Origin of the sequence: Phyllobacterium bourgognense, from assembly GCF_003337575.1 — a bacterium.
Lineage (GTDB): Bacteria > Pseudomonadota > Alphaproteobacteria > Rhizobiales > Rhizobiaceae > Phyllobacterium > Phyllobacterium bourgognense.
In genome coordinates this window covers 1-56,240 of sequence record NZ_QPJM01000019.1, presented here as the reverse complement: position 1 = coordinate 56,240, position 56,240 = coordinate 1, and the positions used below count along the sequence as shown (strand labels likewise).

59 protein-coding genes and 1 pseudogene (1 of these 60 running past the window's edge) are annotated in these 56,240 nt (G+C 56.4%); 39 read left to right on the top strand and 21 right to left on the bottom strand.

Features of this window, described 5'->3' with window-relative positions:
* Positions 1 to 517: the 5' portion of a PCC domain-containing protein gene (locus C7476_RS23345; protein ID WP_114432252.1), read on the bottom strand. 341 nt of this gene lie to the left of the window's left edge; 517 of the gene's 858 nt are visible here — the first part of the coding sequence; it begins with the start codon at positions 515 to 517; the stop codon falls past the left edge of the window.
* A gap of 136 nt (positions 518 to 653) precedes the next feature.
* Here C7476_RS23345 and C7476_RS23340 point away from each other — a divergent pair, with 136 nt between their 5' ends.
* From C7476_RS23340 to C7476_RS23330, 3 genes are all read left to right on the top strand, one after another.
* Complete coding sequence (locus tag C7476_RS23340; RefSeq protein WP_114432251.1) at positions 654 to 1,496, top strand: IclR family transcriptional regulator; 843 nt, start codon at positions 654 to 656, stop codon at positions 1,494 to 1,496.
* The gene (locus C7476_RS23335; RefSeq protein ID WP_114432250.1) at positions 1,493 to 3,112 is read left to right on the top strand and encodes an acyl-CoA synthetase; all 1,620 of its coding nucleotides are present in this window, start codon (positions 1,493 to 1,495) and stop codon (positions 3,110 to 3,112) included. Before C7476_RS23340 ends, C7476_RS23335 begins: the two co-directional genes overlap by 4 nt.
* 133 nt (positions 3,113 to 3,245) lie before the next feature.
* Positions 3,246 to 3,476: a hypothetical protein gene (locus C7476_RS23330; protein WP_114432309.1), complete on the top strand. Its 231-nt coding sequence runs from the start codon at positions 3,246 to 3,248 to the stop codon at positions 3,474 to 3,476.
* Between the two features lie 16 nt (positions 3,477 to 3,492).
* Here the strand turns inward: C7476_RS23330 and C7476_RS23325 are convergent, their stop codons facing one another.
* Positions 3,493 to 6,024 carry a DNA translocase FtsK gene (locus tag C7476_RS23325; protein WP_114432249.1) on the bottom strand — a complete coding sequence of 844 codons (2,532 nt, stop codon included), beginning with the start codon at positions 6,022 to 6,024 and terminating at the stop codon, positions 3,493 to 3,495.
* Between the two features lie 182 nt (positions 6,025 to 6,206).
* Here C7476_RS23325 and C7476_RS28340 point away from each other — a divergent pair, with 182 nt between their 5' ends.
* The 4 genes from C7476_RS28340 to repC all read left to right on the top strand — a co-directional run bounded on the left by C7476_RS28340 (position 6,207) and on the right by repC (position 10,563).
* The gene (locus C7476_RS28340) at positions 6,207 to 6,377 is read left to right on the top strand and encodes a hypothetical protein (RefSeq protein ID WP_181872573.1); all 171 of its coding nucleotides are present in this window, start codon (positions 6,207 to 6,209) and stop codon (positions 6,375 to 6,377) included.
* Between the two features lie 266 nt (positions 6,378 to 6,643).
* On the top strand, positions 6,644 to 7,915 hold the full coding sequence (gene repA / locus C7476_RS23320; RefSeq protein ID WP_245426509.1) for a plasmid partitioning protein RepA: 1,272 nt from the start codon (positions 6,644 to 6,646) through the stop codon (positions 7,913 to 7,915).
* Positions 7,916 to 7,922: 7 nt separating this feature from the next.
* A complete protein-coding gene (gene repB, locus C7476_RS23315) occupies positions 7,923 to 8,996 on the top strand; it encodes a plasmid partitioning protein RepB (protein WP_114432248.1) in 1,074 nt (357 codons plus the stop codon).
* A 253-nt stretch (positions 8,997 to 9,249) separates the two neighbouring features.
* On the top strand, positions 9,250 to 10,563 hold the full coding sequence (gene repC, locus C7476_RS23310; RefSeq protein WP_114432247.1) for a plasmid replication protein RepC: 1,314 nt from the start codon (positions 9,250 to 9,252) through the stop codon (positions 10,561 to 10,563).
* A gap of 45 nt (positions 10,564 to 10,608) precedes the next feature.
* Here repC and C7476_RS28335 read toward each other — a convergent pair whose 3' ends face one another.
* Positions 10,609 to 10,911, bottom strand: coding sequence for a hypothetical protein (locus C7476_RS28335; protein ID WP_210207813.1), 303 nt, complete (start codon positions 10,909 to 10,911; stop codon positions 10,609 to 10,611).
* Positions 10,912 to 10,989: 78 nt separating this feature from the next.
* On the opposite strand from C7476_RS28335, the gene C7476_RS23305 reads away from it, so the two are divergent.
* Positions 10,990 to 11,895 (top strand): EAL domain-containing protein, encoded by a 906-nt coding sequence (locus tag C7476_RS23305; protein ID WP_181872571.1) that lies wholly within the window; start codon positions 10,990 to 10,992, stop codon positions 11,893 to 11,895.
* Positions 11,896 to 11,933: 38 nt separating this feature from the next.
* Here C7476_RS23305 and C7476_RS23300 read toward each other — a convergent pair whose 3' ends face one another.
* Positions 11,934 to 12,992, bottom strand: coding sequence for a D-TA family PLP-dependent enzyme (locus tag C7476_RS23300; RefSeq protein ID WP_114432245.1), 1,059 nt, complete (start codon positions 12,990 to 12,992; stop codon positions 11,934 to 11,936).
* A 2-nt stretch (positions 12,993 to 12,994) separates the two neighbouring features.
* Positions 12,995 to 13,780: an SDR family oxidoreductase gene (locus C7476_RS23295; protein ID WP_114432244.1), complete on the bottom strand. Its 786-nt coding sequence runs from the start codon at positions 13,778 to 13,780 to the stop codon at positions 12,995 to 12,997.
* Positions 13,781 to 13,979: 199 nt separating this feature from the next.
* Between C7476_RS23295 and C7476_RS23290 the strand changes: the two genes are divergently transcribed.
* From C7476_RS23290 to C7476_RS23230, 13 genes are all read left to right on the top strand, one after another.
* Positions 13,980 to 14,348 (top strand): RidA family protein, encoded by a 369-nt coding sequence (locus tag C7476_RS23290; protein ID WP_181872577.1) that lies wholly within the window; start codon positions 13,980 to 13,982, stop codon positions 14,346 to 14,348.
* Positions 14,349 to 14,358: 10 nt separating this feature from the next.
* Positions 14,359 to 15,828: a M81 family metallopeptidase gene (locus C7476_RS23285; RefSeq protein ID WP_114432243.1), complete on the top strand. Its 1,470-nt coding sequence runs from the start codon at positions 14,359 to 14,361 to the stop codon at positions 15,826 to 15,828.
* Between the two features lie 431 nt (positions 15,829 to 16,259).
* The gene (locus C7476_RS23280) at positions 16,260 to 16,964 is read left to right on the top strand and encodes a TetR/AcrR family transcriptional regulator (RefSeq protein WP_147274715.1); all 705 of its coding nucleotides are present in this window, start codon (positions 16,260 to 16,262) and stop codon (positions 16,962 to 16,964) included.
* Between the two features lie 11 nt (positions 16,965 to 16,975).
* Entirely contained in the window at positions 16,976 to 17,230 is a 255-nt protein-coding gene (locus C7476_RS23275; RefSeq protein WP_114432241.1) for a YjiS-like domain-containing protein, read from the top strand.
* 191 nt (positions 17,231 to 17,421) lie between these two features.
* Positions 17,422 to 18,165, top strand: a complete 744-nt coding sequence (locus C7476_RS23270) for a FadR/GntR family transcriptional regulator (protein ID WP_425374023.1) — start codon at positions 17,422 to 17,424, stop codon at positions 18,163 to 18,165.
* Positions 18,162 to 19,349 carry a PLP-dependent transferase gene (locus C7476_RS23265; RefSeq protein WP_114432239.1) on the top strand — a complete coding sequence of 396 codons (1,188 nt, stop codon included), beginning with the start codon at positions 18,162 to 18,164 and terminating at the stop codon, positions 19,347 to 19,349. Before C7476_RS23270 ends, C7476_RS23265 begins: the two co-directional genes overlap by 4 nt.
* 34 nt (positions 19,350 to 19,383) lie before the next feature.
* Positions 19,384 to 20,655: an ABC transporter substrate-binding protein gene (locus tag C7476_RS23260; protein ID WP_181872576.1), complete on the top strand. Its 1,272-nt coding sequence runs from the start codon at positions 19,384 to 19,386 to the stop codon at positions 20,653 to 20,655.
* A gap of 113 nt (positions 20,656 to 20,768) precedes the next feature.
* Positions 20,769 to 21,698 (top strand): carbohydrate ABC transporter permease, encoded by a 930-nt coding sequence (locus tag C7476_RS23255; protein WP_114432237.1) that lies wholly within the window; start codon positions 20,769 to 20,771, stop codon positions 21,696 to 21,698.
* Positions 21,695 to 22,543: a carbohydrate ABC transporter permease gene (locus C7476_RS23250; RefSeq protein ID WP_114432236.1), complete on the top strand. Its 849-nt coding sequence runs from the start codon at positions 21,695 to 21,697 to the stop codon at positions 22,541 to 22,543. Before C7476_RS23255 ends, C7476_RS23250 begins: the two co-directional genes overlap by 4 nt.
* Before the next feature lie 7 nt (positions 22,544 to 22,550).
* The gene (locus tag C7476_RS23245; protein WP_114432235.1) at positions 22,551 to 23,618 is read left to right on the top strand and encodes an ABC transporter ATP-binding protein; all 1,068 of its coding nucleotides are present in this window, start codon (positions 22,551 to 22,553) and stop codon (positions 23,616 to 23,618) included.
* Positions 23,619 to 23,796: 178 nt separating this feature from the next.
* Entirely contained in the window at positions 23,797 to 24,567 is a 771-nt protein-coding gene (locus C7476_RS23240) for an amino acid ABC transporter substrate-binding protein (protein WP_114432234.1), read from the top strand.
* A gap of 82 nt (positions 24,568 to 24,649) precedes the next feature.
* Positions 24,650 to 25,330: an amino acid ABC transporter permease gene (locus C7476_RS23235; protein WP_114432233.1), complete on the top strand. Its 681-nt coding sequence runs from the start codon at positions 24,650 to 24,652 to the stop codon at positions 25,328 to 25,330.
* Positions 25,330 to 26,100 carry an amino acid ABC transporter ATP-binding protein gene (locus C7476_RS23230; protein WP_114432232.1) on the top strand — a complete coding sequence of 257 codons (771 nt, stop codon included), beginning with the start codon at positions 25,330 to 25,332 and terminating at the stop codon, positions 26,098 to 26,100. Before C7476_RS23235 ends, C7476_RS23230 begins: the two co-directional genes overlap by 1 nt.
* Before the next feature lie 32 nt (positions 26,101 to 26,132).
* Here C7476_RS23230 and C7476_RS23225 read toward each other — a convergent pair whose 3' ends face one another.
* The 6 genes from C7476_RS23225 to C7476_RS23200 all read right to left on the bottom strand — a co-directional run bounded on the left by C7476_RS23225 (position 26,133) and on the right by C7476_RS23200 (position 30,551).
* Positions 26,133 to 26,486, bottom strand: a complete 354-nt coding sequence (locus C7476_RS23225; protein ID WP_245426496.1) for a beta-barrel domain-containing protein — start codon at positions 26,484 to 26,486, stop codon at positions 26,133 to 26,135.
* Positions 26,483 to 27,988 carry a hypothetical protein gene (locus C7476_RS23220; RefSeq protein WP_114432231.1) on the bottom strand — a complete coding sequence of 502 codons (1,506 nt, stop codon included), beginning with the start codon at positions 27,986 to 27,988 and terminating at the stop codon, positions 26,483 to 26,485. Before C7476_RS23220 ends, C7476_RS23225 begins: the two co-directional genes overlap by 4 nt.
* A gap of 11 nt (positions 27,989 to 27,999) precedes the next feature.
* Positions 28,000 to 28,446, bottom strand: a complete 447-nt coding sequence (locus C7476_RS23215; protein ID WP_114432230.1) for a GtrA family protein — start codon at positions 28,444 to 28,446, stop codon at positions 28,000 to 28,002.
* Positions 28,418 to 29,119 (bottom strand): class I SAM-dependent methyltransferase, encoded by a 702-nt coding sequence (locus tag C7476_RS23210; protein ID WP_114432229.1) that lies wholly within the window; start codon positions 29,117 to 29,119, stop codon positions 28,418 to 28,420. The genes C7476_RS23215 and C7476_RS23210 overlap by 29 nt, the downstream gene beginning before the upstream one ends.
* Positions 29,106 to 30,143 (bottom strand): glycosyltransferase family 2 protein, encoded by a 1,038-nt coding sequence (locus C7476_RS23205; RefSeq protein ID WP_114432228.1) that lies wholly within the window; start codon positions 30,141 to 30,143, stop codon positions 29,106 to 29,108. The genes C7476_RS23210 and C7476_RS23205 overlap by 14 nt, the downstream gene beginning before the upstream one ends.
* Before the next feature lie 228 nt (positions 30,144 to 30,371).
* Positions 30,372 to 30,551: a Flp family type IVb pilin gene (locus tag C7476_RS23200; RefSeq protein WP_114432307.1), complete on the bottom strand. Its 180-nt coding sequence runs from the start codon at positions 30,549 to 30,551 to the stop codon at positions 30,372 to 30,374.
* Positions 30,552 to 30,934: 383 nt separating this feature from the next.
* Here C7476_RS23200 and C7476_RS23195 point away from each other — a divergent pair, with 383 nt between their 5' ends.
* A complete protein-coding gene (locus tag C7476_RS23195) occupies positions 30,935 to 31,090 on the top strand; it encodes a Flp family type IVb pilin (RefSeq protein WP_114432227.1) in 156 nt (51 codons plus the stop codon).
* Position 31,091: 1 nt separating this feature from the next.
* Here C7476_RS23195 and C7476_RS23190 read toward each other — a convergent pair whose 3' ends face one another.
* From C7476_RS23190 to C7476_RS29170, 3 genes are read right to left on the bottom strand one after another with little or no spacing between them, the layout of a single operon-like run.
* Positions 31,092 to 31,775, bottom strand: a complete 684-nt coding sequence (locus C7476_RS23190; RefSeq protein ID WP_114432226.1) for a class II aldolase/adducin family protein — start codon at positions 31,773 to 31,775, stop codon at positions 31,092 to 31,094.
* Positions 31,776 to 31,817: 42 nt separating this feature from the next.
* The gene (locus C7476_RS23185) at positions 31,818 to 32,441 is read right to left on the bottom strand and encodes an ABC transporter substrate-binding protein (protein WP_210207812.1); all 624 of its coding nucleotides are present in this window, start codon (positions 32,439 to 32,441) and stop codon (positions 31,818 to 31,820) included.
* A 5-nt stretch (positions 32,442 to 32,446) separates the two neighbouring features.
* Positions 32,447 to 32,575, bottom strand: a complete 129-nt coding sequence (locus tag C7476_RS29170; RefSeq protein WP_281032743.1) for a hypothetical protein — start codon at positions 32,573 to 32,575, stop codon at positions 32,447 to 32,449.
* A 150-nt stretch (positions 32,576 to 32,725) separates the two neighbouring features.
* On the opposite strand from C7476_RS29170, the gene C7476_RS23180 reads away from it, so the two are divergent.
* From C7476_RS23180 to C7476_RS23170, 3 genes are read left to right on the top strand one after another with little or no spacing between them, the layout of a single operon-like run.
* A complete protein-coding gene (locus C7476_RS23180; RefSeq protein ID WP_114432306.1) occupies positions 32,726 to 33,778 on the top strand; it encodes a HoxN/HupN/NixA family nickel/cobalt transporter in 1,053 nt (350 codons plus the stop codon).
* A 36-nt stretch (positions 33,779 to 33,814) separates the two neighbouring features.
* Positions 33,815 to 34,564: an FAD-binding oxidoreductase gene (locus C7476_RS23175; protein ID WP_114432225.1), complete on the top strand. Its 750-nt coding sequence runs from the start codon at positions 33,815 to 33,817 to the stop codon at positions 34,562 to 34,564.
* An 8-nt stretch (positions 34,565 to 34,572) separates the two neighbouring features.
* Entirely contained in the window at positions 34,573 to 34,896 is a 324-nt protein-coding gene (locus C7476_RS23170) for a LysR family transcriptional regulator (RefSeq protein WP_114432224.1), read from the top strand.
* Positions 34,897 to 34,937: 41 nt separating this feature from the next.
* Here the strand turns inward: C7476_RS23170 and C7476_RS23165 are convergent, their stop codons facing one another.
* The 5 genes from C7476_RS23165 to ltnD all read right to left on the bottom strand — a co-directional run bounded on the left by C7476_RS23165 (position 34,938) and on the right by ltnD (position 38,970).
* Positions 34,938 to 35,480 (bottom strand): PRC-barrel domain-containing protein, encoded by a 543-nt coding sequence (locus C7476_RS23165; RefSeq protein WP_114432223.1) that lies wholly within the window; start codon positions 35,478 to 35,480, stop codon positions 34,938 to 34,940.
* Positions 35,481 to 35,610: 130 nt separating this feature from the next.
* On the bottom strand, positions 35,611 to 35,895 hold the full coding sequence (locus tag C7476_RS23160) for an acylphosphatase (RefSeq protein ID WP_114432305.1): 285 nt from the start codon (positions 35,893 to 35,895) through the stop codon (positions 35,611 to 35,613).
* A gap of 64 nt (positions 35,896 to 35,959) precedes the next feature.
* Complete coding sequence (otnK, locus tag C7476_RS23155) at positions 35,960 to 37,240, bottom strand: 3-oxo-tetronate kinase (RefSeq protein WP_114432222.1); 1,281 nt, start codon at positions 37,238 to 37,240, stop codon at positions 35,960 to 35,962.
* Between the two features lie 3 nt (positions 37,241 to 37,243).
* Positions 37,244 to 38,020 carry a 2-oxo-tetronate isomerase gene (gene otnI / locus C7476_RS23150; RefSeq protein ID WP_114432221.1) on the bottom strand — a complete coding sequence of 259 codons (777 nt, stop codon included), beginning with the start codon at positions 38,018 to 38,020 and terminating at the stop codon, positions 37,244 to 37,246.
* A gap of 14 nt (positions 38,021 to 38,034) precedes the next feature.
* Positions 38,035 to 38,970, bottom strand: a complete 936-nt coding sequence (gene ltnD / locus C7476_RS23145; RefSeq protein WP_114432220.1) for an L-threonate dehydrogenase — start codon at positions 38,968 to 38,970, stop codon at positions 38,035 to 38,037.
* Between the two features lie 176 nt (positions 38,971 to 39,146).
* Between ltnD and C7476_RS23140 the strand changes: the two genes are divergently transcribed.
* From C7476_RS23140 to C7476_RS23075, 14 genes are all read left to right on the top strand, one after another.
* Positions 39,147 to 40,145, top strand: a complete 999-nt coding sequence (locus C7476_RS23140; protein WP_114432219.1) for a LacI family DNA-binding transcriptional regulator — start codon at positions 39,147 to 39,149, stop codon at positions 40,143 to 40,145.
* 15 nt (positions 40,146 to 40,160) lie between these two features.
* Complete coding sequence (gene otnC, locus C7476_RS23135; RefSeq protein WP_114432218.1) at positions 40,161 to 40,829, top strand: 3-oxo-tetronate 4-phosphate decarboxylase; 669 nt, start codon at positions 40,161 to 40,163, stop codon at positions 40,827 to 40,829.
* 79 nt (positions 40,830 to 40,908) lie between these two features.
* On the top strand, positions 40,909 to 41,982 hold the full coding sequence (locus C7476_RS23130; RefSeq protein ID WP_114432304.1) for an ROK family protein: 1,074 nt from the start codon (positions 40,909 to 40,911) through the stop codon (positions 41,980 to 41,982).
* Positions 41,983 to 42,178: 196 nt separating this feature from the next.
* On the top strand, positions 42,179 to 42,697 hold the full coding sequence (locus C7476_RS23125) for a DUF992 domain-containing protein (RefSeq protein WP_114432217.1): 519 nt from the start codon (positions 42,179 to 42,181) through the stop codon (positions 42,695 to 42,697).
* 114 nt (positions 42,698 to 42,811) lie between these two features.
* Positions 42,812 to 43,411, top strand: a complete 600-nt coding sequence (locus C7476_RS23120; RefSeq protein WP_114432216.1) for a DUF922 domain-containing Zn-dependent protease — start codon at positions 42,812 to 42,814, stop codon at positions 43,409 to 43,411.
* A 57-nt stretch (positions 43,412 to 43,468) separates the two neighbouring features.
* On the top strand, positions 43,469 to 44,662 hold the full coding sequence (gene ampC / locus C7476_RS23115; protein WP_114432215.1) for a class C beta-lactamase: 1,194 nt from the start codon (positions 43,469 to 43,471) through the stop codon (positions 44,660 to 44,662).
* A 97-nt stretch (positions 44,663 to 44,759) separates the two neighbouring features.
* Entirely contained in the window at positions 44,760 to 45,347 is a 588-nt protein-coding gene (locus C7476_RS23110) for an ANTAR domain-containing response regulator (protein ID WP_114432214.1), read from the top strand.
* An 11-nt stretch (positions 45,348 to 45,358) separates the two neighbouring features.
* Positions 45,359 to 46,645 carry a CmpA/NrtA family ABC transporter substrate-binding protein gene (locus tag C7476_RS23105; protein WP_114432213.1) on the top strand — a complete coding sequence of 429 codons (1,287 nt, stop codon included), beginning with the start codon at positions 45,359 to 45,361 and terminating at the stop codon, positions 46,643 to 46,645.
* A gap of 355 nt (positions 46,646 to 47,000) precedes the next feature.
* Positions 47,001 to 48,299, top strand: a complete 1,299-nt coding sequence (locus C7476_RS23100; RefSeq protein WP_114432212.1) for a CmpA/NrtA family ABC transporter substrate-binding protein — start codon at positions 47,001 to 47,003, stop codon at positions 48,297 to 48,299.
* A 31-nt stretch (positions 48,300 to 48,330) separates the two neighbouring features.
* Positions 48,331 to 49,203, top strand: a complete 873-nt coding sequence (gene ntrB, locus C7476_RS23095) for a nitrate ABC transporter permease (protein WP_425374024.1) — start codon at positions 48,331 to 48,333, stop codon at positions 49,201 to 49,203.
* A gap of 11 nt (positions 49,204 to 49,214) precedes the next feature.
* Positions 49,215 to 50,012, top strand: a complete 798-nt coding sequence (locus C7476_RS23090) for an ABC transporter ATP-binding protein (RefSeq protein ID WP_114432210.1) — start codon at positions 49,215 to 49,217, stop codon at positions 50,010 to 50,012.
* Between the two features lies 1 nt (position 50,013).
* A complete protein-coding gene (gene nirB, locus C7476_RS23085; protein WP_114432209.1) occupies positions 50,014 to 52,479 on the top strand; it encodes a nitrite reductase large subunit NirB in 2,466 nt (821 codons plus the stop codon).
* 6 nt (positions 52,480 to 52,485) lie between these two features.
* Complete coding sequence (gene nirD, locus C7476_RS23080) at positions 52,486 to 52,818, top strand: nitrite reductase small subunit NirD (protein ID WP_114432208.1); 333 nt, start codon at positions 52,486 to 52,488, stop codon at positions 52,816 to 52,818.
* A gap of 1 nt (position 52,819) precedes the next feature.
* Entirely contained in the window at positions 52,820 to 55,483 is a 2,664-nt protein-coding gene (locus C7476_RS23075) for a nitrate reductase (RefSeq protein WP_114432207.1), read from the top strand.
* Between the two features lie 8 nt (positions 55,484 to 55,491).
* Here C7476_RS23075 and C7476_RS23070 read toward each other — a convergent pair whose 3' ends face one another.
* Positions 55,492 to 55,854 (bottom strand): CAP domain-containing protein, encoded by a 363-nt coding sequence (locus C7476_RS23070; RefSeq protein ID WP_245426505.1) that lies wholly within the window; start codon positions 55,852 to 55,854, stop codon positions 55,492 to 55,494.
* A 197-nt stretch (positions 55,855 to 56,051) separates the two neighbouring features.
* Positions 56,052 to 56,240: pseudogene (locus C7476_RS28555) on the bottom strand (IS30 family transposase); the annotation flags it as partial.

Here is a 56,240-nt window from a genome sequence, read left to right as displayed (position 1 = left end):
TCGCCGCTTTTGAAGGTACCGGATGAAAGAGCGTGAAGGCGGTCTCTTCATCGGGCTCCGATACCATGCGCACGTTCTCGACACCCCAGGCAATTGCATGAATGGGCCGGCTGATGATCGCTTCATGCGGCAGGACATGGCCGGCACCACGCTTGCCGTCGTGCTCGGTCCAGATGGCATGGCAATGGATAAAAGGAGCGCCGTCACGCTCGCCAAAGGTAACATTACCGTTCTCAAGCCGCGTTTCGCCGGCCGGCGAGAATAAATCGCTATACCAGGCAGCGTGATGCCCGTCGGTGGCAAGCGCCGGCATAAGATAGTGGAATGGATTGAAAGCTCCGCCGGCAAGAACTAGTGAAGCCGCTGTGAAGCCGGACGCCTGAAGCGGCCGGGCAATGGCATCATTTATGTTTTGGCCAGGTTCAAGAGTGAATTCCAGCCATCGGCCGACGCCCTCAAAACTCTCGAAGCGTTTTAAGCGCGGAGGCCCGGGTTGTAGCAGAAACCGTTCAGACACCGGTCACCGCCGAAAGCCGTCGCAGGATGAGTAGCATATTATGAACTCCAAATTCGGTTTACCGGCCACCGCGTTGTGGCATAGTTCCACAAACGAATAAAATGATCCACAATATGGATCAATAAGAGGAATTGGGATGGAGCAAGAGGTAAGACCGATAAAAGGTCTCAATGGTTCGCAAAGCGTTGACAGGGCGCTTGGTCTCTTGAGTCTTGTCAGCTATTCCGGCGACGACGGCAGCACGTTGACTGATATAGTGGAACAAAGCGGTCTCAACAAACCCACGACGCGCCGTCTGCTTCTGGCGCTGATACGCTCTGGCCTGCTGGAACAGGATAGTTTGACCCGACGATATTATCTCGGTCAGGAAGCCTATGTACTTGGCACCCTTGCGACACGGCGCTATGGGCTTCTACAAATCTCCCGCGACAGCCTTGGTTTTCTGTCGGCCAAAACACAGGACACCAGCTTCCTTTCGATCCAGCGCGATAGCTACGCCGTTTGTCTGCATCGTGAGGAAGGCACCTATCCGATTCGCACCCATGCATTGCAGGCTGGCTATCGCCATCCCTTGGGCGTGGGCGCCGGGTCACTGGCGATCCTGGCCGCGATGCCGGATGACGAGATTGAAGCTATCTTAGCCTTGAACGAAGCCGCCCTCCTGGCCGAGTATCCAAACCTTTATCCCGACCGCATTCGCGCTGACGTTGCGACAGCCCGCGAAAACGGTTTTGCCCTCAATCCCGGGCTCATTCTTACCAATTCCTGGGGCATTGGTCTCGCCATTCGCTATCCGGATGGACGACCAGCCGGCGCCCTCAGCATTGCAGCCATTGACAGCCGCATGCAGCCTTCACGTCAAGCGGAACTCGCTGCTTTGATGCAAGGTGAGACGAGAAAAATCGAAGCGCGGCTGGCGCATCTTCAAACTTCCAATGATCGGCCAAAACGGCCGTACACGTCGAAGGTGGCGCCATGACTGCGAAACATGGATTGGTTGTTGAACCCATGTCAAAACGGGTGATGAATCTTTACGGATTTCTCGCCCAATCGGCACGCCGTTTCCCAAAGGAGATTGCACTTGTCTGGGGCGAAAAAACATGGACATGGGCGCAACTGCAGCGCCGTGTCAATGCCATGGCCGCAGCGTTGCAAAAGGAATTCGGCGTGGTCAAAGGCGACCGGGTCCTCGTTCAATCACAGAACTGCAACCAGATGTTCGAATCCATGTTCGCGTGTTTTCAACTTGGAGCGGTGTGGGTTCCAGCTAACTTCAGGCAGACATCAGACGAAGTGGCGTATCTGGCAGCAACGAGCGGCGCAAAAGGCTTGATCTGCGGGAATTCATTTCCAGAGCACGTCGAAGCTTGCCGGCAAACGAGTGCAGTGATGGAATTCGCCATCGCGATTGGAAAAGCCGATTTTGCCGAGGATTACGACGATATTGTAGATCGTTTCGATACTGAAACGGTGTTTACTGCCCCTGTGGATCATGATGATCCGTGCTGGTTCTTTTTCACCTCTGGCACGACAGGGCGGCCCAAGGCTGCTGTACTGACCCACGGTCAGATGGGATTCGTGGTAACCAACCATTTGTGCGACTTGATGCCGGGCACGACGCACGACGATGCGTCGCTCGTGGTCGCACCCCTATCTCACGGCGCAGGAATTCATCAGCTGACGCAGGTGGCCAGAGGTGCAAAGACCATCCTGCTACCAACAGAAAAGCTCGATATTGCCGAAGCCTGGCGTCTTGTCGAAAAATGGCGTGTGAGCAACATGTTTACCGTGCCCACGATCCTGAAAATGCTGACCGAACATCCAGCGGTACAGGAGCGGGATCATTCGTCATTGCGTTATGTGGTCTATGCGGGCGCACCCATGTACCGGACCGATCAGATCAATGCCCTAAAGACCCTGGGGCGGGTGATCGTGCAGTATTTTGGACTGGGAGAGGTGACCGGCAATATTACTGTGTTACCGCCGACCGAACACCATCTGGAACACAGCGAGGATACGCGGCCGGGCACCTGCGGCTATGCGCGTACCGGAATGCAAATATCGATCCAGGATGACAGCGGAAATGAAGTTTCGCCCGGCATAACCGGCGAGATTTGCGTGATCGGCCCTGCCGTTTTTGCTGGCTATTACAACAATCCGGAAGCCAATGCGAAAGCCTTTCGCAATGGCTGGTTCCGTACCGGCGATCTCGGACACATGGATGAAGCGGGGTTTCTCTTCATCACCGGAAGGGCCTCGGACATGTATATTTCCGGCGGCTCCAACATCTATCCGCGCGAGATCGAGGAGAAGATATTAACCCATCCGGACATCAGCGAAGTGGCGGTAGTGGGTATTCCGGATCCGGTATGGGGCGAGGTGGGTCTTGCGGTCTGCGTTGCCCGCCCGGGTACTGCGCCGGCAGCCGAGGAGGTCATTGCCTGGCTTGACGGCAAGATGGCTCGCTACAAAATGCCGAAGCGCCTTGTGTTCTGGCCGGAGATGCCGAAATCCGCCTATGGCAAGGTCGCGAAGAAACTGATCCGGGAAGAGCTCATCAAGCGTCACCAACTCGACGATCCCTTGGAACAGTAAGCTCAGGAACCGAGCGCATTTCTCATTTGGGAACAGCCGATTCTATTGCAGTGCAGCAAAATGGTTGCATTGCAGCAAAACTTCCGTACTCTGCAAGAATCGGGAGGAGCAACTGTTGCAAAAGGATGCCAGCATGCTCCAGGTTGTAATACTCATTTGCTCAACAAGTCTATCGCCGATGGATTGCCAATCCAACACGGCGCTGGATGTGATTTACGGGCCTCAAACCAGCAACGCCATGATGTGCGGGATGCAGGGACAGGCTTTCGTAGCACGCACCGCCATTGTCGGACGTTCGCCCAACGAGTTCATCAAAATCAGATGCTCGCCGTTGAAGCCCATCAAGGCTGCTCTGCGACAATAGCAACCTTCCGCGTTGATTAAGCTGTGTCCCTGTTGACGTTGAGAATCTCGCGCTTGCCGACATGATTGGCGGGGCCAACCAGCCCTTCCTTTTCCATTCGCTCCACCAGCGAAGCGGCGCGATTGTAGCCGATCTGCAGCCGTCGCTGGATGTATGACGTCGAGCATTTTTTGTCACGCAGCATGACTTTGACTGCCTGATCGTAGAGCTCGTTTCCATCTTCTGCAGCCATGGCCCCCTTGTCGAAGACTGCACTATCGTCACTGTCCGCAGCTTCTTCATCGCTTTCGTCGGCCGTGACCGTATCGAGATAGTCCGGCTGCCCTTGAGTCTTCAGATGCGCAACGACCTTTTCGACTTCTTCGTCTGAAACGAAAGGTCCATGGACGCGCGAAATACGGCCGCCACCGACCATATGCAGCATGTCGCCCTGGCCAAGCAGCTGCTCCGCACCTTGTTCGCCGAGAATGGTGCGGCTGTCGATCTTGGATGTGACCTGAAACGAGATGCGAGTGGGAAAATTCGCCTTGATGGTACCGGTGATCACATCGACCGATGGACGTTGAGTCGCCATGATCAAATGAATGCCGGCGGCACGCGCCATCTGGGCGAGGCGCTGGATCGCCCCTTCGATATCCTTGCCCGCCACCATCATCAGGTCGGCCATTTCATCGACGATGATGACGATATAGGGCATCGGCGTGAGGTCCATGGCCTCCTGCTGATATTGAGCTTCGCCGGTTCCCTTGTCGAAGCCGGTTTGCACGGTGCACATCACCGTTTCGCCCTTCTCCTTCGCGCTGATAACGCGGGCGTTGAAACCATCGATATTGCGCACGCCGAGCTTTGACATTTTTCTATAGCGGTCTTCCATCTCGCGCACGGCCCATTTGAGAGCCATCACTGCCTTCTTTGGATCGGTGACGACCGGGGTAAGAAGATGCGGAATCCCGTCATAGATGGACAATTCAAGCATTTTCGGATCGACCATGATCAGACGGCATTCTTCCGGTGTGAGCCGGTAGAGCAGCGACAGAATCATTGTGTTGATGGCGACCGATTTTCCGGAACCGGTCGTACCGGCTACGAGCAGATGCGGCATCTTGGCGAGTTCGGCGATTACAGGCTCACCGCCGATGGTCTTGCCAAGGCAAAGTGCGAGTTTAAATCTGGTCTTGTCAAAATTCTCGGATGCGACCATTTCGCGAAGATAGACTGTCTCTCGCGTCGTATTGGGCAATTCAATACCAATGACGTTGCGTCCGGGAACAACAGCGACACGAGCGGACAGCGCAGACATGGAGCGGGCGATGTCGTCGGCAAGGCCGATAACGCGCGAGGATTTCACGCCTGGCGCAGGTTCGAACTCATAGAGTGTGACGACGGGACCGGGGCGCACATGGATGATCTCGCCGCGGATGCCGAAATCTTCCAGCACGCTTTCGAGAAGGCCGGCGTTCTGCTCTAGCGTTTCCTGCGAGATGGTGACGGCATCATGCGTGACCGCTTGTTGTAGCAGGGTTACCGGAGGCTTTTCGTAAGAACTGCGCGGGGCAGCGAAAATGCGTGGTTTGACGGTATCCGCGACCGCAACCTGCCGTGGTGGGAGCGGGGGTTGCACGGGCGCTATGTCGCGACGCCGGCTGATGGTGCCCTGGGGAGGGACAGCGGGAACAATTTCGGGAATTGCGGTCAAACCCGCATCAACGGTGTCAACCTTTTCCGGGCGCTCTTCCGACGATGGCTCCACTTGTTGCTTTAATTCCGTGCGCACCGGGGCGAGCGACGGCGACACGAGCGGTGACTTGAGCGTTGCCGCAATGGGCTCAACCACGCGGAAGCGAGCGGTGACTTCGTCGGGGCTGAATCTCGGCATTGGCTTGACGGGGATAGCCGCCGCAACTGATGCAATCCCTCCGATAAAGTCAGCGGATTCGAAGTACGCATAATCCGATACGTAAGCCAACGGCGAGCATTCGGACGGCGAAGCTTTTATTTTCGTGATGGCTTCGGCAGGCGCAGGGGTCGACGGGACGACTGCTGGGAGAGGTTGCGCTGGTACCGCCACTTGGCCGAAGAGGAGGGACCCTCCGGACTCCAGGTCGCGAACGCGACGGGGTATGACGATTGCCTCCGGGTTTCTCGTCGGTTTTCCAGAAGCCGGGCGTTTCTCATCCGCCTTTGGCGTTACGGCGACTTCTGCCGGCGCCGGGCCCTTGTTTTTCATGAATTCGCTGTCGGGTGTGCGGGTGAAACGGACATTCTCGGATAGCGAAAACATACGCTTCGAAATTGGCGTGGACGATGCACCCACATCAAATCTGCCTGCCGGTACCGGTACCGGCGCTGCCGCGGACGCTGGCCTGGGCGACGTGGGAGCGATCGTCCGTTTGACCACGACGCTCTCATAAAGTGCGCCCGAATTTGCGTTGGTGAGATCTATCGGACGCGACGGCGGAACCGGCACACGGACCAACTCTTCACCGGCGCTGCTTTCAAACTCATATTCATCTGCTTTTACTGGAAAATTTGTTCTGGGGATACGCATGATGCCTGCAGCGGAACGATGTGAGATTACCGAAGGGGTACCTCATCTGAATAGAAAACCAAGGTTAACAACTCACTACTTTTGACGGGGGCACCTCGATTTCATGCGCAAATTGTCTAGCTTCCATGCTAAGGACAGCATTCTGTCGTTCCCGCAATTTTCACATCAGAAAGCAGTTTGTAATGGCGATCAAATTCGCACTGAAAGACACCACTTCGAAGTCCCCTGCCGAGACGAAATCAACAGCAGTGAAATCAACTGAAATGCAGGCTCCGGATACCAAGGACGCACCTGATAGCGACCTGTTCGAGCCCAAGCCAGCCGACCAAAAACGCAAGAAGAAGAAGTGGTAAAAATAACGCGGTTTGCCAATGAATTGGTTAAATTGCGTTAACGATAAAGTTCTTGACGCGACTCGGTACTTCCCTCAATTTGGTTACGGTTTTTGAGGGTAATAGGCTAAATAGGCGTTACACAGTTTTCGCGGTGTTAGTATCGAGCTGCAGCGTTAAATTGTTGTCCAGCGTTACCCTTTTGGTTTTTCTGTCGAATCGGCGCATCATTCCGGAGCGCTGCAGGCAGTTTGTTAACAGGCGCGCAGGATGAACACGTGACTATAATGAATACAGCACAGACACATCGGACTGTGGATGCCCAGTTGCAAGGCGATTCGTCCCTGTCTGTTGCCTTGCCGGCCGACCGTGCGATAGCGGCGGATGCCGAAATGCTGTCAGCGCAGTTGCAGGCGATGCGCAATCGGTTATTTCCGCCGACTGCCCAGAAGACTTTGCGCAAGTTCACCAGTGGCGAGGCTGCGAAGCTGATTGGCGTATCGGACGGTTATCTGCGGCAGCTTTCGATCGCGGGCGAGGGCCCGCAGCCGGAAACCGGAAGTGGCGGTCGCCGGCTTTATACACTTGCCGAGATCAATGCGCTGCGCCGGCATCTTGCCGAAGCTGGCGGCGCCAAGGCGAAAACGTACCTTCCGCATCGCGACCCCGGCGCCAACGAGCATATGCAGGTTATCGCGGTCACCAATTTCAAGGGTGGCTCCGGCAAGACAACGACGAGTGCACACCTTGCCCAACATCTGGCCATGGCGGGGTTTCGGGTGCTGGCTGTCGATCTTGATCCACAGGCATCAATGTCAGCGCTCTTCGGTTACCAACCGGAACTCGACCTCACGGGCAATGATACGCTCTATGGCGCAATTCGTTACGATGGCGAACGGAGGCTATTGCGCGATATCATCTGCAAGACCTATTTCGATGGTCTCGATCTGATCCCCGGCAATCTCGAATTGCAGGAATTCGAACACACGACACCGCAAATGCTGGCGGATCGGCAGCATGGCACGCAGAGCGTCGAGCAGCAATTGTTCTTCGCTCGTGTTCAGGCCGCTTTGGATACGGTTTCGGATGATTATGATGTCGTCGTCATCGACTGTCCCCCGCAGCTTGGGTTCCTGACGCTTTCCGCGCTTTGTGCGGCAACATCGGTGCTGGTGACTGTTCATCCGCAGATGCTTGATGTCGCCTCGATGAGCCAATTCTTGTTCATGACGGCGGATCTTCTCGCCGTTGTGCGCGAAGCGGGCGGTGAACTCAATTTTGACTTCATGCGCTATCTCATTACGCGCTTCGAACCCAATGATGCACCTCAGCAACAAATCGCAGGTTTTCTGCGCTCCCTGTTCGGCGAGCGCGTGCTGACGAACTCGGTGGTCAAGTCGACGGCTTTCTCCGATGCAGGCCTGACCAAGCAGACGCTTTATGAGGTTTCCCGCGACAGCTTCACCCGCGCTACCTATGACCGCGCGTTTGAATCGCTGACTTCCGTCAACTCTGAGATTCAGGGCTTGATCTTCAGGGCCTGGAACAGGCCGGGGTGAGGGTGCGATGATGGCCGACAAGAATCGCAGGGATCAACTCAAGGCACTGTTTGAGACAGTAGAGACTAATTCGGCGCCCGAGCAGAAGCCAGCCGAGTTGCCCCCAATACAGCAGAGCGCTTCGGTAGAGCCGTTGAAGCAGCGGGCAGCTTCTGGCGCGATCAAGGCGATGGGCCTGTCACTTGGCGGAATATCGAAGGAGATCGAGGATGCACGGCGGCTGAAGGAGACTTTCGAAGGCAGCGAGCGGGTCGTCGAGCTCGATCCGGCGCTTGTTGAGAGCTCATTCATCGAAGACCGGCTCAGCCACGATTCCGGATCCGATGACAGCTTCGAGGCACTGGTCGAAAGTATCCGGCAAAATGGACAGCAGGTTCCAATCCTGGTTCGTCCGCACCCGGAGAAACAGGGGCACTACCAGACGGCTTATGGCCATCGCCGCTTGCGCGCTGCTCGGCGTATCGCCAGGCCGGTGCAGGCTATCGTCCGCAATCTCACCGATGTGCAGCTCATCCTGGCGCAGGGCAAGGAAAACACAGAGCGCCGCGATCTATCCTTTATCGAACGCGCTTTCTTTGCCCGCAATCTTGTCGAGCGGGGCTTCGAGCGCGGTCTTGTCCAGGATGCACTCTCCCTGGACAAGGCGGAGATGACGCGGTTTCTGCAGGTTGCGGCAGCCGTACCCGCCACGGTTGTCCGCGCTATCGGTCCCGCGCCAAAGATAGGCCGCCCGCGCTGGGTCCGGTTTGCCGAGTTGCTCAAATCAAGCGACGCGCAGGCTGCCGCACTGAACGAGATCACGCTGGAGCCATTCAGCGCTGCTGACAGCAATGCGCGCTTCAATCGCATCTTCGAGCGGCTCCTGAAAAGCGTCGAGCCTGTCGCATTGGCGCCGCGCAATATGCAGTCGGCCGTTGGCAACAAATACTCAGGCACCCGTGCAATCGCGCAGTTGAATTCAGACAAGGGAAGACAGGTTCTGACCTTTGCCGAGCATATTCCGCAAGAGTTTGCGGTCTTCGTAACGGGGGAGCTCGAGACATTGCTTGCCCGCTACAATAGCCGGTCAAGTGACAAATAGCATTGCGACTTCAGTCGTTGCAAAACCGGTTGGTTGCGTAAGCGTTAAGCCCCAAAACCGCAATTCGGTTCTGGACAGTTCAAAAGGACGAAAGCGAAGGAAATAACGGCAAGAAAAAAGGCCCCCAGAACGTTACCGCCCCGGAAGCCCTCTTCAATGTAGCAATTTTAGAGAATCACTTCCACCCAGACTTGTCAAGAGTCGGACGCGTTTCGGCAGGCCTTTTCATTGCCTCAACTTGAGGTAGAGGACCATGACCGATCGTTTTGCAACGACGCCGTTTGGCGGCCGTTCGCTGTCGCACGCCATGTTTGCCGTGCAAGAAAGGACAGCACGGGCCCGCGAAAAACTGGCGGGTACTGACAGAAATCACCCGGAAAAGTGGGCGCTGCTGCGTTCATTGACCGAGGCTCGTACAGCGTTTTTTCTCTCGGACCGCACAATTGCCGTTCTGGAAGCACTATTGAGCTTCTATCCCGAGACGATGCTGGACGGCAGTGCGCCGCTGATTGTCTTTCCATCCAATGCGGAGCTTTCCCTGCGGACCCGCGGCATGTCCTCTGCGACAATTCGCAGGCACCTTTCAGCGCTCGTCGAAACGGGCCTGATCATTCGCCGGGACAGTCCCAATGGCAAACGTTATGCGCGGCGCGGCGAAACCGGCGAGATCGAACATGCTTTTGGCTTCGACCTTTCGCCGCTGGCGCTACGGGCAGGCGAAATCGAGGCCCATGCGGTTCAAGCTAGGGATCTCGCGCGAGCCGTTCATCGCGTCCGCAGCGAAATCACCATCCATCTGCGGGACGTATCCAAGACCATAGATGCCGGGCTTGGCGAGGAACGTGCGGGTGATTGGGAAACATACGCAGATGAGCTGGCGGCGCTTTCGGGACGAGTAAGCAGGCACCTGCCTCTGGAGGTACTGCGGGTGCGGTGTGATGCCCTTGCAAGATTGAGAGAGAGAGTTGAGAAATCCTATCTGGAATCTCTTTCAGATAAAGAAATGAGCGCCAGTGACTCTTCCTTTGAGCACCATATTCAGAATTCAAATATAGATCACCCATTTGAAAGGGCCAAAGAAACCGGCCAGAAGCGCTCTGCTGAGCTGCAATCTGAAAACAACGAGCCCAGGCGAATAGTTGCGCTGAACAATATGAGAAATCGCTTGGAAGCGGTCCGGCGAAATAAAAACCGCGGTGAGGGCGGTCCGGCCGGTGATTGGCCTGATCTTGAAACGAAATCGGTTCCGATGCCGCTGGAGGCCGTGTTAAGCGTTTGCCCGCAAATCATCGATTATTCCCGAGACGGTATTGAGGACTGGCGTGATCTGATGCAGACGGCGGGACTAGTCCGATCGATGCTGGGTGTATCGCCTGATGCTTGGGAGAGGGCGCGCAAAACCATGGGCGATATCAATGCATCGATCACGATTGCTGCCATTCTTCAGCGCATCGATGATATCCGTTCGCCGGGAGGCTATCTAAGGGCGCTGACCGATCGCGCTGAAATCGGCCAATATTCGGTGCTTCCGGTGATCAAGGCCCTGGGTGGGGAAAAACACGTGTGAGTGCCTTCTCCATCCTGCCAGCCGTTTCGGATTTTACGAGATCGGTTATGGTCCGCTCAAGACGACGATATCGGCAGCGATCCTGACAGTCTTTCTTCGACGGGCAAACCAGGCCGTGTCGATTTGGTTTTGATCAAGGTCCGCAACTATCACCATATTGGCGGGATCATGGGAGATGTCGCCTTGGCCCGGATCATGGCACGCAATATTGCCATTGTGGAAAAGGAACTTGAAGGCAGTGTTGTCGGTTGCATCAACGATAGCGAGATCGCGTGCCTCTATGCCAGCGACGAGGGCCTCGATAGCGTGCGTATGCGGCAGGTTCTCGAATGGATGCGCGCTCCGCACGACGATGATGGCATGAACGTGTCCGCAGATATTTCTGCTTCGGTTAGTTCCAGGCAGAATGAGAGGGACAGGTTCGATATGTTGCTGCGCCGTGCGAACGGGGCTCTTTACCATGCCGAAGAGACGCGTAGCGAAGATGCCATCTGGTACAATCCTGAAATTATCCAGGATTTACGTGAAGCGCTGGAATTTCGTGGCGACATCGCGCGATCTATTGCGAATGGAGAGTTCGTTTTAGAGTTCCAGCCCATTGTCATGCTGAAGACGGGAAGTATCGAGGGCGTTCAAGCGTTAGCTGTCTGGCAGCATCCCCAGTTAGGCCCCATCAGGCAAAATAGATTCTTTTCTGTGTTTGAAAAAAACGGATACATACGGGATGTAGGCCTCTTTGCTATTTCGCGATCGTTCGAGTTTTTGCATCGTTTCAAGATGCGGAATCCCCAGCGCAAATTGCCGGTCTGCATTGTACTTTCGCTGGTCCAGCTGATCGATCCACTTTTTGTCGAACGGGTAACGGAACTCCAAAGAGAATGGTCGATCAAGGATGGAGAGGTCGTTTTCGTTATATTGAAAAATGCCGGAGCACTTGACGATCCGCAAATTCTGCGAGCACTCGGCAAATTGCGGGATCTGGGTTTCCGTCTGGCTGTTGACTATGCAATTGTCAGCGCCGGTCTGAGTAAATTGTCGTCTGTCAGATCCGAAACATTGGTTATCCGGCCGGCTTTGCAGCGAAATATCGAGCATCCCGGACCAGAGCGAACCATATTGCGCTCTGTTTGTAGACTAGCCACCGAGCTGGAGATGTTCAGCCTTGCGGTGGGTATCGAACATCATGCGGTCCTTGCGCCGCTTATCGACTGCGGCTGTACGTATGGGATGGGACCATGGTTCGGCAATGCGGCTTCAGAGCAAGAGTTTCTGGATGCCTATGCGGAAGACACTGCCTTGCTCGCCGCACCCGACAACGGGTTTCCGGCCTGAAGAAACATCCTTTCCCTGCGCGGAACGGCCAAAAGCCCTTAATCGACGCGGCCCCGTGCAGCGACAGGCTCAATCTTTACCACTTCGTTGCCCGAAATCAGCACGACCTCATCGAACAGATTCGAGACGACGCAGGCGTGATTGGGTATGATACGAAGCCGATCGCCGATCCGGGGCTTGTCTTTGCACGCCGAAAGATCGATGGCTCCATGCTCCTCGCTGAGTGAGGTGATCACTGCGTCCGGGTAGTCAACACTATACCCAAATCCATCCATGCCAAATGTATCGCTGGTAAGTGCCTTAGAACCGGCATCGATGATCGCTCGATTTTCCGTCGGGCGGCTGATCACCGTTGCGAGTACTGTGAGCGCACAATCGTCCCATGTGCCGACCCCTTTCGCGACTTGAAAGCGGTCCATGTAGATATACGTGCCAGGTCGATGTTCCGTGGCGCTCTTGACTTCATGTGCCCGCCACATATCCGGAGAACCGCCATTGGAAATGATGCGCGGATCGAGTCCAGCAGCGATGGCCTTTTCTTTGGCAGCAGACAGAAAAGCCTCATTTTCGACAATCGCACCGGTCTTCGGATAAGTCATGAAGCCTGCAAAACGCAGGCCACCTGCAGCATCGATCAGTTTTGCCAGCGCAACAGCTTCATCGGGCGATTGTACGCCGCAACGTCCCATGCCGGTGTCGCACTCTACCAGTACGGTGAGCGGCTTTGGCGCATCGTTGAACGTTTCTGAAAGACCGCGTACGGTAACGTCGCTGTCCGCGGTTACAGCAAGCTTGACACGTTCATTCAATGCCAACAGACGACCGAGTTTCGCTTTGCCGATAATGTTGTAGGGCAGAAAGATATCGGTCAGTCCTGCGTCGGCCATGACTTCTGCCTCGCCAAGTTTCTGGCAGGTTATGCCGACTGCACCCAACTCGACCTGCCGCTTGGCAAAACGCGGCAGTTTGTGTGTCTTGATGTGCGGACGCACCGCCAGTTCGTGTTTGTCGGCATAGGCCTGGAAGCGCTGCATGTTCGCCTCGGCGCGATCGATATCAATGAGGACGGCCGGCGTATCGATTTCGGACAGTTTCAATTTCAATCTCCAAGCACATCGTTGATGAAAGGCAGATTTCCGGCCGTCAGCCCGGCATCGACGCTAAGCGTAGCACCCGTGATACCCGATGCAGCACTCGAGCTGAGGAATACTGCTGCTTGCGCCACTTCATCAGGGGTCACCATGCGCCCAAGCGGGTAGTGCGGCAGGACTTTTGCCAGAAGCTCGGGCTCCCTTTGCAGCCGGTGATCCCACGCCGGTGTTCGTACGGAACCTGGACAGACTGCATTGGCTCGTATGCCAAATCGCCCACGCTCGACAGCGAGCGCTTTCATATAGGAGATCAATCCCGCCTTGGCCGCCGAATAGGCCGGATTACCGTAGTGGCCGAGCGCGTTGACCGAGGAGATAAACACGATATTGCCGCTGCCGCGTTTGCTCATGTTAGCGACGATGGGGGCCGTGACGTGGAATACGCCGTTCAGATTGGTGGCGATTTCCTGTTCCCATACATCGCCATCGACTTGATCGAGCGTTTCGCCGCGCGTGAAACCGGCATTGTTGATCAGTACATCCGGAACGCCACGGTCCGCGATGAAATCATCGATCGCCTTGGATGTAGCCGCTTTATCATTGAGATCGAAAACCAGACGGTTTGAGAGAGGAAGGGTTTCAATCAGACGTCGTTCCTGATCGGCGCCGGACACAATAGCGCCCAAGCCATTGTAAGCTTCGATAAGTGCTTGGCCGATGCCCCCACCGGCGCCGGTGATGAGCACGTGTTTGCCTTTGAGGCCAGGTTCACCATGCGATGTTGGAGAAGTCATGCGCGCATCCAGTTGATTTTTTGCTCATTAATGACTGCAGGTGGAAAAAAGCAATATCGAGTTTCACCAAGACAACTACTCGCGTCCTTTCGTTTGCGGCCGGGTGCTGTACCGTGGATTGGCACTATGGTATGGCCGGGACTTCGCGGTATTTCGAGTCTGGCTACAATGAGCAGTCTGGACACAGGATAGGATCACGATCATGACCAAACAACATTTCGGCCATGCACATGTGCCGTTGTCGCCCGCGGTGCGCGCTGGGGATTTCATCTATATTTCAGGGCAGGTTCCGGTGGGCGCTGACGGCACGGTCATTGTCGGCGGTATTGAAGCCCAGACGCGACAGGTGATGGAGAACGTCAAATCCGCTTTGGCACTAGCGGGCGCAGACCTTTCCGATGTGATCAAGACCTTCGTCATTCTTGAAGACGCCCGCGAATTCGGGGCATTCAACAAGACCTACGCCACATACTTTCCCGCGAATCCGCCTGCTCGCACCACCATCGAATCCCGGCTGATGATCGATATCAAGATTGAAATAGAAGCCATCGCCTATAAGCCTCTCTGAGATCACATTCATGCGCATTTTTACCGCGTCGCTCGCGACGGAAACCAACACTTTTTCCCCTGTGCCAACAGACCGTGCCAGCTTTGAAATGGCGTTCTATGCGGGTCCGGGTGAACATCCGGAGACGCCCACCTTGTGCTCGGCGCCAATGGTGGTTTTACGGCGCAAGGCGCGCGAGGAAGGGTTCACTCTGATCGAAGGAACCGCGACCTGGGCCGAGCCCGGAGGATTGTTGCAGCGGCAAGCCTATGAGGGTCTGCGTGACGAAATCCTTGACCAGCTCAAGGCTGCGCTGCCCGTCGATGGGGTCATCCTTGGCTTGCATGGTGCCATGGTTGCGCAGGGCTATGATGACTGCGAGGGCGATCTTCTCGAGCAAATTCGCAATCTCGTCGGGCCGGATGTGCTTATCGCATCTGAACTCGATCCGCACAGCCACCTCACGAAGAAGCGCGTTGCCAATGCAAATATACTTGCTGCCTTCCTCGAGTTTCCGCACACGGACTTCTACGAACGCGGCGAGCATGTAGTCGACCTTGCCCTGCGCGCGCTGCGCGGCGAGATCAAGCCGGTCATTTCTACCTTCGATTGCCGTATGATCGGCGTTTATCCGACCAGCCACGAGCCGATGCGTTCTTATGTCGATCGTCTGAAGGCCCTGCAGGGCCGCGATGGCATCCTGTCTGTCTCGCTCATTCATGGCTTCATGGCTGGAGATGTCCCCGAGCTCGGCACTCAGCTTATGGTTATCACCGATAATGAGCCGGCAAAGGGTGCGGCGCTCGCGAAGAAATTGGGTATGGAGCTGTTCGCGATGCGTGGAACGACGGCAATGGGCATGCTCGACACGGAAGCCGGCCTGAACAAGGCCGTTGCGCTCGTTGCGCAGAAGCCGGATAAGCCGGTCGTCATCGCCGACGTTTGGGATAATCCAGGGGGCGGGGTTGCCGGAGATGGCACACTGGTCCTGCGAAGGATCATCGAACGCGGTATTGGCAACGTCGCCGTGGCGACGATCTGGGATCCGATCGCAGTGACCTTCTGCCTGGCAGCAGGCGAGGGAGCGCATATCCAGTTGCGCTTTGGCGGCAAGGCCGGGCCGGATGGCGGAGCTCCAATCGATGCGCGTGTCGAAGTGCTCAAGGCCGTGCACGAAGGCTGGCAGAGTTTCGGCAAGAGCCGGGTTACGCTTGGACCTGCAGCGGTCATTCGCCTCGAGGGCGCGGATATCGAGATCATCCTCAACACCAACCGCACGCAAACCTTTGAGCCGGACATTTTCTCCAATCTCGGCATCGATCCCGGGTCGAAGGACATTCTGCTCGTCAAGTCGACGAATCATTTTCACGCGGGTTTCGAGCCTGTGGCTGCGGAAATTATTTATATCGATGCGGGTGCGCCCTATCCCTCCAATCCGAAAAAGACCGACTATCGCAAACTTTCGCGTGAAATCTGGCCTCGGGTGGAGATGCCGTTCTGAATTGTCAAAGAACCGGGTGTGCTTTCCGCTTGCCACGCCCGCTTTCGCGTCTGGCTATTGTTTGCATGCTTGGAAGACGGGCGGTCGTCGAAGCGCGTCTTTGTAGAATAAAAATGCGATCCGAAGACCGCCCCTCCGGCGTCTTTTGATCCCGTCCGTTCCGCTTGGGAGGCCTTCCGCGTTGGATGAATTGCTTCACCCGCTGCCGAAAGCCCCTTTCGAAGTGCTCGTCCAGCACACGCCAGTCGTAGTACCGGCAGGGGAGCCCTTGGACAGAAATTCCCCTGACAGCGGGCCCGTTACCCGCCATCGGAGGCGCCGATCCTCTCCCCACTTCGAACGGCTCCGGAAGCAGCTCCCCGTGGATAGGACGGGGAGAAGAATAAGCGAGGTTTGGAGGTGTTGGATAAGTTTGTGGGATTTTGTTTGGAGTGGTCTTTCGGAAGACGTCGCCAGGTAGTTCGCCAGCCAGTGCAACGCCGCTTTTCCATACTGGTAGAGTCAGCTTGCATTTACTAGACGACTGGTCTATTATTTATAACATGAGTAAAACGGACACACGAGCAGTTTTGATCGACGAGGGCCTGAAGGCCCTTCTCTCCCATGGTTATGAAGGGGCGGGGATAGGCCCGATTCTCAAATCTGCGGGCGTGCCGAAGGGATCGTTCTATCACTTCTTCACAAGCAAGGAAGAGTTCGCTTCTGCAGTACTCGCCTCCTATTGTAACAACAACCAGAAGGTGCGGACGCAACTTCTGCTGGAAGACAAGACGAGATCGCCGCTGCGGCGTCTGCGCGACTATTTCGAATATTATGAAAAGGAATACGGGTCGGGCGATCCAACCTGTGGTTGCCTCTTGGGCAATCTATCCCAATCCATTGCGGCACATAGCGAGGTGCTCCAGCGCGAGTTGCATCGCTCGTTCACCGCTTGGCAGGGTGATTTCAGGGCCGTGCTGCGCGAAGCGCGTGATGCCGGAGAATTGCCGGAATATCTTGATCCGGATGAAACCGCTGCCTTTTTGATCGACGCCTATGAGGGCGCCCTGGTCAGGATGAAGGCGGAGGGAAGCATCAAACCCCTTCAACGGTTCAGCACCATGACACTCGATGGCCTGCTGGCACAAAAATCATAGGAGCTTATATTATGGCATATTCAGAGACGACTGGTCTACTAGAAATCCATCGCAACCGCCAGGGCCGGAGCTTTTCTGTCGGGGATGTTGGAACGTCGCCCGACGTTCTGGAGCGTCTGCTTGGCCTCATTCGCAAGTTTGTTGCTTCTGGCCTACACGCCGAACCGACGGGTGACCCGCTGACAAAGCTGAGTGATCGCCTGCTTCAGGATATCGGGCTGACACGAGCCGAGGCAATCGAACTTGATAAGAGGCGGCATACATGACGTCGGTGCCGAATGGCGCGAGACCATTTTACGGCGATAAGGATTCCCGCAATGCGGGGAAGAAATTGCCGGACGGATCTCTAGGGTCCTGCAACCGGAGTGATTTTGGAAAGACTCCTGGGAGCATTTGACTCCTCCTTCCATTCATGCTGAATTGGCACAATGGTCCAACCAATTCAGGCGATGCTTCGTTGATCAGTCCGATCCTTTCCCCAGTTCATACCGCATCCCGCGATGACGCGGTGTTGCACGCGCTGGTGGATTTCGTGACGGGTGAGGGCTTAAAGCCGGGAGACCGCTTACCGACCGAGCGTTTGCTTGCAGAACACCTGAGAGTCAGCCGTACGACCGTGCGTGAGGCGCTGACCCGCTGGCAGGAACTCGGACTTGTCGAGAGACGCCAGGGCAGCGGCACCTATCTGAAAGCTGCCGTCACCCGCAATATGCTGCATATGCCGCTGACGCTGCCCTCCGGCAATGATTTCAATAGTCTGATGCACACACTGGAAATTCGCCGCGGTCTCGAGGCGGAAGCCGCCGTTCTCTGTGCGGAGCGCGCCACCGATGCCGATATTGCCCTGATCGAGCAGAAGCTGATCGTCATGGAAGAGGCGTTCCATGCACGTCATGGCATGTCTGCCGATGAAGATTGGGACTTTCATCTTGCTGTGTTCCGCACCTCGGGCAATCCGCTGTTCGAACAGATCATTGCAGCCATGTACGAGATGTTTCACCGGTTCTGGGAGCATCCGCTGGGGGTACGGGATTTTGGCCACGCCAGCTTTCCCTACCATCGGACCCTTTTCAATGCGATCGCCGCGCGCGATCCGATTGCCGCACGCGGCGAGGCATTGAAGCTGATTGCCACCGTCGAGGATGACCTCAAGCGCGGGGCGGCATACCTGAAAAAGCAGAACAAGAAGAGCCAAGCATGAGCGACAACCCGTATTTTCACGACCAGGACCTGATGGCGCAAGCTGCAACGCTGCTTGCGCATGACGAGCCTTTCCCAGGCGGTTCCGTCGTTCCTCCGATCTACCAGACGTCGCTTTTCACCTTTGATAATTATGCGGCGATGGCCGATGCATTCGCCGGTCGCAAACGCCAGCCGATGTATTCACGCGGCGATAATCCGACGGTCATGGAGTTCGAGGCCAAGATTGCTGCGCTTGAAGGGGCGGAAGCCGCTCGGGCCTTTTCGAGCGGCATGGGTGCGATCAGCGCCATGGTGCTGGCCTTTGTCGGCGCGGGCGATCGCATCGTTGCAGTGCGCAATTGCTATGGCGATGCTTATCGCCTGTTTGAACGGCTATTGCCGCATCTTGGTATCAAAGTGGATTACGTGGACGGCTCCGATCCCGATGCAGTGGCTGCGGCATTGCCGGGCGCAAAGATGCTCTATCTCGAAAGCCCGAGTTCGATGATGTTCGAGCTGCAGGACATCGCGCATTATGCGAAACTTGCCAAGCAGCACGGCATTGTAACCACGATTGACAATTCCTGGGCGACGCCGCTGTTCCAGCAGCCGATCGCCCACGGCATCGACCTGGTGATGCATTCCGCTTCGAAATATCTCGGTGGGCACAGTGACACTGTTGCCGGTGTTGTCGCCGGATCGCGCGAAATGATCGAGCGGATCAATGGCCGCACCTATTCCTATCTCGGCGCCAAACTATCGCCGTTCGAGGCATGGCTTCTGCTGCGCGGTCTGCGCACGCTGACCCTCCGGTTGCCGCATCATATGAAAAGCGGACTGACCATAGCCGAACGCCTCAAGGCGCATGGCGATGTCGAGCGCGTGATGCATCCGGTCTATTCCAATCATCCGGGCAAGGCGACGCTCAGCGGCTATTCGGGCCTGTTTTCCTTCGAAGTTACGGAGGACATTGATGTGCCTACCTTCGTCGATGCGCTGAAACTGTTCCGCATCGGCGTCAGTTGGGGTGGTCACGAAAGTCTCGTCGTTCCGGCGCTTGCCTCACTGCAGCAGACGCCGGACGCAAATTCGATCGGGCGCTTCGGTGTCAGCCCCCGGACGATCCGCCTTCACGTGGGACTCGAAAGTGTAGAGGAGCTTTGGGCGGACCTCGTGAACGCACTGACAAATGCCAAACGCTGAACTTAAAAATGGGAGCTTTATAATGCAAAAACGAATGGGAACATTTCTGGCGGGCGCTATTGCAGCCCTGTCGATGACCGTTTCGGCAGCTTTCGCCGATACGACGATCAAGATGGTGGAGGTGATTACCAGCCCGCCGCGCACGGAACTGCTCAAGAAGCAGATCGCCAGTTTCGAACAGGCCAATCCCGGTACCAAGGTCGAGCTCGTCTCGCTGCCGTGGGGGCAGGCTTTCGAGAAATTCCTGACCATGGTGCAGGCAGGCGACACGCCAGACATCGTCGAGATGCCGGAGCGCTGGATGGGTCTCTATGCAACCAATGGCCAGCTCGAGGACCTCGGGCCTTATATGGCCAAGTGGAAGGATGCAGGCACGCTCGGCGACCGGGCAAAACAGTTCGGCTCAGTGGTCGACAACAAGCAATACATGATCCCTTATGGCTACTATATCCGGGCCATGTTCTGGAACAAGAAGCTCTTCGCCGAAGCCGGTCTGAAAGAAGCGCCGAAGACTCTCGACGAGTTCATGGAAGCCAACAAGAAGATCTCGGCGATCCAGGGCAAGTATGGCTATTGCCTGCGCGGCGGTCCTGGCGGCTTCAATGGCGTGCAGATGTTCATGAACATCGCCAATGGCAAGGGCGGCTATTTCAATGCAGATGGCACAGCGACTTTGAACGAGCCGGGCGCCGTCAAGGGCCTCGAGATGCTGGCCGATATCTACAAGAATGGTTATGCGCCGAAGGACAGCGTCAGCTGGGGCTTCAACGAGGTCGTGACCGGTTTCTATTCCGGGACCTGCGCCATGCTCGATCAGGATCCGGATGCGCTGATCGGTATCGCCGAGAAAATGAAAGCGGAAGACTTTGGCGTTGCGCCGCTGCCGACCGGACCGAACGGCAAGTCCTATCCGACGCTGGGCTATGCCGGCTGGGCGATGTTTGCCAATTCGAAGGTCAAGGACGATGCCTTCAAGTTGATGGGCACATTGTTGTCACCGGAAGACAATCTCGAATTCGCCAAGAATGTCGGTGTCATCCCTATTCACAATGGCGCCGACAAGGATCCATATTTTGGTGCTGACAGCTTCAAGGGCTGGTTCGAGGAAATGAATGACCCGAAGACATTCGAGTTCGTCACCCCTCCGACCTATCTCGAGAACCTCGGTAATTTCTACGACTCCGTTTCAGTCAAGAATTTCCAGGAAGTGCTGCTTGGCCAGAAGACTCCGAAGGCCGTCGCTGACGAGTGGGCTGCGTTCCTCACCGAACAGCAGCAGGCCTGGATGGCCAAGAACAAGAAATAACAGGCAATGAAATGATGCTCCGGTCCTCACGTGCCGGAGCATCTTCTTTTTGCGCATGACTGTTATTTGCCGGGCGAGCGTAAGAGGAGCCGACGAATGAGGGGCCGACAAACATGGTGATGCAATCGACGACGGCGGGCCTGCCGCACAACAGGGAAAAGGCGGGCAAGCGTGGCTTTGCCACGGCTTTCGAACCATGGCTCTATTTGAGCCCCGCCATGGTTTTGCTCATGCTGGTGCTGGTGGTGCCGCTGATCTTCGGCATCAGCTATTCCTTCCGCAAATTCTCGGCTTTCAAATCCGAATATGTCGGACTCGCGCAATATCAGGCCTTGCTGCACGATCCCAATCTCGGGCAGGCGCTGATGAATACCCTGTGGTGGACAGTCGCCAGCCTGTTTTTTCAATTCTTTCTTGGCCTCGGACTTGCTCTGCTGCTCGACAGGGATTTCGCAGGCAAGAAAATCGTGCAGGCAATCGTCTTTCTGCCTTGGGCCGTGCCGTCCTTTCTTTCGGGGCTGACATGGGCATGGCTGTTCAACCCGATCGTCGGACCTTTGCCGCACTGGCTCTACGCGCTTGGTATCCAGTCCGCCCCAACCAACATTCTCTCCAATCCCGCCACCGCGATGTGGGGGCCGATCATCGCCAATGTCTGGTTCGGTGTGCCGTTTTTCGCGATCACGCTGCTGGCTGCACTGAAATCCATTCCTGGAGAACTGCACGAGGCGGCTGCGATCGACGGCGCCAATCCATGGCAACGTTTCACCAAGGTGACACTGCCATTCCTCGCGCCGACCATCGCGATCACCGTGATGCTTCGGACGATCTGGATCGCAACCTTTGCCGATCTGATCTACGTGATGACCGAGGGCGGTCCCGCCGGCGCGACCAACACAGTCGCCACCTATATCTATGTCAGCGCATTCAAGACGCTCGACAAGGGCTATGCCTCCGCCGTTGCGGTCCTGTTGCTGGCGCTTCTCATTCTCTACGCCATCGTTTTGATCCGTATCCGCAAGTCACTTGTGAGGGCGTCATGATCGCAGGACGCTCACGCAACGCCCGCATTCTCGGTGGTATTGGCCTCTACGCCGCAGTCGGTGCCTACGTTATTTTCGCCCTGTTTCCACTGTTCTGGACGCTGAAGATTTCGGTGACGCCGCAGTCATTGCTCTATTCGGAGGGCATAACCCTGTGGCCTTCCATCTCCACGTGGGAGAACTACAAGACCGTGTTGCGCGCCACGGATTTCCCGCGCTATTTCATGAACAGTGTGATCGTTTCGGTGATTACGGCTGTCCTTGTCACAGTGGTCGCTTCGGCAGCCGGCTATGCGATGTCCCGGTTTTCCTTCCGGGGCAAAACCACTGTCGCGGTAACGCTGCTTCTGACCCAGACCTTTCCGTTGGTCATGGTGATCCCGCCGATCTATCGCATCATGGGTCAACTGGGGCTTACCAATAGCCTGACGGGCCTCATCATCATCTACATCGCCTTCAACATCGCCTTCGCGACCTTCCTGATGCAGTCCTTCTTCGATGGCATTCCGAAGGACCTGGAAGAGGCAGCGATGATCGATGGTTGCAGCCGTTCACAGGCGCTGCGCAAGGTCATCATCCCGCTGACATTGCCGGGTATGGGCGCGACGCTCGGCTTCGTCTTCACTGCCGCGTGGAGCGAACTGCTTTTCGCATTGATGCTCATCAGCAGCGACAGCCAGAAAACCTTCGCCGTCGGGCTTTTGACCTTCATCGGTAAATTTGCCGTCGACTGGGGTCAGATGATGGCAGCTTCGGTGCTGGCACTCATCCCCGCATGCCTGTTCTTCGCCTTTCTGCAACGCTATCTCGTCACCGGTCTGACCGCTGGCGCAGTCAAGGGATAACAAATCGATGGCTTCCGTCACAATCTCCAATGTCCAGAAAAACTATGGCGCCATGAATGTGCTTTCGGCAGTGGATCTCTCGATCGCCGATGGCGAGTTCGTCGTTCTCGTCGGACCCTCCGGCTGTGGCAAGTCCACGCTTTTGCGGATGATCGCCGGGCTCGAGGAAATTTCGGCTGGGGAGATCAAAATTGGCGAGCGTGTCGTGAATGACGTAGCGCCAAAGGATCGTGATATCGCCATGGTGTTCCAGTCCTATGCGCTTTACCCGCATATGGATGTGGCGTCGAATATGGGCTTCAGCCTGCTCTTGCGCAAGACGGCAAAGGAACTCGTCATGAACCGCGTCGGCAGTGCAGCCAAGCGCCTCGGACTTGACGTCTTGTTGCAGCGCCTGCCGCGCCAGCTTTCCGGCGGCCAGCGCCAGCGCGTAGCAATGGGCCGTGCCATCGTCCGCGATCCCAAGGTGTTCCTGTTCGACGAGCCCTTGTCAAACCTCGATGCCAAGCTCCGCGTCCATATGCGGACAGAAATCAAGGCTTTGCATCAGCAATTGAAGACCACATCGGTCTACGTCACGCACGATCAGGTGGAAGCCATGACGATGGCCGATCGCATCGTCGTCATGCATGACGGCGTCATCCAGCAGGTTGGAACCCCACTCGAACTCTATGATCATCCGGCTAACCTGTTCGTGGCAGGGTTCATCGGTTCGCCGGGTATGAACTTTCTTCCTGCCGTTATCAGCCGCGAGGGAAAGAAGGTTGCGGCAGAGCTCACCGACGGCCAGATGATCGCGTTGCGTCCTGAACTCAGGGTGGAGGATGGCGACCGGGTGACCGTTGGTATACGCCCGGAAAATATTGAGGTCGGCGGCGAGGGGCTGAAGGCAAAGATCGAGGTGATAGAGCCGCTAGGGCTCTCGACGCAGTTCTATACCAAACTCGCCGACCAACAGGTCTGCATCTTCGCCATGGGTCGCACGGATCGTGGCCCTGGGGACGCGATTGGGCTTGGTATCAAGGCGGCAGACGTGCATCTCTTCCACGGCGTGACCGGCTTGCGGATCGCATAGACGAATCCGGATAATTATCCACAGCCTCAGGTGGAATAGAATTCCTACATTGAGCCGAAATCTGGTATTAATTTTGTCGGCCTGCGCCTGATGGCGGCGCCGGATGCCTATACAGTACCGCGGCAAAGTGACATTTTCCAATCACGCCCAAAGCAAATAGCAAACGGATGGAAAGACAATGAACTGGTTGAAATCACTTCTCGTCGTTAGTGCCCTCGCAATCGTGCCTGCCCAGGCACAAGCCGCGTCCAATCTTGAGCAGATCAAGGCGGCGGGCGTTCTCAAGATCGGCACGGAAGGCACCTATGCGCCGTTCACCTATCATGATGCCTCGGGCAAGCTCGTCGGCTTCGACGTGGAGATCGGCGAGGCGATCGCCAAGAATCTTGGCGTCAAGCCCGAATTTCTCGAAGGCAAATGGGATGGCCTGATCGCCGGTCTCGACGCCAACCGCTATGACACGGTCATCAATCAGGTCGGCATTACCGAGGCGCGGAAGGCAAAGTATGATTTCTCCGAGCCTTATATCGCATCAAAGGCTGTTTTGATCGTCAAGAGCGACAATGAGGAGATCAAGGGCTTTGCTGATCTAAAGGGCAAGAAGTCTGCGCAATCGCTGTCCAGCAATTTCGGCAAGATCGCCCAGGAAGCCGGTGCAGAGCTGGTTGGAACAGACGGTTTCGACCAGTCGATCCAGCTGGTCCTCAATGGCCGTGCCGACTCGACGATCAATGACAGCCTGTCGTTCCTCGATTTCAAGAAACATAAGCCTGACGCCAATGTGAAGATTGCCGCCGAGCAGGAGAATGCGGATTACTCTGGCATCATCATCCGCAAGGGTGAACCGGATCTGCTCGCTGCCATCAACAAGGCACTCGAGACCATCAAGGCGGACGGTACGTATCAGAAGATCGCCGACAAGTATTTCGGACAGGACGTTTCGAAGTAACAACCGTTTACGATCGGGACTATTTGCGCTCTAAGAGGGCAGGGGGCTCGCTCCCTGCCTTTGTTATTGGGGAGAAACGATTTTGATACATTGGTTATCGCTGATGCTTGAATCGCTTCCGTCGCTGTTGTGGGCGGGGTTGATCTTCACCATTCCCTTGACACTTTTGTCTTTCGCCTTTGGCCTGACTGTCGGTCTTATAGCTGCGCTTGTTCGGTTATTCGCCCCAACTCCATTTGCGGCGGTCGTCAAGTTCTACGTGTGGATCATTCGCGGCACGCCGCTGCTGGTCCAACTTTTCCTGATATTCTATGGCCTGCCGAGCGTTGGTATTGTGCTTGATGCATTCACAGCCGCGCTCATCGGCTTTACGCTGAATATCGGCGCCTATACATCGGAAATCTTGCGCGCGGTTATATCCTCGGTTCCAAAGGGCCAGTGGGAGGCCGCTTACTCGATCGGCATGAACTGGCGCCAGGCAATGCAGCGGACTATTTTGCCCCAAGCAGCGCGCGTGGCTGTTCCACCGCTATCGAACACCTTTATTTCTCTCGTCAAAGACACTTCACTTGCGGCGGCCATAACCGTGCCGGAGTTGTTTCAGGCGGCGCAACGCATTGTCGCCACGACCTATGAACCGCTCATTCTCTACGTGGAGGCGGCACTGATTTATCTCGCCTTGAGTTCGGTCCTGTCGTCGCTGCAAGCGCGGCTTGAAACCCGCCTCAATCGCTACGGCGGCTTCCTGGAGGCAGGATCATGATGGTCGAACTAAAAAACATCGAGAAGCGGTTTGGCGATCACACAGTGCTGGATAATGTTTCCTTGAGCGTGGCCGAAGGCTCGGTTATGGCTCTCGTCGGTCCTTCCGGCGGGGGCAAAAGTACGCTTCTGCGTTGCATAAACCTTCTGGAAATTCCAACATCGGGTTCGGTAGAAGTTGCCGGTGACCGGTTGGACTTTCAGCCGGGTGTGCGGATGGGCACGAAGCAGATCCAGCTAGTTCGCCGTCATACCGGAATGGTGTTTCAAAACTTCCAGCTGTTTCCGCATCGTACGGTTATCGAGAACATCACGGAAGGGCTGACCACAGTCCTCAAATGGCCGAGGGAACGGGCGAGGGAGCGGGCGATGACGTTGCTTGAGAAGGTCGGGCTTGCGCACAAGGCGGAGGTCTGGCCATCGACGCTCTCCGGCGGACAGCAGCAGCGTGTGGCAATCGCCCGGGCGTTGGCCCCATCACCCAAGGTTCTTCTGTGCGATGAGCCGACGTCGGCGCTCGATCCTGAACTCTCCGGGGAAGTGGTCGATGTTCTCGCGCAACTGGCGCGTGAAGGTACGACGATGGTCATGGCTACGCACGATCTTCGACTGGCCTCCAGGATCGCCAATGAGGTGACCGTGCTGGATAGTGGCGTGATCGTTGAAACGGGTTCCTCGCGGGATATTTTCACCAAGCCGCAGCGGGAGCGAACCAAGCGCTTCATCGCTACTCTGACGCATGAAGGCCATACGCACGGCGAGGGGATCTAGCTAGGATTTGTTGTGCTTCAACATCTTGTCGGTCAACCCTCGCGGAAGGCGGCTTTGCCTGATCTATCATTGGCTTGATGAAATAGGATGCGACGCTCCTGTCGCCAGTCTTGATAAACGTTTCGAGGGGCATCCCCGGTACGAGTTTGATTGCGCCAAGCCGCGCGACCTCGGCGGGGGTGATGGCTGAGGCCGGTGCGGGTATCGGTTGTAACATCTGCGGAAATTTGTTGCACTGTGCCATTAACTTCCGGAGTGGTGCGTTGGCTGAAGGCGGTAAAAGGCAATCCCGCCGGCCGCCCGACAAAAAGCTGATCGACGTCCTGCGGCTGCACCTTCGCTTCGACGACCAGCGTTTCGCATGCAAAAACGCCACAAAGGCTCATCGTTCCGGGACAAAGATGACGGTGTTCTTATCAAAATACGCACGTCGCCAACCGGTCAGTTCGTCGAAGAAAGGTATGCGGCTGTCGTCAGTTGCCAACAGAGCCCAGCCGATTGCATAGGTCTTCAACTGTTCTTCTAAAATGGGCTTTCCACCGCTGTTGCCCGTTGACATCGTTTTCTTCATGAAGCCATTCAGAAAGAGCTGGTCGGTTCGGCCATCGATGAAAGTCTTGATTCCATGGAAAATCAGTGTGCCGCCAAAATTGTAGGAATTGAAGACGTTCCCGGACAGATTGTGTTGCTGGGCAAATGCGAGTGCACCTTTCGCAGATGTCTTCGGGCTTGGTTCGACCCCTGAAACCGAGGAGAATATTGCAGCCGCAGACACAACCAATATGCCGATCGCCGCTGAAATAGAGTGAAAATGGCTGGCAAGAAATCGCTCCAGACGGTCGAGGTGTCCTTTGGTCCATTTCTGGGCTGAGACCCAAGCAAATTGTTCGCCGATTTCTGCCGCGAGAACGAGCGGTACCAGCAGAACAAACAGATAGGCAAAGCGCTGATGCGTGAGGAGGAGATGCAGATTGAAGAGGAGAAACAGCGTCTTGGGCCATCCAATTTGCACTCTTGAGACAAGTAACCCGAAAAGAGCTGCAAGCAGGAAGCCTTCCATAAGGTAAGAATCTGCGGCGTTGAAGGGCTGCCATTCGTCAATAAAGGCCACCGCCTCGTTGCCGTACGCAACTGAAAAGGTCGCAAGGATGGCCTTGATGCCGTATGGGTTGAGCAAGCTCACGAGGGGGCAAAGCATCCCAAAGGCGATCCATCTGCCAAGAAGACCCGGCTTCGTCAGGTGCGTCCGCGCCAGCAAATCAAGACCCGCGAAGGCCGCAATAATGAATCCGAACGTGAATGTAGCGTGGAGATTCGCCCAAAGACATAGGAGCGGTAGCAACCATAGCGGCGGCGCTTGTTCCCTGCGCGCAGCGCGGAAAAGCTCGGCGGTCCAGATGACAATGATAGGAAGCGTGAAGACGAGCGGACGCGCGGTCAGGATGGGATCAATGAGAAACGACAGGACGAATGTCAGGCCGAACGCTATCGTCGGTTTCAGCGAGGCGCTGAGATACCACGCGAGCAGGAAGACCGTTAGCGTGATCATGGCAATGGTCAATAGTGTGACCCCATTCCAGCCATTCAGTGAATAGGCAAGCGCAAACAATATCTGTCCAAGCCATTCCTTTGCTATCCAGGGACTGCCCGCAGACGTATAGGAATAGGTGTCGACCGTGGGAAACGTGCGGCTTGACAGGATGTCCAACCCGACCCGCACGTGCCACCAATTATCCGGATCCTGTAAAAGCCCGGAAGCGGCGTAAATCAGCGTTGCCGCTTTGAAAATTGCGACAGCCAAACAGAAGAGCAGCCTGACGCGCTGGTCGTCTGCGATCGAGAAGCCTGAAGCGGCTGGGGTTGGCGTGCTGTAGGTATCGTCAACCATTCTATCGGGGCTCACTTCGTCGGTTGATTTGCATGCCGATTCTTAATCGAAATTGGTGTGTTTTCTGCAAACACGAAACAGACCGATCCAAGATAGAAAAGGATTGTATAGGCACAAATGCCAAGCAGATGGATCATCGGTCCGTCCATCAGTCCGGTTGAACGCGCCGCGAGAACAATTCCAAGATTGACCGCATAAGCCACCAGAAACGTTCCAACATATCTCGCGACGACGTTTGACGGCACGTTTTTTGTGCTGCCAAAGGTCCACCGGTTGTTGAGGCCGAAGCTCAAGGCAAGTCCTGATGTATAGCCGATCAGGTTTGAAACGATGTCGCCAGTTCCAAGCCAAAGGGCAAACAGAATTACGGTGTACCCGAACGCTGTATTCAGAACGCCGACGGACGCGAAACGCACGATCTGCAAATAGTCAAATGGACGATTTGACTGCGTGGACATAATACTGCGCTCCGATCGGAATTTTGGCGAGATAGCGCTCGAGCGACCGCAGCCTCGCCAGCAAACGCGGAAAAAAGATGCGATAAACGATACGGGATCTGGACAGGCCAGCGTCAGCAATCTCGGCGCGCATGTTCTTGGCCTTGATAAGAACTGCGTTTTCATCGAACGGACAATTGCGCACTGCATGCAAGGTGAGCGGGTTCCATGGATTGTGTTCGAACAGAAAGAAGTTCCCGCCCATCGTCAGGACCCTGCTGATCTCCCGAAGAAGACCCTCGTGGAGATCGCCGGGGATATGGTGAAAGACGCAGGCAACAAATACGAGGTCGAAGTGCCCGTTGTCATAGGGGATCGTTCCACCATCGAAATGCTGGAAGTGCGCTTGCCCGGGAAACCGCTTGTCGGCGATATCCAGGGATTGCGAGGAAGGATCGAGCAAGACGATTTCGCTCTCAGGAAACGCAGCCCTGAGATAGCTGAGCGAATTGCCCACACCGCCACCGAAATCGAGTATGCGTCGCGGCTTCACGCCCGCAGATGCGAGTACGGCAGCAACATCGTCAATCTTGTACTTGGCAAAGAAATCCGGTGTTTCACCGCTCAGACGTATGCTGTTCGCATGTTGCTGGTGGTATTCGGACGCGAACTGGTCAAACTCAGCCTCGAGCATGGACGACCTCCTTCACCCGTTCCTGCAGCCGGTGAATGGGTAAATCCTGGCGCGCGCTAATTGCGTCGTAGGAGACGATCTCATTGACAAGGTAAAGCGGACGCCGCTTCGTCTCCATGTACATCCGACCGAGATACTCACCAAAGATCCCAAGTACCAGGAGCTGGACGCTGCCAAGTATGAGGACGATGGCTGCCAGGCTGGTCCAGCCAGGCAAAACGTTTCCGGCAATCCAGGAACAGAAAGTGTAACCGAGGGCGAAAAGTCCAAAAAACCCGAAGATCAAGCCAAGGTGAGACGCGAAGCGAAGCGGAGCGATGGAGAAGCTCGTCATCGCGTCCATCGCCAGCAAGAGCATTTTCTTGAACGGGTAGTGCGTGGTGCCCGCAAAGCGCCGGCACCTTTCATAAGGGAGCGCGACTTGCCTCAAGCCAATCCAGCTGACCATGCCGCGAATGAAGCGGTAGCGCTCTGGCATGGAATTCAGATGGTCGAGGGTTCGGCGGCTCATAAGGCGAAAATCGCCAGTGTCGGGAGCAATATCCACGTCGACCATCTTGCGCAGCAACCGATAGAACATCGCTGCCGAGGCCAGTTTGAACCAGCTCTCTCCGTCGCGTTTCAATCGCTGGCCATAGACGACATCATAGCCCTCATCCATCTTCGCCATCATTTGGCCGACGAGTTCCGGGGGGTCCTGCAGATCGGCATCGAGAATGAGTATTCTCTGGCCACGGCAAATATCCAGGCCTGCGCTGAGCGCAATTTGATGGCCATAATTGCGGGCAAGATCGACGGCGACGAGGTGAGGGTCTCTTGCTGCCAAATCGAAGATCGCATGGCGGGTGCCGTCTGTGGCACCATCGATGACGAGGACAATCTCGTAGGATTGGCCAACCTGTTGCTGACACGCCGCGGTTACGCGTCGATAAAGCTCATCGATGCCGTCCACTTCATTGTAGCAAGGGATAACGGCAGATAGCGCGATACTCTGGTGGATTTGGTTTTGTTTCGTGTTTGGCATCGCTCGCACCCCAAGTTTCTGATTATTAGCCCCATCTTACGGCACAGTGGGAATGTTATTGAGTACGGCCGATCGCGGCGCAGACGTCGGGTGATCCAAGGTTACGCAGAGGCGATATCGCCTGGGTTTAGCTGCAGCACTATAAGCTCTGTCCCCAGCAACAGCCAAATTCGATATCAGATTCCAAATGAGATTGGGGCTGCTGTGCGCAGCCCCAATGCCGAATTATTAGCTGGGAGCGGCGCCGTTCATCTTGGTGCCGAGCTTGTTGAACGTGGAGTTGATGCTGCCACCAAGCGAAGTTGCACCGGCAATGATGCCGACGGAGATGAGGGCGGCAATCAGGCCATATTCGATGGCAGTTGCGCCGGATTCGTCTTTAAGGAAGCGTGCGAAGAGATTTTTCATTTGATTGCCTATCCTGTTGTTGTGCATGGTTTCGTTGAACCGTCATCAACATAGATTTTCAGCAATTTCAGTTTTCCTAATTTAGATGGTTACTGAAAAGTGACTGAATTTGTTGCTTAAATTAGCTTTACACAAGTTGATTAAATTCGGTTAAATTATTAGGTACTTGTACTTGCAACTATATTTGACTGTTGGCCGCTCGGTAATACCCGCAGTGTTTGAAATCGCATCTGATCGGATCGATATATCGTTATTTGATGCAAGTTTTAGTTAAATTAACCCATTTATCGAAATTAAAAATTAACCAATAACAACAGTCTCTTTTGCTAATTTACCCAATGAGGAGGACGATTCAGCCAGACTTAGGACAGGAGAGGCGAACAATGACAAAGCTCTTCGCGCGCTTCCTCAAGGATGAAACCGGCGCAAGCGCCGTTGAATACGCACTGATTGTTGCTCTGATAGCGGTTGCCATCATCGGCACTACCAGCAAGCTTGGTACGAACATCAAAGATATGTTCGAGAAGCCCGGCCCGTAGATTAGGCAGCGCGTAATTTACCCGTGTGATAGTCCCAGACCTTTTGCAACAGGTTGGGCTTCCCGAGATTGCCTGCGATTGTGGCGATCTGTTCCGGCGTCAGAATGGTTGGTGCACCAAGGCTTGTGGCTAGATACTGCCTTTGCGCATTTTCCTCGAGATATACTGCGAGGACGAATGCTTCGAGAATGCTGGTCGCAGCGATCACTGATCCATGCGATTTCAACATTGCGATGCGACGCGCGCCCAGCGTTGTGGCAAGCGCTTCACCGAGTTTCTTCGTGTTGATCGATGCGATCTCGCCAAACTGCTTGATCTCGCCGATCACAGCTGCCTGCATGATCACCGGTTCAACGGAATTCCCCGTCATGCTGAAGAGTGTTGACCACAACGGGTGTGCGTGGATGACCGAACCCACGTCCGCACGGCGATGGTATATTTCCGAGTGTATATGAAACTCCATCGGCGGGACTGCGCCGCCATCGACCGGCTTGCCATCGAAATCGGTCATGACGATATCGTCGATTGTGAGCGCCGAGCGAACCGATGCACCGCAATTGATCAGCATTCGATCTTCGCCAGGAACACGCCAACTGGCATGGCCGTTGCAATCCATGATTCCCGCGCGTTCGAGCATAAGGATCGCATCGACCAGCATGCGCTTCTGTTGAGTGTAGTTATCCATATCCTGCCAGTTCCATGCCAGATTGTGTCTGAGATACCCGCGCTATTTTTTTGTTGATACGGGCCCAGTTCCTTGACTGCTGCATCGGCGAAGGACGCGTCGAGGATTTGGGCGACAGTTGCGCTTGCCGGTACGAGACCTTCCTCTGGAAGTATTTGAGATCGTTTTCAAGGCTGGCGGTGTTGAGCTTGCCGTCGGGATAATGCCTTGCGGGACAATGGCGCGATAGACGGAAGCATCCTTGATCGGCGTATATTCGGTCAGTATCGAGATCACTTCGTCTGCGGCCGGGCCGGCCAGCTTGCCGTTTGCAAGCGCATCATTGTAGTCGCGAAGCGCATGGATATAGGCGCGCATGAATGCTTTTGCGGCACCGGGCTGTTCACCGGTGAACTCTGCCGAGTAAAGAACAACCGCGAGCTGGTGATTGGGGTAAAACTCGTCATTGCCCATGATACGAACGGCGACACCACGGCGCACAGCTTCTGTTGCGGAAGGTTCTGTCGTCAGAGCGGCATCTACAGCCTTGTTCTCGAGCGCGATGATGTGCTGCGGAAACGAGAGGAATACACGCTCGACATCGCTAGGTTTAAGCCCGGCCTTTTTCAACGCCTCATTCATGGTCGATGTCGATGCGCTGCCAGTGGCACTGCCAGCAACCTTCATGCCTTTTAGATCGGCAGCGACTTGTACTTGCCGCTTTCCACGGGATCCTTGCGGACGAGGAGTGGCTGATAGCCGTAACCCGGAGGCGTGGAACCCTTATCGGCCACCACCTTGATTCCGATCCCCCGTGCCACGGCATCTTCGGCTCCAAGTTTTTTAAACGGGCGAGTAAGATTTTTTCGCGTAGACATCATACTTTGCGATTTTCTATGGTTGCTTCCGACAAGACGGCCCGCTGCGTGTTTACCAGCACACGCGATACCTGGCCAGCAGAGGAGGCCAAAGTGATCCCCAATCCTTTCGACGATCAGCCAACGCAACTGAAGGCCAAGGTCATCGTGACCTATGTGGTCCTGATTGCGGCCAATGTCGGCGCCTGGGCATGGGCGTGGATTGCCTTTTCAGATCGCCCTTCGTTGCTGGGGACTGCTCTTCTCGCTTACATGTTCGGTCTGCGCCATGCTTTCGACGCCGATCATATAGCCGCGATCGATAATGTCGTCCGCAAGTTGATGCAGGAGGGCAAGACGCCGTATTCAGTCGGCTTCTTCTTTTCGCTGGGGCACTCAAGCATCGTCGTCATCGCTTCCCTGATCATCGCCGCGACGGCCGCTGCGATGCAGAGCAATCTTGAATCGTTCCATGATGTCGGTGGTGTCATCGGCACATCTGTGTCGGCCGTGTTCCTCCTCATTATCGGCCTGGCCAACCTTTTTATCCTGCGGGGTATATGGTCAGCTTTCAGCCGCGCGCGGCGCGGCGAGAAAATTGTCGACGAGGACCTCGACGCACTGCTGTCAGGACGAGGACTTATCGCTCGCATCTTCCGGCCGATTTTCCGCTTGGTTTCGCGGTCCTGGCATATGTATCCGATCGGCTTCCTGTTCGGATTGGGATTCGACACCGCGACGGAAATCGGCCTGCTCGGAATTTCGGCAGCGCAAGCGACGCAGGGCATGTCATTCTGGACGATCCTCGTGTTTCCTGCGCTCTTCACAGCGGGCATGTCGCTCATGGACACGACTGACAGCGTCCTGATGACTGGCGCCTATGGTTGGGCGTCGATCAATCCGATGCGCAAGCTCTGGTACAATCTGACAATCACCGGAGCGTCCGTCGTCGTCGCTGTCTTTATCGGCGGTGTGGAAGCGCTTGGTCTGATCAGCGACAAGCTCGGTCTCGAAGGATCGTTCTGGCAGTTCGTTGGAGGGCTGAACGATAATTTGGCCAATTTCGGCTATGCAGTCGTAGGGATATTCGTCATGAGCTGGATCGTTTCGGTCATCGTCTACCGCGCCAAAGGCTATGACAACCTCCACGTCGAAGTATCGACGTGAAACTTTCACGCCGGTTGCGCCGTCAAGTTGCGACTGATGCCGCAGTATGAGAGCCTTTTCAGGCCGCAACGCCAGAATGCAACGCTGGTTGCTACGTCCGACATTACGCATGACATCCGCGAGTTTCGCTGCCGGTCGGAGGCAACGAGCCATTTTCTTTCAGGTCAATATGCCCTGCTGCATTTGCCCGGAATACCGGGTGACCGCGCCTATTCCATGGCGAATACCAGCAATGATGACAGAGAATGGCACTTCCAGATACGCCGCGTGCCGGGCGGCGAGGCGACGGGATATTTGTTTTCGCAACTGCGCGTTGGGGATCGGATCGAGCTCGATGGCCCCTATGGCATGGCATATCTTCGCGAGGACTCGCGTCGGGATATCGTTTGTATCGCCGGCGGTTCCGGCCTGTCGCCGATGGTGTCGATCACACGTGCGGCGGCTGTTGCACCGATAGATTTCGTCTTCGGCGGGCGCACGGCGCAGGATATTTGCGGCAAGGAAATGCTGCAAATGCTTCCGGATTTGGGACAAATATTCACTACCATCCAGTTGTTTCCGGCATGCCTGAAGCCGATGATGGCTGGGATGGTTACAGAGGCTATGTGCATGAAGTGGCGCACAGTCTTTTCGCCGCACGGCTTCCTTCGTGCGAGATCTATTTTGCAGGTCCCCCCGCAATGGGACAAGCAATACAGAAAATGTTGGTCGACCTCGGCGTCGACTCAACCCAAATGCATTTTGACCAGTTCTATTGATCATTTGGCTGCAACCGACAGCCGCTGAAAACCGCAATGAAACCTCGTCAGCTGATATACTTCATAAAGGTCGTTGACGTAGGCAACATTACGAAAGCGGCGGAACAGTTGAATTTGGCGCAGACGGCTCTCGGGATACAGATACGCAATCTCGAGGAATCGCTTCACGTTCAATTGCTCGACCGCCATTCGCGGGGTGTCAGCGCGACACCTGCGGGACTTTTGCTTTACGAGCGTGCGCATGAAATTCTGCAGCGGATCGAGGACACGCGCGGCGACCTGATTTCACTGGCGGGCGAGCGTGCGCGGATCCGGCTCGGGGCCACGCCGAGCATGCTGAAGTTGATCGGAACCGAATGAGAAGGCCGCCAGCGATGCGTAGCGGCCTCCTCGTCTGGTCGTTATTTGGCAGGCTCCGTTGCAGGTGGATTCGAACCGGTTTTCATCGGATCAGCTATACCATCGGTGAAATTGGCCGATCTGTCGAACGCCGGAGCGGCGTTCAGCTGATCCTTTGTCGTGTTCATTACGAGCCACGTTTTCCCGTCACTGCGCTTTGAAATTTTCAGCTGGGTCGGCGTTACGGCTACATCCTTGTCGCCGACGCCGAGGAAGCCCCCTACACCGATCACTGCAGCCTGAACCATACCATCAGGTCCAATGACAAGGTCATTGAGCTTTCCTATTGTTTCTGCCTTGTCATCATCGCCGTTGTACACGGCTGTACCGATGAATTCAGAGGCCAGGATTTGTCCTTCGGAAGCTTTGGTGAGACTTGCTGCATCCGGCGCAGGCGGACTGCCGGGCGCTGGCTTGAACACGTCCTTGTTCGTCACGGTCAGCGGAGCAGGATTCTCGGCAGGTGCCGGCGAAACGCCCTGGCTCAACGCTGTCCCGGACATGAAAGCCACACATGCTGTGGCCGCGATGAGGTTCCTGATCATGATAATTACTCCATTTTTACGCGAGAACATCCAGGTTTCAGCCTGGAAATTCTCATCCTTGAGTAAAACACCAAAAGTCGCCAGAGGTTCCCTAATGAGGCGTGTGCAGGATCGTTTGAAGGGAGGAGACCTATTCGACGATGTTAAAACCGTTAGCCGGCTGGTCGCCATCGATGGCTTCGCTGGTGACGCTTGAAACCGCCGCAGCTGCCGGTCCCTCACGGAAGCGTTGTAGCATCGTGGATACAGCTTGTTCCGATCCGGCGATGCGGGCGGTAACCGACCCGTCGCTGCCATTGCGCACCCAACCGCTCAGGCCGAGCGTTCGTGCCTCCGCTTGCGTCCAGAGGCGAAAACCTACGCCCTGCACCCTTCCGCGGATACGAACAATCAATGCTCTGCGGTCGGTCGTCATCGCCGCCTCCATGCTATAACGAGTCATCGTCGACCGATCGATCAACGTTCCACGCTATTATCTTTCAACGCATCATGGTCAGAGCGGTTGCAAAAAAGTCCTTGCCCCCGAAGTTTCCCGACTTGAGCGCCATGAGCATATCCCCCTGCGCGCTCCCGACTGTGCGCAAGATTGGCACGCCCGGTGCTATTTCAGGCCCGATCAGGAATGCCGGAATGGCAAGGCGGTCCACCACCGCGCCGGAGGTCTCGCCGCCTGCGACCACCAGGCGACGTACGCCCCTTGCCACGAGTTCGGCGGCGATAGTCGACGTTGCAGCCTCGATCGCATGGCCTGATGCCTCACGTCCGTACCGCGATTGCAGCATGGATACCGTTTCGGGTGAAGCACTTGCCGCGATGGCGACAGGACCAGACGAAATGTGCTCGCCAGCCCAGCTAAGGGCCGCGGCTATTTCGTCTGAAGCTGCAATCAGCTTTTCGCTATCAAGCCTCAACACGGGCATTGACCGCTCGGCAATCTCCAGCTGTTCCAGCGTCGCACTGGAGCAACTGCCGGCAATAATGGCCGCCAGTCCGCCGACGGGACGCATGGCACCATCCGTCGTTCCCGCATGCAATGGCACCTGGCCCGATTTTACCAGAGCGCGGGCAAGTCCAAGACCCAGTCCGGATGCTCCGGTTGAGATTCCCATTTCAACCGCGACAGCACCAAGTGTTTCGAGATCGTGTTCAACGGTTGCGTCGGCGATTGCCGTGGTGAAGCCCTGCATGCGTAAGCTGTCGAGACGCGCCTTCACAGCCGCCGGGCCCCCTGCGACCGTCGTCAGATCGACGAGGCCCACGGCACCCTGCGACTGCCTTGCCATGACGCGTACCAGATTGGCATCGTGCATTGGATTGAGAGGGTGGTCTTTCAGCGGGCTTTCGTTCAGCGGTTGTCCGTTAACGAAGAGGTGGCCGAAATAGACCGTGCGCCCTGTCTCTGGAAAGGCCGGCGTCACAAGAACTATGCCCTCTTCTGTAATATCGCTGAGTGCCTCAGTGACCGGACCGATATTGCCGGCGTCGGTGGAATCGAACGTCGAGCAGATTTTGTACAGCACGTGCTTGGCGCCGTGTCTGTGCAGCCATTGATGCGCCAGCGCTGCAGCGGACACAGCGTCCGCTACAGGGACAGAACGGATCTTCAGTGCAACGACGACAGCATCGACATGGGGCAGCGCTACCGCAGCGTCGGGTATGCCTACGGTCTGGATCGTACGCAGGCCATTCTTTGTCAGTGTATTGGCGAGATCGGACGCTCCTGTGTAATCATCCGCGATTGATCCAAGCAAAATAGCCACTGTCTAGCTCCGTCTAAAGGGTTCGAACCATTTCAAACCGTCCAGGGTTCCGGCTCTGGGGATGTATTCGCAACCGACGAAGCCATCATAGGCAAGCCGGTCGATTTCATCGAACAGATAAGTATAGTTCAGCTCTTCCCCATCCGGCTCGTGGCGCGAGGGAATGCTGGCGATCTGGATATGACCGGTAATGGGCATGAGACGGCGCAAGGCCATGGCCACATCGCCGTGCATGATCTGACGATGATAGATATCGAACTGCAGTTTCAGGTTAGGCAACTCGAGTTCTGTAATGAGCTGTTCGGCCGCGCCGAAATCATTAAGATAATATCCCGGCATGTTTCGCGCGTTGATCGGCTCGAGCACCAGGTCGATGCCAGCTTCGGCAAGCCAGCCGGCAGTGTAAGTGACCGAGCGTCGGTAACACGCCGCCGCGGCTTCGTCGTGGGGATCCGCAATGCCGGCCATCAGATGCAACCGCTTTACGCCAGTCGCCGATGCATATTCGAGTGCCCGTCCCACATCCGACTTCAAGGCATCGAACCGCCCGGGCAGGGCAGCGATGCCGCGCTCACCCGCCGCCCAGTCCCCTGGAGGGAGGTTGAACAATGCTTGCTGAAGATTGTTGCGGACAAGCCTCTCGGAGATCGCTTCGGGCGGAAACTCATAGGGAAACAGATATTCAACCGCAGTGAAACCAGCATCGGCAGCAGCGGCGAAGCGATCAAGGAACGGCCACTCGTTAAACATCATCGACAGGTTGGCGGCGAATACCGGCATCAACGCGTTCCTTCTCAACTCTTGGGTTTCGCATCCGGCAGTTTTGCACCGGACAGGCTGGCATATATCCGTGCAAGAGACGCGTCATCATCGTGACCCATGCCGGCACCGGAGGCTGCCAGATACATCTGCAAAGCCGCGGCGACGAGCGGCACAGGATAGCGCTCTGCCCGCGCCATATCCTGGACGATGCCAAGATCCTTGACGAAAATCTCGACAGTGCTGAGCGGTGTATAGTCTCCCGCCAGCACGTGGGGCACGCGATTTTCGAACATCCATGAGTTGCCGGCGGAGGCAGTGATCACTTCGTACACCTTGTCGAGATCAAGCCCCTGTTTGGCAGCGAAGGCTATTGCCTCGCAGGCGGCGGCGATGTGCACACCGGCAAGAAGCTGGTTGACCATCTTGAAGGCTGCACCGGCTCCGGCCGCATCGCCGAGTTCGTAGACTTTGCCTGCCATGGCATCAAGAGCCGGGCGGGCAAGCTCGAAAGCCTGCCTGGAGCCTGAGGCCATGATCGTGAGTTCGCCGCTCGCCGCTTTTGCTGCGCCGCCGGATATCGGGGCATCCAGATAATGAAGGCCTAGAGCTTCGACACGTTGCGCAAGATCCCGTGCGACGGCCGGATCCATCGTCGCGGACGAGATGAACACGGCGCCGGGTTTCATTGTATCGGCGATGCCATTTGGCCCGAACAATATGGCCGCGGTTTGCGCGCCATTGACGACCACTGACACAACGATGTCCGCACCTTTTGCAGCATCGGCGGCTGTGGTCGCGCCACGCCCGCCATCGGCTATGAACTTATTGACTGCCGCGGGCGCAATGTCGCAGCCAATCACGTCGATTCCAGCGCGGTGCATGGATTTGGCCATTCCCATCCCCATGGAACCAAGCCCGATTACCGCCGCCACAACAGCATTTTGGCGGCCCGCATTGGTCTTTGACATAAAATATCCTCCGGTCTGGCAGGCATCCAGTCGCCCATTATGGGATCCAACACTCGCTCCAGATGTGATAAACCACGAATGGCAGCGCTGCCAACCATAAAATGGTAGCGCTGCCAAAAAAACTTTACTAGGGAATTTGGAGTCGACCGTGTGTTGGAAAGAATACGAGAGGGACGATGACCTCCAGATATCAGGCGGCAGTGACACTTGCGCAGGTTGCCGAGGCGGCCGGCGTTGGCGAAAGCACGGTTTCTCGTGTCTTAAGAAACCATGGCTCTTATTCCGGAAAGACAAGGGATCGTGTCATGACCGCCGTTGAGCGGCTGGGTTATGTGCCAAACCGCATCGCCGGTACGCTGGCCTCGACCGGGTCTCGCCTGGTCGCCTTTGTCATACCGTCGCTGTCCAATATCGTTTTCGCCGATGTTTTGAGAGGCGCGGGCGCGACGCTGGAGGAAAATCAATATCAGGCGGTTTTTGCGGTCACTGATTATGATCCCGCAAGGGAGGAGGCGCTGGTCGCCTCCATGCTCGCCTGGCGGCCTGCGGCGGTGATGCTGGCAGGCTATGAACATACCGGGCGCACGATCAAGATGCTGCGCGCCGCCAATTGCCGGGTCGTGGAAATGCTCGATGTGGATGGCACTGCGCTGGATCTTGCCGTTGGCTTCTCCAACCGCGCCGCCGGCCGTGCAAGCGCCGAGTTTCTATTGAAGCGCGGTTATCGCCGGATCGGTTATGTCGGCCATGACCTCGAGCGCGATACACGTGCCGGCAAACGTTATTCGAGCTTCTGCGAGACATTGAGTGCCAATGGCGTGCCGCTTGCAGGCCAGCAAATCTATCGGGAAGCTTCGTCTGTCGAAAGAGGCCGTTTGGGTCTCGATCTCCTGCTGGCCAGAACTCCCGACCTGGACGCGGTCTACTTTTCCAACGATGACATGGCGCTCGGTGGCTATTTCCACTGTTTGGCGCGAGGAATTGTCATCCCCTCCCAATTGGCGATTTTCGGCTATAATGGCCTTGATCTCGGCCGGGTTATGCCGCAAGCCCTGTCGACGATACGCACGCCGCGCGTCGCGACCGGACAGTTGGCGGCAAAGCTCATCGTGGACAGTGCGCCGTCGCAGGTTATCGATCTTGGTTTTGAGTTGATCGAAGGCGCAACTGCCTGACACCGGAGGATTCGAATGTCTGATGCACGCCTGCGTGAGGAAATCTGCCGATACGGACGCTCGCTGTTCGAGCGGGGGCTGACGCCCGGATCGTCGGGCAATATTTCATTGCGGCTCGATGATGGCGGCTGGCTGGTGACACCGACGAATGCCTCGCTCGGCTTTCTTGACCCGGCGCGGCTTTCTCGTCTCGATGCGGCAGGGGCGCTGGTTTCGGGCCATACACCCACCAAGGAAATTCCGCTTCACAGCGCCATTTACGAGACTCGCGCAAGCGCCCGCGCGGTCGTCCATCTTCATTCAACGCACGCCGTTGCCCTGACAATGCTGCCGGAGATCGATCCGCGCGCCGCGCTGCCGCCGATGACGCCCTATTACCTCATGCGGTCCGGTCAGACCGCCCTCGTGCCCTATTACCGTCCCGGCGATCCGGCGGTTGCCGATGCGATCCGCGGCCTTGCGGGCAAATATTCCTCCGTGCTTCTGGCGAATCATGGGCCCGTCGTGGCCGGCGACAGTCTTGAAGCCGCGGTTTTTGCCACCGAGGAGCTGGAGGAGACGGCGAAGCTTTATCTCCTCCTGCGAAACCTAAACCCCCGCTACCTCAGCCCTGCGCAGGTCGCCGATCTTGTTACGACTTTCGGCCTCGATCTCCCCTTTCATGAGGATCACGATCACAAGTGAGTGCAAGTTCCGGCTGGAACTTCGTCCAAGCCGCAGCGTTCCTGTCACGATGATCGTAAACTTTGTGCAAGGGGCAGGCATGTCGCAACGCCAGGATAATTTGAAACAGGATAATCTTGTACCAGTTGCGCATGGCGCCGCTTCATTGCCGTCAGTCACGGTCGACGGCTACAATTTGAAGCTGCGCGACAAGGATGGGTTCATTGGCGACAAGGCCAGTAAATTCGCGTTTCAGCAGAAACTTGACGATTGGCGCAAACGTATAAAAAACGGCGGCGATGATCCGCTGGGTGATACGCCGACAAAGGATTTGTCGAAGAAAGACATCGATGCGCTGGTGCAGGGAAAGAACAAGGAAGCGGCCGCGCTGGTTCTCGGTGCCGTCGATGATTTCGCCGGCGAACTCGCCCAGGTGCTTGCCCGTTTTCTGAAGGAAAAAAGCTGGAAAAACACTGAACGCGTCGTTGTTGGCGGGGGAATGAGAGAAAGCGCTTTCGGGGAATTGGCCATTGCCCGGGCGATGGTGTTGCTGAAATCGGATGGCTTGAAAATCGAGCTTTTGCCGATCGCGCATCATCCTGATGAAGCCGGACTTATCGGTGCAGTACAACTCATGCCCGCCTGGATGCTCGAGGGTCACGATTCGTTGCTGGCGGTTGATATTGGTGGAACGAATATTCGTGCAGGGATTGTTGAAACGCGGATCAAAGACAAAGCGGATCTGTCGAAAGCCAGGGTTTGGAAATCGGAACTTTGGCGCCACGCCGATGACGAGCCCAATCGCACGGCAACCGTAGAGCACATCGTAAGCGTGTTGGAACGCCTTATCGCCAAAGCGCAAAAGGCCGATCTCATGCCGGCTCCGGTTATCGGAATTGCATGCCCAGGTACGATCATGCCGGACGGTTCCATCGCGAATGGCGGCCAAAATCTTCCCGGCGGGAATTGGGAGAGCAAGAGTTTCAATCTTCCGGAGGCTCTCGCTGAAGCCATCCCGAAAATCGGTGATCATCCCACCTTTGTAATCATGCACAACGATGCGGTGGTGCAGGGGCTCTCACAGGTTCCGTTCATGCGGGACGTCAAGCGTTGGGGCGTGGTGACTATCGGCACAGGCCTCGGAAATGCCCGTTTTACCAACAGGGCCGTTTGACCAGATGTCTGCACAGGAGGGAATTGTGGAACAGCAAATCCAATCAGCGCGATGCCTTCAAAATGTCCCAATGGCGCTGAACTGTGCGGCTGTCTGCTACTGCGCCCTCACACATCCGTTGACCTGTACAGCTTGCTGAGTTTGTCGGCTGAACGACCGATTGCGTTGCACCGGTCATACCAAAAAGGAGAAAATGATGAAGAAGACTCTTGCGATGGCACTTACGGCAGCGTCGCTGACTCTCGCCGGCACGATGGCTGCCAAGGCGGCGGACACCATCCGGACCTATCAGGAACCGGATCTGCACAGTGGTGTGAAGATCGGTTACCTCGATTGCACTATTGGCGGCGGCATTGGTTATGTGCTTGGCTCGGCCAAGGAGATTGAGTGCGATTTCCGCTCGAGCCTCAGCGGCGAACGTTCGGACCACTACAGCGGCGCAATCAAGAAGCTCGGCGTTGACGTTGGCTTCACCACACGCAGCCGGCTTATCTGGGCCGTGTTCGCACCGACAGCCGGCTACCATCATGGCTCGCTCGGCGGCATCTATCGCGGCGCCACCGCGGAAGCGACAGTTGGCGCCGGTATCGGTACCAATGTGCTTTTTGGCGGCACGGCAGGCTCGATCCATCTTCAGGCCATCAGTGTGACGGGCCAGATTGGTCTTAATCTTGCTGCCACCGGCACGTCGATGACACTCGCCTCGGCGAATTGACGGTATTGTCAATATCTCCCTTTCGCCCCGGCGGAAGGGAGCAAGTTCCTGGGCGCGCCGAACTCGATTGCTGAGGCGTCATTTTCACGATTTTGACAATCCGGGGGGATTCTGGTGAAAACAGTCGTCCGAATTTCGTTGCTGGCTGCCTGTTGCGCCTTGTTACCTGAAATTGCACATGCCGAGTGGCAAGCAGTCGAAAAAATAGAGAGCTATGCGGTTTCAGGAGAATCCGGTGCTGAACTTTACGCGTCGATCGGGGAGAGGGGACCAAGAGCCGGCGACAAGGGAAGCGCAATCGCGCACACGAATTTCCGCCTGACATGGTCGAGGAAATACGAGAACCAGGGCAATGCCTGCACGCTCGTCTCCGCAAAGCCGAAACTTGTAATCACCTACACGATACCGAAGCCCGCGGGAAAGCTGCCGGACGCCGTCGCCAGAAACTGGGAGAACTTTATCGCCGGGATCCGCCGTCATGAAGCGGTGCACGGCGAAATGATCCGCGAGATGGTCAAGTCAATCGAGACTGCAACGGTCGGCTTGTCTGTGCCTGATGATCCTAAATGTACCAAGATCAGAGCGGAGATGACGAAGCGTCTTTCCGAACTGTCTCAAACCCAGCGGCAGCGCAGCCGTGATTTCGATCGAACTGAACTCAGTGAAGGCGGAAATATCCACCAGCTCATCCTCGCATTGGTCAACGGGGTGTAGGCCTGCGGCGTGAGGATGCTTGGGCACCGGATCGATATTCTCGAAGGATGAAAACTGATGAATCTGAAACTTCTGGCTCCGATCCTGACTGCGTTCGTTTTCGCCACAATGCCGAGACCTGTTGGCGCAACGGAAAGTCAACGGGATGAGGTCGAAGTCTGGGTAAATGACGCCGTGCGGCCGGTCATGAGCCAGTACGATATTCCGGGCATGGCTGTCGGGGTAATTCTTGATGGGAAATCCTATATTTTCAACTATGGCAGAATGACGAAGGAAGGCAGCAAGCCGGTAACGGACAAAACGCTGTTCGAGATCGGCTCGATCAGCAAGACGTTCACCGCCACGCTGGCCACCTACGCACAAGCAAACGGAGATCTCGCATTGACGGAGCCGGCGGGCAAGTACGTTCCAGCCCTGCAAGGCAGTCCCTTTGGCGATGTGGAAATTCTGCATCTCGCGACGCACACCCCGGGAGGCTTTCCGCTGCAAGTGCCGGACAACGTCAAGAACGAACGGCAGATGCTGAAATATTTCAGGGAGTGGCAGCCAGCTTATCTGCCCGGCACGCATCGGACCTATGCCAACCCCAGCATCGGCATGCTCGGCTACATAACGGCGCACAGCATGAAAGGGGATTTCCCTACGCTGGTCGAACAGAAGCTGTTTCGACCGATGGGCATGGCCGACAGCTATATTAACGTCCCGCGCGACAGGATGGCGGATTATGCGCAAGGTTACACGAAAGCGGGCAAGCCCGTGCGCATGAGTAATGCGGTCTTGTCAGCAGAGGCTTATGGTGTGCGAACGACGGCCGCTGACCTGGTCCAGTTCCTCAAGGCAAATATGAACCTCGTGTCCCTGGATGAAAAGCTGGAGCGCGCAATAAGGGATACGCATGCGGGTTATTTCAGGGTCGGCGAGATGACTCAGGACCTCGTATGGGAACAATATGACTATCCGGTCGCGCTTCCCGCGCTGCTTGAGGGCAATTCCCAGAGAACATCGAGGCCGGCGCTTCCCGTCAAGCGGATAAGCCCTCCAATGTCACCTCGTCAGGATGTCCTCATCAACAAGACCGGATCGACGAACGGGTTCGGCGCCTATGTCGCTTTCGTACCAGAGAAGCGGATGGGCATCGTGATCCTGGCCAACAGGTTCTACCCCAACGAAGACCGGGTGAAGATCGTTCACCAGCTTTTCGCCCGCTTCGACAGCGTTGGTGCGGGTCACGAGCCAGCATCCGCCGAATAATACGGCCCTCTTCGCTAGACGGGCTTTTACACAGTTTGGGTCCCAGTGTGGCCTAATGTAGCATTGCACAATATTCATGCATGCGCAAAAATAAGGCATGAATGCTGCCTTGTCGATCATGATTTTCGATGAAAACCGTATCCGTGCCGCCATTATCGAAGAGGGCTTGCGGGAAGCGGGGCACACGCAAGTTGTGCTGCTCCACGACATTGTCGGATTGGCGCGGCAGATAGAGCTTATCGGTCCGGATGTCATTGTTATCGATATCGAAACGCCCAACCGCGATATGCTTGAGCATTTGTTTCAGCTAACGCGCTCGGTACGCAAGCCTATCGCCATGTTTGTGGATCGCTCGGATACTTTATCCATTGAAGCGGCTGTTGAAGCTGGCGTTTCGGCCTATGTGGTCGATGGCCTGAGAAAAGAACGCGTGAAGCCTATCCTTGATATGGCTGTGAGCCGGTTCAAGGCGTTCAGCCGGTTGCAGCAGGAACTGGCCGACGCCAAGAGCGCCCTTGAGGAGCGCAAGATCATCGACCGGGCCAAGGGAATCCTCATGAAATCGCGCAAATTAACCGAAGACGAGGCTTATGCGCTCTTGCGTCAGACAGCCATGAACGAAAAGAAGAAACTTGCCGATATTGCCCAAAGCGTCGTCATGGCGGCGGCAATTCTGGGAAGTTAGGAAAAGCCAGAATGAGTTTCATCCCGACCGGAATTGATCAGTACAAGAGCGGGCTAACAGCTCCTGCCACGATCCGCACGGAAAGTGCCAAGCTGGTTCGCGCCGGCTTCATCCCCCTCGTCGATGCCGCTGTTCTCATTGCCGCTTCGGAGTTTGGATTTGCCGCTCGCGAAGGTATCCAGATCGATCTGGTCAAGGATGTCTCATGGGCCAATATCCGCGACCGGCTGGCGTTCCGCCAGTTCGATATCGCCCATATGCTGGCTCCGATGCCGGTTGCCTCAGCGCTGGGTCTTGGGTCCAATCCATCTCCGACGATTGCTCCTTTCATGCTCGGCCGTGGCGGTAACGCCATTACGCTTTCCGTAGAGCTCTATCGTCGTATGCAGGAAAAGGCAGGTCTTGCCGGACATGAAGATGCCCTGACCAATGCCAAAGCCCTCAAGCTGGTAATCGAGGAGATGCGGGCAAAAAGCGAGGCTTTGCCGGTCTTGGGGATGACCTATCCGTTCTCCTCGCATAATTATGAACTGCGCTATTGGCTCTCTGCTGGCGGTATTCATCCGGAAGAGGATGTAAAACTGGTCGTGGTACCACCGCCGATGACATCCGATGCCCTATCCGCGGGAGCGATCGACGGGTTCTGTGTAGGGGCACCGTGGAATATGGTGGCAGTGTCGCGCGAAGTTGGACGCATCGTTGCCGTCAAGGAAGACATCTGGCCTTCAAGTCCGGAAAAGGTCATCGGGGCCAGACCGGAATGGGCGGAGCAGAATCCCGAGACATTATCCCGGCTGATTGTGGCGCTCGATCGCGCGGCAGCATGGTGCGATGTTTTGGACAACCGGCGTGACCTGGCGCAAATCTTGGCGGAACCCCGTTATCTCGACGTGCCCTTCGACATTCTCCATCGGGTGCTTATGGGACGGTTCACGACTGATCCGAACGGGATCGAGCGGACTGTTCCGGATTATTTTACCTTCCATCGCCAAGGCGCAAATTTCCCGTGGATCAGCCAGGCTCAATGGATATTCAGCCAGATGGTGCGTTGGGGACAGGTCACCTATTCGCCGGAAGCCCATCGGCAGGTTGCTTCAGCCTTCCGGCCGGATCTATATCGCAGCGCGCTTGGAAGCCGCGCCGATATCCCCGTGACGGATGTGCGTATCGAGGGAAACGCTGAGGATGACGTGTTTATCGATGGCGCCACGTTCGATCCAGAAGATATTCGTGGCTATGTTGCACGTTCCCCAATTCGGAATACCGGCGCCGGAACCACGGACCAGAGTGATGTTTAGTGCCGCACATGTTTTGTGCTGTGCACAATAAATTCGCACTCGACTGACGTCATCTGCACAAATCTATTGCTTTAAACATTCGTAGGCCCTTCGCGTCTTGCAAGGCTAAACAAAAAATATGTAACTTTTTCAGCTAGTTGCTATTTTTATTAAGAGTTGGCACGCGGTTTGCATTGATAATTTTGTTCCGTCAATGACGACAGGAACCGCAGGCACCGGCATCGGGTGCTTTCAAAGACACAGACGTCGCTCGGGCGAGTTCATTCTGCAGGTATGCCTGTAATGCACTCCATCCAGCGGCGTTTTTTTATGATTCAACCGGCCGCAAAGGCCGACGCGTTTCAGGGGAAATACTATGAAAGACATTCTGTCGACTGGCATGCACAGACGAAACCTTCTGAAAGCGGGCGGAACGTTGGCACTGTTTGCTGCCGCCAAATCTGCTTTTCCTGGTGGCGCTTTTGCGGCAGCTGCCGGTCCCGAGACGACAAAGGCAACGCTTGGCTTCATTGCGCTCACCGATTCTGCGCCACTAATCGTCGCCAAAGAAAAAGGCCTCTTCGCAAAATATGGCATGCCGGATGTCGAGGTAGTCAAGCAGGCCTCCTGGGGCACTACACGTGACAATCTCGTATTGGGTTCGGCCGGTAACGGTATTGACGGCGCACATATCCTCACCCCGATGCCGTACCTTATCAGTACCGGCAAGGTTACACAGAACAATCAGCCTCTACCGATGGTCATTCTTGCGCGGCTCAATCTCGACGCGCAGGCAATTTCCATTGGGTCTGCCTACGCGGATCTGAAGGTCGGTGCCAACTCCGGTGCACTGAAAGAGGCTTTTGCCAAGAAGAAGGCAGAAGGCAGCCCAGCCAAGGCCGCAATGACATTCCCGGGCGGTACACATGACCTCTGGATTCGTTACTGGCTCGCAGCCGGGGGTATCGACCCCGACAAGGATGTCGAAACCATCGTGGTTCCACCGCCGCAAATGGTCGCCAATATGAAAGTCGGCACGATGGACTGTTTCTGTGTGGGTGAGCCGTGGAATGCCCAGCTCGTCAACCAGGGCATCGGTTACACAGCAATCAATACGGCGGAAATCTGGTCCAAGCATCCGGAAAAATCTTTCGCCATGCGTGCCGATTGGGTCGAGAAAAATCCCATTGCGACCAGGGCACTGCTGATGGCCGTCCTCGAAGCCCAGCAATGGGCTGACGACATGGCGAACAAGGACGAACTGGCTGCAATCGTCGGCAAGCGTGCCTGGTTCAATGTTCCCGCTACTGATATCGCCGGACGGTTGAAGGGCGAGTACGACTATGGCTCCGGGCGTGTCGAGACAGCCAGCCCGCATTTGATGAAATTCTGGCGCGATCACGCTTCTTATCCGTTTCAGAGCCATGAAAAATGGTTCCTGACCGAGAATATCCGCTGGGGCAAATTTGCGCCGGATACGGACATCAACGCATTGGTTGGCAAGGTCAACCGGGAGGATCTCTGGCGCGAGGCGGCATCAGCCCTTGGCGTTGCTGCAACGGATATCCCAGCTTCGACATCGCGAGGTGCTGAGACCTTTTTCGATGGCAAGGTCTTCGATCCGGACAACCCGCAGACCTATCTCGCCAGCCTCGACATCAAACGTTTTGCCTAAAGGAACCGGTATGACTGCCAGCCCCGTACGGATGAATCCACAAAAACAGCCACACCCCCAAGCAAAGGTCGTCACTTTGAGCACTCCGAGATCATCTGTTGCTCGGCGGCGCTTTCCGCAGTGGCTCTCCGCCCTTGCAGGACATATCTTGCCGCCGCTGGTAACGCTGGCGTTTCTGCTGGTTCTTTGGGAAGTCATCTGCTCCTCGCCAACGGCGAGTGTTCCCCCGCCGTCGCGCGTTGTCTCCGAAACCTGGGAATTGATTGTCCATCCATTCTATGTTGGGCAAGGCGTTGACCAGGGTCTGTTCTGGCACATCTTCGCCAGTCTCAAGCGCGTGGCCCTCGGTTATTGCCTTGCGGCAATCGCAGGGATCGCTCTTGGTGCGCTGGTAGGCCAGAGCGACTGGGCGATGCGCGGTCTTGATCCGATCTTCCAGGTTTTGCGCACCGTTCCACCACTTGCCTGGCTGCCGCTATCATTGGCAGCCTTCAAGGACGGTAGTCCCTCCGCAATTTTCGTGATTTTCATTACGGCCATCTGGCCGATCATCATCAATACGGCGGTTGGTATCCGCAATATTCCGCAGGATTACCGGAACGTTGCAAGGGTGCTGCGTCTCAATCAGTTCGAGTACTTCACCAAGATCATGATCCCGGCGGCCGCACCATACATCTTCACGGGTTTGCGTATCGGTATCGGTCTGTCCTGGCTCGCCATTGTCGCTGCCGAAATGCTCATTGGTGGTGTCGGCATCGGCTTCTTCATCTGGGACGCGTGGAACTCCTCGCGCATAAGCGACATCATTCTCGCGCTCATCTATGTCGGCATCGTTGGCTATCTGCTTGATCGTGCCATTGCGTCCATTGCCAAAGTCGTCACCCGCAACACGCTCAGCGCCTGAAGGAAATAATCATGTCAAAACCCTATCTCTCGCTCGAACAGATCGACATGGTGTTCAGTCGCGGTGGTGCGAGCACACAAGTTCTGAACCAGGTCTCTCTCGACGTCGACAAAGGTGAGTTCATATCGATTATCGGCCATTCCGGTTGCGGGAAATCGACGCTGCTCAACATCGTGGCGGGCTTGACAGAGGCAACGCGCGGCGTGGTGCTTCTTGAGGGGGCTGTCGTCGATGCACCGGGACCGGACCGGGCGGTGGTGTTTCAGAACCATTCTCTGCTTCCCTGGCTGACAGTTTATGAGAACGTCAAACTGGCTGTGGACAAGGTTTTCTCACGTATTAAAAGCCGGGTCGAGCGGCATGAGTGGACCATGCGCAACCTCGAACTGGTTCAAATGGTTCATGCCAAGGACAAGCGCCCGTCGGAAATATCGGGCGGCATGAAGCAGCGTGTCGGCATTGCTCGGGCATTGGCGATGGAGCCGAAAGTCTTGCTGCTCGACGAGCCGTTCGGAGCCCTCGACGCACTGACGCGCGCCCATCTGCAGGATCAGGTCATGCAGATTCACGCCGAACTTGCCAATACCGTACTGATGATCACCCACGACGTGGATGAAGCGGTGCTTCTCTCTGATCGCATTGTCATGATGACCAACGGACCATCGGCCAAGATCGGAGAAGTCCTGGACGTACCGCTTGTTCGTCCGCGCCGCCGCATCGAACTTGCGTCGGACGCTACCTATATTCGCTGCCGCTCGGCAGTGCTGAAGTTCCTCTACGAACGTCATCGGCTCGTGGAGGCTGCGTGAGATGGAAGCATACGAGAAAAAGCAGAAGCTGGTTATCATCGGCAACGGCATGGCACCGGGGCGTGCGCTGGAACATTTGTTCGAACTGGCGCCCGACGCTTATGACGTGACGATCTTCAACGCCGAACCACGTGTCAATTATGATCGGATCATGCTCTCGCCGGTGCTTTCCGGCGAAAAGGAATTCGAGGAAATCATCATCCATGGCGACGGCTGGTACATCAAGCATGGAATCATGCTGTACAAAGGCCACAAGGTGGTCAATATCGACCGCGTTGCCAAAACGGTTACTTCCGATGCGGGAACGACCGAACCTTACGACAAGTTGCTGATCGCCACCGGCTCTTTGCCATTCATATTGCCCCTGCCCGGCAAGGATCTTCCCGGCGTATTGACCTATCGCGACCTTGACGACGTCAACGCTATGTTGCTTGCGGCGCAATCGCGGGCGAGGGCCATCGTCATCGGTGGCGGATTGCTCGGTCTCGAAGCGGCGGCTGGACTCAAATCGCGCGATATGGATGTGACGGTCCTGCATGTCATGCCGACATTGATGGAACGGCAGCTCGATCCGGCGGCAGGCTATCTCCTCGAAAAGGCGGTTGAAGCGCGGGGTATCAAGGTCCTCACCAAGGCCAGCACCAAGGAGATTATTGGGGAAAAGAAGGTCGAAGGCGTGTTGCTTGCCGATGGCACCATCCTCCCCGCCGATCTTGTGGTTATGGCCGTCGGGATCCGGCCAAGTGGTTCGCTCGCCCAGGAGGCGGGACTTGAATGCAATCGCGGCATTGTCACGGATTCCGGCATGCGCACGTCCGATCCGGACATCTTTGCTATTGGCGAATGCGCGGAAGTCGGCGGTCAATGCTATGGGCTCGTAGCGCCGCTCTATGAAATGGCGCGGGTGGTTGCTTCGCAGCTTGCAGGAAACAGCGAAGCAGCCTTTGTTCATAGCGAAACGCCGACCAAACTGAAGGTCACCGGCATCAACGTCTTTTCGGTCGGCGATCTCGGGGAGGGCGATGATCGCCAGGAAATTGTGTTGCGGGATGCTTCTGCCGGCGTTTACAAGCGCCTTGTCCTCAAGGATGACCGGATCATCGGGACAGTCCTGTACGGCGAAACGTCCGATGGTGCCTGGTTCCACGATCTCACCAAAAAGCGCACCGACATTTCGGAGATGCGCGACACCCTGATTTTCGGCCAGTCCTATCAAGGAGGGTCCCCGCTGGACCCTATGGCGGCCGTTGCAGCCTTGCCAGATGATGCGGAAATCTGCGGTTGCAACGGCATTTGTAAGGGAAAGATCACCGGCGCCATCACAGGCAAAGGCCTGACATCGCTTGACGACGTGCGTGCCCATACCAAGGCTTCCGCCTCTTGCGGGAGTTGTACCGGCCTTGTCGAGCAGCTGTTGTCGCTAACATTGGGCGATAGTTATAACCCTTCTGCAGTCACGCCGATGTGCAGCTGCACCGATCTCGGCCATGACGATGTGCGTCGCCTGATCAAGGCGAAGGGTCTGAAATCGATTCCCGCTGTCATGCAGGAGCTTGAGTGGAAGACCTCCTGCGGCTGCGCCAAGTGCCGCCCGGCATTGAACTATTATCTCGTCTCCGATTGGCCGGATGAATATGCCGACGATTACCAGTCGCGTTTCATCAATGAGCGCGTCCACGCCAATATCCAGAAAGACGGAACCTATTCGGTCGTTCCGCGCATGTGGGGCGGCATGACCAGTGCGAAGGAATTGCGTGCCATTGCCGATGTCGTCGATAAATTCGAGATACCGGCGGTGAAGGTAACCGGTGGTCAGCGCATCGACATGCTGGGCATCAAGAAAGAAGATTTGCCCGCCGTCTGGGCCGATCTCGGCAAGGCCGGTTTCGTCTCGGGCCAGGCCTATGCCAAGGGTCTGCGCACCGTGAAAACCTGCGTCGGGACGGACTGGTGCCGGTTCGGTACGCAGGATTCCACTGGACTGGGCATCCGCATCGAGAAGTTCATGTGGGGATCGTGGACGCCAGCCAAACTGAAAATGGCGGTATCCGGCTGTCCGCGCAATTGCGCCGAGGCGACCTGCAAGGACATCGGAATTATCTGCGTCGATTCCGGTTTCGAGATCCATTTTGCCGGGGCGGCCGGGCTCGATATCAAGGGGACGGAGGTCCTGGGGCTGGTCCATACGGAAGATGAGGCGCTGGAGCATGTGGTGGCACTGGCCCAAATGTACCGCGAGCAGGGCCGTTATCTGGAGCGGATCTACAAATGGGCCAAGCGTGTCGGCCTTGATGAAATCCGCCGGCAGATCATGGGCGATGCGGATAAGCGCAAGGGCTATTTCGACCGTTTTGTTTTCAGCCAGAGATTTGCCCAGGTCGATCCCTGGTCCGAGCGTGTGTCCGGCGTGGACAAGCATGAGTTCCAGCCTATGGCGACCATCGCTTACCAACAAGCAGCGGAGTGAAACGTCATGAACGACTGGATTGAAATCGGGGCGCTCAACGACATCCCCCGCCGTGGCGCACGCTGTGTGATGACGCCGCAAGGCAAGATCGCGGTATTCCGCACGATGGAGGATCAGGTCTTCGCCATCGACGATCATTGTCCGCACAAGGGTGGGCCGCTGAGCCAAGGGATCGTCCACGGAGCTTCGGTGACTTGCCCGCTGCACAATTGGGTGATCTCGCTGGAAACCGGCCGGGCGCTTGGAGCCGATGAGGGCAGCGTTAAAACCATTGCGATAAAGCGCGATGGCGAGCGGATATTTGCCCTGCTTGAACGCGCTGCCATGGCGGCGGAATAGAATGCTTGAATCTCCCAACATCGTTCGCACCACCTGCGCCTATTGCGGAGTGGGTTGCGGCGTTCTCGCCACAAGGGAGGAGAGCGGAGCCATCGGCATCAGGGGTGATCCCCAGCACCCTGCCAATTTCGGGCGTCTTTGCTCGAAAGGCTCCGCTCTTGGCGAGACCGTCGATCTGGAAGGGCGGCTGCTCGAACCGCAGATCGGGGGCAAGCCCGCAAGCTGGGATACGGCGCTCGATCTCGTGGCAAGCCGCTTTACCGAAACCATAAGCGAACATGGCCCAGACAGCGTAGCCTTCTATGTCTCCGGCCAACTCTTGACCGAAGATTATTATGTCGCCAACAAGCTGATGAAGGGTTTTATCGGTTCGGCCAATATCGACACTAATTCACGGCTGTGCATGTCGTCTTCGGTGGCGGGACACAGGCGCGCTTTCGGGTCGGACACGGTTCCCGGAACCTATGAGGATCTGGAACTCGCCGATCTCATCATCCTGACCGGCTCCAATCTTGCCTGGTGCCATCCTGTGCTCTATCAGCGGATCGCGGCGGCAAAGATCAGGCGTCCGGAGATGCGTGTCGTGCTTATCGATCCGCGCCGCACCATGACCGCCGATATCGCCGACATACATCTCAAAATAAAACCGGATGGCGATACGGCACTGTTCGTCGGTCTGCTTGGGTTTTTGGCGGCACAAGGCGCGGTGGACCGGAACTATGTTGAGCGGTACACGTCGGGGTTCGATGCGGCATTGGCTATCGCCAACAGTCACGATCTGCGCAGCATTGCCGCCCGGACCGGGATCTCTCCCGAAGAACTTCGTGCGTTTTTTGAACTGTTCACGCGAACCGAGCGAAGCGTGACGGTTTACAGCCAGGGTGTGAATCAATCCGTCAGCGGCACCGACAAGGTCAATGCCATTATCAACTGCCATCTGGCAACGGGTCGCATCGGTCGCCCCGGTATGGGGCCGTTTTCGATAACCGGTCAGCCCAACGCCATGGGTGGCCGCGAGGTTGGCGGACTGGCGAACATGCTGGCGGGCCATATGCATCTGGAAGATGCCGGGCACCGCCAGCTCGTGCAGGAGTTCTGGGACGCTCCGACCATTGCGTCGGAGCCGGGACTGAAGGCTGTCGATCTTTTCGATGCAGCGCGGGCGGGGAAGATCAAAGCGCTGTGGATCATGGCGACCAATCCGGTGGATTCGATGCCGGAGGCGGATCTGGTCATCGAAGCCTTGAAGACCTGTCCTTTCGTCGTTGTTTCCGACATCAATGCGATGACGGATACGACATGCTATGCCGATGTGCTTTTGCCGGCGGCCGGTTGGGGCGAGAAAGATGGCACCGTCACAAACTCCGAACGCCGCATCAGCAGGCAGCGTGCGTTCCTGCCGCTGCCGGGCGAGGCGAAGCCCGACTGGTGGATTATTACACAGGTGGCCTGGCGCATGGGATTCGCCGCGGGCTTTCCCTATGAAAACGCAGCCCAGATATTTGCCGAGCATGCAGCGCTTTCGGGCCACGAAAATCACGGCCGCCGCGACTTCGACATCAGCGCGCATTCCGCCATAACAGGCACGGACTACGATGCACTTTCGCCATTTCAGTGGCCGCAGGGCAGGGATGAGCCTGCGACCGAAAAGCGCTTCTTCGGGCAAGGCGGGTTTTATACGCAAGACCAACGCGCACACTTTATTGCGGTGCGACCGGCGAATGAGGAAGCAATCGACCCGCTCTTTGCCTTCACGCTGAATACGGGCCGTGTTCGCGATCATTGGCATACCATGACCCGCACGGGAAAAAGCGCGCGTCTTTCCGCCCACTTCGCCGAACCTTTTGCCGAGATCAATCCGCTCGATGCCGCAGAGCAGGGCATTGCCGACGCCAGTCTGGTCAAACTCAGTAACGATCATGGCAAGATCGTCGTCCGGGCATTGCTGACGGAACGGCAGGCGAGGGGCAATATCTTCGTGCCCATGCACTGGAACGGGCAATTTACCGGCAATGCGCGGGTGGACAGGCTGGTTACCGCGAATGTCGATCCGGTTTCCGGACAGCCGGCTTTGAAGATGGCACGCGTCGCGATCAAACCGTTCGCCGCTCGCTGGTATGGCTTTGCCATCTTGCATCATAAGCCTCTGCCCGATGCGGAATATTGGGCCTTGGCCAGGGCGGATGGAGGTTACCGGCTCGAATTGGCCGGTCATAGCGAGCCCGGGGACTGGAGTGCCTACGCGCGAAACCTGTTCCGGGCAGAGCCAGATATCGAACTGCTTGCCTATCACGATTCACATGACTACCAGCACCGCATCGCGGCATTCGATGGCGAGAGGCTGCTTGGCGTGCTCTATGTGGCGCGCGAACCGGTGACTGTTTCGCGCAGCTGGGCCAGCGAACAACTGACGCGGAAATTCACAGATGCACGGCAACGCTTCCAGCTTCTGGCCGGGCGACCGGGCAGCGACATGCCGGACAAGGGTGCAATTGTCTGCGCCTGTTTCTCGGTCGGCCGCAACGAGATTGCCACTGCCGCCAATGAGGGTTGCAGTACTGTGGAAGCAATCGGCGAACGCCTTAAGGCCGGGACCAATTGCGGCTCCTGCCGTGCCGAAATCCGGGGAATTATCGACGCATGCCAAATCGTTGCAGCCGAATGAAATTGCCGTTATCCGCAAGCGAAGAAAGTCGAGTAACCTCCGACTACTGAAACTCCGGCGTATCGCATGTTTGGTCGAAGCAGATTCGTATTGTGACCTGCAGAATTCCTCCATCCCGAAAAAAGAGCCTGTGCACTCCTATATCTGACTCCGACGTTTTCCGTACACACTCCGCTCAGTCCGGCTGCTTTTGCTTGAGCTGATCTCTGGCGGAACCCATCATGACCGATAGTTCCCCGGGCCGCTTGCTCCCGGCTATGTTGCCGGGCCAGGGCTTTCAGCGTGCCATTGACGACTAGCGGGGGCAGGCCATGGCTCGTCCTATAGGAATTGATGAGAGTCAGCGTCTGGGGTCCGAAATCGCCTGTCATGGCGATGGGCTGTGCCGTACCTGCACACCCAGAAACCAGAACCGCAACTGCCATTGCATGTAGGATCTTCATTTGTCGGATTTCCCCACTGTTTCGATTTACTACGGTTTGAGACTCTGTGCGGCAGGGCCGCACTTCGTACCTGAACCCACCCCCGTGTGGGTTCTATTTCAAATGCAACGGCGGGGTGGGGCAGGCTATTCCGGCAGCGATACAATTTCAACAAGCTGCTCCCTGAACACTTCGGTCGGGGTCCTGTAGTCAAGACACTTTCGCGGGGTCGCGTTGAGCCGCTCGCAGATTGATCGCACGGATTGATGGGGAAGGGACAAGAGATCGGTGTCGCGCGGCAGGTAGCGTCGCACCCTTTTGTTCATGTTCTCGAC

Excerpts from the sequence above, each read along its gene's own strand:
- C7476_RS23340 (WP_114432251.1), top strand. The coding sequence starts at position 654 with ATGGAGCAAGAGGTAAGACCGATAAAAGGTCTCAATGGTTCGCAAAGC.
- C7476_RS23335 (WP_114432250.1), top strand. The coding sequence starts at position 1,493 with ATGACTGCGAAACATGGATTGGTTGTTGAACCCATGTCAAAACGGGTG.
- C7476_RS23330 (WP_114432309.1), top strand. The coding sequence starts at position 3,246 with ATGCTCCAGGTTGTAATACTCATTTGCTCAACAAGTCTATCGCCGATG.
- C7476_RS23325 (WP_114432249.1), bottom strand. The coding sequence starts at position 6,024 with ATGCGTATCCCCAGAACAAATTTTCCAGTAAAAGCAGATGAATATGAG.
- C7476_RS28340 (WP_181872573.1), top strand. The coding sequence starts at position 6,207 with ATGGCGATCAAATTCGCACTGAAAGACACCACTTCGAAGTCCCCTGCC.
- repA (WP_245426509.1), top strand. The coding sequence starts at position 6,644 with ATGAATACAGCACAGACACATCGGACTGTGGATGCCCAGTTGCAAGGC.
- repB (WP_114432248.1), top strand. The coding sequence starts at position 7,923 with ATGATGGCCGACAAGAATCGCAGGGATCAACTCAAGGCACTGTTTGAG.
- repC (WP_114432247.1), top strand. The coding sequence starts at position 9,250 with ATGACCGATCGTTTTGCAACGACGCCGTTTGGCGGCCGTTCGCTGTCG.
- C7476_RS23305 (WP_181872571.1), top strand. The coding sequence starts at position 10,990 with ATGTTGCTGCGCCGTGCGAACGGGGCTCTTTACCATGCCGAAGAGACG.
- C7476_RS23295 (WP_114432244.1), bottom strand. The coding sequence starts at position 13,780 with ATGACTTCTCCAACATCGCATGGTGAACCTGGCCTCAAAGGCAAACAC.
- C7476_RS23285 (WP_114432243.1), top strand. The coding sequence starts at position 14,359 with ATGCGCATTTTTACCGCGTCGCTCGCGACGGAAACCAACACTTTTTCC.
- C7476_RS23275 (WP_114432241.1), top strand. The coding sequence starts at position 16,976 with ATGGCATATTCAGAGACGACTGGTCTACTAGAAATCCATCGCAACCGC.
- C7476_RS23265 (WP_114432239.1), top strand. The coding sequence starts at position 18,162 with ATGAGCGACAACCCGTATTTTCACGACCAGGACCTGATGGCGCAAGCT.
- C7476_RS23260 (WP_181872576.1), top strand. The coding sequence starts at position 19,384 with ATGGGAACATTTCTGGCGGGCGCTATTGCAGCCCTGTCGATGACCGTT.
- C7476_RS23255 (WP_114432237.1), top strand. The coding sequence starts at position 20,769 with ATGGTGATGCAATCGACGACGGCGGGCCTGCCGCACAACAGGGAAAAG.
- C7476_RS23250 (WP_114432236.1), top strand. The coding sequence starts at position 21,695 with ATGATCGCAGGACGCTCACGCAACGCCCGCATTCTCGGTGGTATTGGC.
- C7476_RS23245 (WP_114432235.1), top strand. The coding sequence starts at position 22,551 with ATGGCTTCCGTCACAATCTCCAATGTCCAGAAAAACTATGGCGCCATG.
- C7476_RS23240 (WP_114432234.1), top strand. The coding sequence starts at position 23,797 with ATGAACTGGTTGAAATCACTTCTCGTCGTTAGTGCCCTCGCAATCGTG.
- C7476_RS23230 (WP_114432232.1), top strand. The coding sequence starts at position 25,330 with ATGGTCGAACTAAAAAACATCGAGAAGCGGTTTGGCGATCACACAGTG.
- C7476_RS23225 (WP_245426496.1), bottom strand. The coding sequence starts at position 26,486 with ATGAGCCTTTGTGGCGTTTTTGCATGCGAAACGCTGGTCGTCGAAGCG.
- C7476_RS23220 (WP_114432231.1), bottom strand. The coding sequence starts at position 27,988 with ATGGTTGACGATACCTACAGCACGCCAACCCCAGCCGCTTCAGGCTTC.
- C7476_RS23215 (WP_114432230.1), bottom strand. The coding sequence starts at position 28,446 with ATGTCCACGCAGTCAAATCGTCCATTTGACTATTTGCAGATCGTGCGT.
- C7476_RS23210 (WP_114432229.1), bottom strand. The coding sequence starts at position 29,119 with ATGCTCGAGGCTGAGTTTGACCAGTTCGCGTCCGAATACCACCAGCAA.
- C7476_RS23205 (WP_114432228.1), bottom strand. The coding sequence starts at position 30,143 with ATGCCAAACACGAAACAAAACCAAATCCACCAGAGTATCGCGCTATCT.
- C7476_RS23200 (WP_114432307.1), bottom strand. The coding sequence starts at position 30,551 with ATGAAAAATCTCTTCGCACGCTTCCTTAAAGACGAATCCGGCGCAACT.
- C7476_RS23195 (WP_114432227.1), top strand. The coding sequence starts at position 30,935 with ATGACAAAGCTCTTCGCGCGCTTCCTCAAGGATGAAACCGGCGCAAGC.
- C7476_RS23190 (WP_114432226.1), bottom strand. The coding sequence starts at position 31,775 with ATGGATAACTACACTCAACAGAAGCGCATGCTGGTCGATGCGATCCTT.
- C7476_RS23185 (WP_210207812.1), bottom strand. The coding sequence starts at position 32,441 with ATGAAGGTTGCTGGCAGTGCCACTGGCAGCGCATCGACATCGACCATG.
- C7476_RS23175 (WP_114432225.1), top strand. The coding sequence starts at position 33,815 with ATGCCGCAGTATGAGAGCCTTTTCAGGCCGCAACGCCAGAATGCAACG.
- C7476_RS23170 (WP_114432224.1), top strand. The coding sequence starts at position 34,573 with ATGAAACCTCGTCAGCTGATATACTTCATAAAGGTCGTTGACGTAGGC.
- C7476_RS23165 (WP_114432223.1), bottom strand. The coding sequence starts at position 35,480 with ATGATCAGGAACCTCATCGCGGCCACAGCATGTGTGGCTTTCATGTCC.
- C7476_RS23160 (WP_114432305.1), bottom strand. The coding sequence starts at position 35,895 with ATGACGACCGACCGCAGAGCATTGATTGTTCGTATCCGCGGAAGGGTG.
- otnI (WP_114432221.1), bottom strand. The coding sequence starts at position 38,020 with ATGCCGGTATTCGCCGCCAACCTGTCGATGATGTTTAACGAGTGGCCG.
- ltnD (WP_114432220.1), bottom strand. The coding sequence starts at position 38,970 with ATGTCAAAGACCAATGCGGGCCGCCAAAATGCTGTTGTGGCGGCGGTA.
- C7476_RS23140 (WP_114432219.1), top strand. The coding sequence starts at position 39,147 with ATGACCTCCAGATATCAGGCGGCAGTGACACTTGCGCAGGTTGCCGAG.
- otnC (WP_114432218.1), top strand. The coding sequence starts at position 40,161 with ATGTCTGATGCACGCCTGCGTGAGGAAATCTGCCGATACGGACGCTCG.
- C7476_RS23130 (WP_114432304.1), top strand. The coding sequence starts at position 40,909 with ATGTCGCAACGCCAGGATAATTTGAAACAGGATAATCTTGTACCAGTT.
- C7476_RS23125 (WP_114432217.1), top strand. The coding sequence starts at position 42,179 with ATGAAGAAGACTCTTGCGATGGCACTTACGGCAGCGTCGCTGACTCTC.
- ampC (WP_114432215.1), top strand. The coding sequence starts at position 43,469 with ATGAATCTGAAACTTCTGGCTCCGATCCTGACTGCGTTCGTTTTCGCC.
- C7476_RS23110 (WP_114432214.1), top strand. The coding sequence starts at position 44,760 with ATGAATGCTGCCTTGTCGATCATGATTTTCGATGAAAACCGTATCCGT.
- C7476_RS23105 (WP_114432213.1), top strand. The coding sequence starts at position 45,359 with ATGAGTTTCATCCCGACCGGAATTGATCAGTACAAGAGCGGGCTAACA.
- C7476_RS23100 (WP_114432212.1), top strand. The coding sequence starts at position 47,001 with ATGAAAGACATTCTGTCGACTGGCATGCACAGACGAAACCTTCTGAAA.
- ntrB (WP_425374024.1), top strand. The coding sequence starts at position 48,331 with ATGAATCCACAAAAACAGCCACACCCCCAAGCAAAGGTCGTCACTTTG.
- C7476_RS23090 (WP_114432210.1), top strand. The coding sequence starts at position 49,215 with ATGTCAAAACCCTATCTCTCGCTCGAACAGATCGACATGGTGTTCAGT.
- nirB (WP_114432209.1), top strand. The coding sequence starts at position 50,014 with ATGGAAGCATACGAGAAAAAGCAGAAGCTGGTTATCATCGGCAACGGC.
- nirD (WP_114432208.1), top strand. The coding sequence starts at position 52,486 with ATGAACGACTGGATTGAAATCGGGGCGCTCAACGACATCCCCCGCCGT.
- C7476_RS23075 (WP_114432207.1), top strand. The coding sequence starts at position 52,820 with ATGCTTGAATCTCCCAACATCGTTCGCACCACCTGCGCCTATTGCGGA.
- C7476_RS23070 (WP_245426505.1), bottom strand. The coding sequence starts at position 55,854 with ATGACAGGCGATTTCGGACCCCAGACGCTGACTCTCATCAATTCCTAT.